This window comes from Streptomyces sp. NPDC001153 (genome assembly GCF_053598315.1).
Genome location: NZ_JBSFJZ010000003.1, coordinates 111,258 through 166,937, shown reverse-complemented (window position 1 = coordinate 166,937; position 55,680 = coordinate 111,258). Strand labels below are relative to the sequence as shown.

Below are 55,680 nucleotides of genomic sequence, written 5' to 3'. Positions count from 1 at the left end.
TCGCCCCTGCCGATGAGCGCCCGCGCCCATCGGTCAACCGGAGGTGAGGTGCGGTCCGGCCGGTGGGGCGCCGGTGACCGCCGCACGGTAGAGCGCCTCGGTGGCCGTGCCGAAGTAGGCGCTGTAGGAGATCTGCGGGGTGTTGCCACCGGTGTGGTAGCCGCCGATCACTCCGACGACCGCCCATCCACCGGGCCAGGGCACGAGCATGGGGCCACCGCTCGTCCCGCCCACGAAGGCGTCGCAGGCGATGCGTGGGAACGTGCCCGGGTCGGCCGGGTCGTCGCTGTCCCACCGGGTGGTCCAGCTCCAGCACTCCAGCGGCTTCTCCGCCCCCGCCGGATAGCCGATCATCCGTACCGGGGCGTGGTAGTAGCCGGTCCCGGTGAGCAGCCGTACTCCGCCGACCGCGTCCTCCAGACGTGTTCCGTCCTGGTTGGGTTCGGTGATCGCGAACGCGAAGTCGTAGTCGGCACCCGCGTGTTCACCCAGGTCGTAGTACTGCTGCGGGACATAGACGCCGTTGGTGCGCACGGGGAAGATCCCGAACGGCTTGAGGCTGTCGTGGTACTGCGGCACGAAGGCCAGGTGCCGCTTGGGCGAGGTGCCCGCGTAGCCCTTCAGACAGTGGCCGGCGCTCAGGACCAGGTCGTGGCCGGGACTGCGCACGACGGAGCCGCTGCACGTCCGCCCGGTACCGGTGGCGTCCGTCCAGAAGAACGTGCCGGCCTGGGGCATGCCGTCGAAACTCCTGCTGGGCGGGATGTACTCGCCCGGCCGGGGACCGTCCACGGCCGGGGACGCCCCGGTCTCCGCCGTACCGGCCCCCTTGCCTTTGACGGGGTCGACGGGCAGCGCGGCCTCCATGCGGGCCGGTGTCCAGTAGGCGTCGAGCTGGTCGGCAAGCGGGTCCCGGCCGGTCGTGGCGCTGTCGGCGGACGCTGTGTTCGTCTCGGCGGATGCGGTGGTGGTGAGGCCGGTACAGAGCAGGAGGGCCGCCGCGCAGATGGCGGCGTATCGCACGATCCTGGTCGCGGGTTCCATCGGTTCCCCTCGGCGCGGACGCAACTGACGGCCCACCATAAGCCTGCGGCCGCGGGCAGAACAGTGTCCCCGGCCGTATCGGGCGCACCGAAGCCAGGTCGGCGGGACAACTCCCCCCGGTACCTGCCTCCTGTCACCCGGTCAGGTCGCCGAGCGCAGTGGGTGTACGGTCCGGCACCTCGTCGGCGTTCGCGAGGTCGGCCGCGGTCAGCCGGAAGCCTGGGGACAGTCCGGACGCCCGGTGCGCCGGGCGGGTTCGCTGGTGCGCCACGTGTACAGACAGCGCGCCCGCGACGGCGGAGGCCGCGCGGGTCGGCCAGTGCGTCTGGCGGTCCCCCTGACCCCGACGGACGCGGACCCGGCGGCCCCGGACGCCGAACCCGTACTCCAGGTACTCCACAGCGAGCACCGACGGTTTGCCGACTGCCGCGGGACATCCGGATCGATGTCGTCCGGCACCCGCGCTGCCGAGCTTGGCTTTGCCCGGACCCACCGTGTCGAGGGCTGCGCCCACCCGCTCGGCGGCCTGTGCCGGAGCAAAGGTCCTTCATCGACGACCGGGTCCTGCTGGAGGCGCGGCGGCTGCCGTGTCACGCAGACCTGCCGGCCGCGGCCGTCGGTGACCGCCTCGGCTTTCCCGACGCCACCGTGTTCACGAGGTGCTTCCGGCGGCGCACCGGCGAGACCCCGGCCGCGTTGCGGGCACGGGCCCGGGGGACGAATGGGGCGCGAGCCCCGGGGTAGACGCCCCTACCGGCCAGGGACGGACGGTCTTCGGCCCTGCCGGCATCGGCCCTACCGGAAGGAGAAGGCGATGATGAAGCTGATACGGAACGCGGGTGCGGCCGGCGCTGTCACCGCGATGGCCGCGGGCGCGCTCCTCGCGGACGGCAGTCCCGTGGCGGCCGCCGGCGGGATTGCGGCTCCCGGGGCGACCGGTCACACGGCCCCCTACGCCACGGGGGTGCCCGCCGGCCACGCCGAGCACCACCGGCGCGGTCTCGAGTGCATGGACCCGTGGGTCGCCGGCCAGCTGGCGATGTTCGACCCCGCCGCCAGGCACCGCCTGGCGGTGTTCGACCCGTGGATCAAGGACCAGCTCGCGCGTTACGCCGCTCCCTCCTGCCAGTCCCGGTGAGGCTTCCCTCCTCTCAACCTGTGCCCCTCACGCTCACTCTTCTCGGAGACGCCGCGGTCACTTCACGAACACCATGTCCGGGTACTCCGGTGACGGTCCCTCGAGGAGGCGGCCGCTGCCACCGCGCAGCCAGTGATCGAAGTAGGCGGAGACATAGGCCTCGTTGGTGCGTATCGCGGTGGCCGGGGCGATGGTGCCGAGGTCGTCGGCACGATCGCAGGGCCGCAGATGCAGCTGCGGCACGAGCGCCTCCGCATCGGTGAACGAGCCATGCGCAGAGCCGCGCAAAGTGAGCTGACGATTCCACCCGGGGGTGTGGGCGCGGAACGACTGCCAGCCGGGGCCGGTGTCCGTGTCGCCGTCCTTGCCCAGGAGCAGGAAGGGCCGGCCGAGGCCGTGCCGGGCGACGGGCATGAGCGAACCGTCGAGATAGGTCAGGTTGCCGTCCATGTCGATACCCGCCGAGATCCGGTGGTCGGCGTCCATCGCCAGCGCGGCGGCGGTACCGCCCATCGAATGGCCGAACATGCCCACCCGGGCCGGATCCAGCGCCCCGGCCAGGCCGTGAGGCAGCGGCTGTGCGTCGGCGTCGGGATTCCGGCCCCTGGTCAGCGCCTTGAGCTGGTCCAGGACGAAGCCGGTGTCGGTGACGCGGACGGCCAGTGCCTTGCGCACGTATGCGTCGGCCGCGTCACGAGTCGAGGGCGGCGGCGGCATGGTGGCCAGTGAGCCGTCCGGGAACTGGACCTCCGGCGACTCGTAGGTGTTGTCGACGGTGACGACGGCATAGCCGCGGCCGGCCAGATCGGCCGTCAACACCGTGCCCCAGGTGCGGGGTTCACCCAGTCCCGGGGAATAGAGGACGACCGGAAGCCGCCCACCGTGCCCGGCGGCCACGGGAGTGCCCCGGGTCACGTGGGTGGCGGTGCGGGCCCAGTCCGCCCGGCCGGGCGGAATGTGCAGCCCGAGGTAGTCGTTCGCGGTGACGTCGTCGAAGTGGGCGGCTGCCGCAGGCAGCATGTACGGGGCCGCCGGACGGCCGGCCGTGTGGGTCGTGGGGTAGTACACGCTGACCATCAGCTCGCGGCGGCCCTGGCCGGAGTGCCAGGGATCGGGCCGTGACCGGTCCACCAGATGCAGGTCCACCTCCCCGACCCGGAACCGGCCGCTCGGGGCGGGCAGGGAGAGGGGGCGTGCGGACGACGGGCTCGGAGCGGCCGGCGCCGGGGCGGCACGGGTGGCCGCGGCGGCGGGCAGAGCGGCGGTCAGTGTCAAGAGCGCGGCGGCGGCGCAGGCGGCACGTGCTCGTCGTCGGGTGCCCCCGCGAGGGGCTGTCGGGAGACGCTTCGTCATGGATCAAGCCTGACGACAGGTCGCTCCCCGCACATCAGGGGCAGTCCCCCATCTTGGCCCTCAGGGTTGTCCGTAGGGGCTGCGCGAGGGCCGCCCCCGACGGGCGTTGCACGCCACTCACGTGCGTTGCAGCCCTCTCACGCGCCGTCGATACGGTCGAGCAGCGCCCGGGCCTCGACGGTGCGGTGATGGTCCGGGCCGAACGCGGCCCGGCAGGCGTCGTGGGCGGCCATGGTTCGAGTACGGGCCTCGGCGGCGCGGCCCAGCCCCAAAAGGGCGGTGGCGACGGCCAGTTCGACGGCTCCGGTCTCCGCGCGGGAGAGGTCCTCGGGCGTTTTCCGGCGCACTGCCTCGGCGCGATCGGCCTCGGCAAGAGCCTCTGCGTGGCGGCCCTGACCGTTGAGGGCGCGGGTCAGGCCGAGTTGCAGCACCAGGGTCAGCCGGCTCGGTGCGGGATGGGCGGCGAGAGTCCCGCGGGCGAGCGCCTCGGCCTCCTCGTGTCGGCCCTGCTTGTTGAGGGCGAAGATCAGTCCGTTGCGGGCGGCCCCCGCTGTGTAGTGCATCAGCGACCCCGCACCACGGTCGGCGATCCGGGCGACGGCCGCGCATTCCGCCTCGCATTCGGCATACCGGTCGATTCCGACCAGCGTCTGCGCGCGGTCCGAGCGGAGTTTGAGCGTCTGCGGATGTTCGGCGCCGAACGTCCTGCCGAACACCGGCAGCAGTTCGTCGTAGACGGCAAGTGCCTCGGCATGGCGGCCCTGGGCGCACATCGCGAGCGCGGCGACGCTCAGGGCCAGCAGTGCGTGGGAATCGAGGCGCAGCGCCGACCGGGCCTCGGCCACGGCGCGGGCCTCGGCCTCCGCCTCGGCGTAACGCCCGTTCATGTACAGGCTCATGGCCTGGGCCAGCGGTGATGCCGCGGTCGTTCCCGCATCGTTTCGGCCACGCGACCGGAAGAACTTCATGCCGGGAGCATACGGATGCCGCACACACGGTCGTGAGGGTGGCGGGTCGCTCGACGGGTCAGGCGCGCAGGCCTTGGACCAGGAGCCCCACCAGCCGGCGCGCGTCGTACCGGGGATCGCTCTCCGCGCCGATGCAGAGGTTCCCGACACCCCGCATGAGCTCGTAGGCCTGCAGGTCGGAGCGGATTTCACCGGCGGCGGCCGCGGCTTGCAGCAACTCGGTGCAGACGGGGACGAGCCGGTCGAGGAAGTAGGCGTGCAGCGTGTCGAAACCGGCGTTGTCGGGCTTCAGTACGGCGGCGAGGCCATGCTTGGTGACCAGGAAATCGACGAAGAGACCGATCCACTGCCCGAGTGCGGCATGGGCGGTGGCGCTTGTCTCCAGCAGCGTCGGACCGGCCTCGGCCAGGCTCTCCACTTGGTGCCGGTAGACGGCGATGATGAGGTCCGCACGCGTCGGGAAGTGGCGGTAGATCGTTCCCACCCCGACCCCGGCCCGGGCCGCGATGTCCCGTACCGGCGCTTCCACACCCGACGTGACGAAGACCGCCGCGGCCGCGTCGAGCAGCGTCTCCTTGTTGCGCCGGGCGTCGCTCCTCCCGGACCGGGCAGCGTGCCCCGTCCTCTCGTCGCGGTCGGTCACAGCGCCGCTCCCTTCACAGCCGTGCTTGCTAAACGGAACAGTGTTCCGTATTGTCATTACCGGAACGACGTTCCGCTTACTTATGGTGTCAGAGCGTCGGCCGACGGCCAAGGCGGGCCCGCCATGGCCGGCTGTGCCGCAGCCGCGACGTTCCCGCTGCCGCTCCCTGATCGGTTCCGCGACACACCCCTTCTCGTCATCGGTTTCCACGACGCTTCCCCCTCGCAGTGAGGAGACAGCTCATGCAGTACCGCACCTTGGGCCGCACCGGCGTGCAGGTCAGCTCCCTCGCGCTCGGCGCGATGAACTTCGGCAGGATCGGACGCACCACCCAGGACGAGGCCACCGCCCTCGTCGACGCCGCTCTCGAAGGCGGTATCAACCTCATCGACACCGCCGACATCTACGGCGACGGTGAGTCGGAGGAGATGGTCGGCAAGGCCGTAGCGGGCCGCCGTGACGACATCGTGCTGGCGACGAAGGCCGCCCTGCCCATGGGCGACGAACGCAACCACCGGGGCGGTTCGCGCCGTTGGCTGGTCACCGCGCTGGACAACAGCCTGCGCCGACTCGGTGTCGACCACGTCGACCTCTACCAGATCCACCGGTGGGACCCGGACACCAGCGACGAGGAGACCCTGTCGGCGCTGACCGACCTGCAACGTGCGGGAAAAATACGCTACTTCGGCTCCTCGACCTTCCCGGCGCACCGCATCGTCCAGGCCCAGTGGGCCGCCCGCGAACACCACCTGAGCCGTTACGTCACCGAACAGCCCAGCTATTCCGTCTTGCAGCGCGGGATCGAGAGCCATGTGCTGCCCGTGGCCGAGGAGTACGGGCTCGGTGTGCTGGTGTGGAGCCCGCTGGCCTCGGGCTGGCTGTCGGGCGCGGTCCGCGCGGGCCGGGACATCACCACCAACCGCTCGGCGCTCATGCCGCAACGCTTCGACATCGGCGTCCCCGCCAACCGGTCCAGGCTCGAAGCCGTCGAGCGGCTGGCCCGGGTCGCCGACGAGGCCGGTCTCACGCTGATCCAGCTCGCGCTCGGTTTCGTGACCGCCCATCCCGCGGTGACCAGCGCGCTCATCGGCCCCCGCACGCCGGACCACCTGCACGCGCAACTCGCGGCCGCCGACACCGTGCTGTCCGCCGACGTACTCGACGCCATCGACGCGATCGTGGAGCCCGGTCTCGACCTTGCCCCCGAGGAGAAACACGACACCCCGCCCGCGCTGCTCGACCCGGCACTTCGGCGCCGGTGACCGCCGTGTCCGCCACGGGCCTGCCCCGGCCCACCAACTAGCGCGTGCCGAAAGGACCACCAGCTCATGCCGCACACATCCCGGCCTCGCTTCGGCATCATGACCGCCCCCTCGCAGGTCGACTACCACGACGTTCTGCGGGTCTGGCGCGAGGCGGACGCGATCCCGGAGATCGAGCACGCCTGGTTGTTCGATCACCTCATGCCGATCTTCGGCGACCCCGACGGCCCGACGTACGAGGGCTGGACACTGCTCTCGGCCCTCGCCGCCCACACTCGGCGCCTGCGCATCGGCGTGCTCGTGACCAGTAACCGGTTCCGGCCGCCCGCGATGCTCGCCAAGATCGCGACAACCGTCGACATCGTCTCCGGCGGACGGCTCGACTTCGGCATCGGCGTCGGCTCCCGGCCCGGCCATCCCCTGGCCCGGCGCGAGTACGAGGCACACGGCCTGCCCTTCCACGACTCCGCGCACGCCGTGGCGAGCCTCGCCGAAGCCTGCACGGTGATCCGGCGGTTGTGGACGGAGGCCCAGCCCTTCGACTTCCACGGCACCCACCACCGTCTCACCGGAGCCTTCGGCAACCCCAAACCCGTCCAGCGCCCCCACCCGCCGATCCTCATCGGCGGCCGCTCGTCCGCGACGCTGCGCGTGGTCGCCGAGCACGCCGACCTGTGGAACATCCCCGGCGGCGACATCGTTGACGTCGTCGCCCGCAGCCGGCTCCTGGACCGCTACTGCGCCGAGATCGGCCGTGACCCCGCCTCGGTCACCCGCTCGATCCACCTGCCCGTGTCGTACGACCGGCCCGGCAGCACCCGGGAGGCGATCGGCGAGGCGATCGACGCCGGTTTCCGGCACCTCGTGCTCGGACTGCCGTCGCCGTACCCCGACGGGGTCGCCCAGTGGGTCGCCGACGAGCTCGCCGGCCCGTCGGCGTGAGCCGAGACGGCCCGGCGGCGCCTGCCGGCCCGGCGGGCGTATGATCACCGGCAAGGCGGGGTCGTAGCACAGAGGTAGTGCGCCGCGACATCATCTCGGAGGACGTCGGTTCGAATCCGACCGCCCCGCCCCCTCGGAACCACTTCCAGGTCCCGCCTCCCCGGACGTCCGCGTCAGGCCCCGGCGCATCACACCCTCCGATGCGCGTGCAGCAGGTATTCCTCGCGGTGCAGGGGGTTGTGGTCGGTGCGCCTGCGGGTTCGCGGAGCCGTGGCCGGACGGTGGTGGTCGAAGGCCGTCTCCAGGACGCCCTCGCCGCCGGTGAGTTCGGGCAACTCGGCCTCCAGACCGTGCACCTGGTCCGCGGGCACATGGCCCGCGACGACGTACGCGTCCCCGAGCGCCACGGGCGGGTCGGCGAGGGCCCGGCGGCGGGCCAGGGCCAGTGCCACGGACGCGTGGGCGTCCTGCGGGAACTCCAGGCGGAAGCGGTGCATGGGCTCGTGTACGACTGTCCCGGCCCGGCGCAGCGCCGTCATGAGGACCAGCGGGGTCAGGCCGCGGAACGCGCCGGCGGTGCTGCGGATGCTGCAGAAGCCCGAGTGGGTCATCGTCACGACGCAGTCGGGCACCTGCCAGCCGTACAGCCCCTGCCGCAGCGTGGTGTGGACCGTCTCCTCCACGGCGCGCATGTAGCCCAGCGGGAGCGAGCCGAGCTCGACTTCCCGGCGGAAGACGACCCCGCCGTCGACGTCGCCCGGCTCCACACGCAGCCCCACGGTGGCCAGGAACGGGTTCCCGTCGTGGTCGAGGATCTCGTACGCCGCTCCGGTCCCGGTGACACGCTCCACGCAGATCGGGGTGGTCTCCCGGAACGCGACCGCGAGCCCGTACTCCTCGGCCAGAGTGGTGGCGAGGACCTCCTTCTGCACCTCGCCGTACAGGGAGACGGACAGATCCTGGCCCTCCGGGTCCCGGCGCAGCCCGATCAGCGGGTCCTGCTCGGCGAGTTGGGTCAGGGCGAGGTGCAGGGTGCCCTTGTCGCCCGGATCGGCGGGCACCACGACCGTCTCCAGCGAAGGCGGTGCGAAGACGTGCTGGTACGGGCGGTCGTCCGGCTCCCGCCCGATCTCGTCCCCGATCCGGACGTCGGCGAGACCGCGCAGCATCGCGATCTGACCGGCTCGTACCGACACCCGGCGCTCCACCGCACCCCGGTCGAAGACGGCCAGGTCCGTGACCCTGCCCTCGCCCGCCGCGACCGGGACGCGCTCGCGGGCCCTGAGTTCGCCGGAGAACAGCCGGGCGTACGCGATCTTCTCGCCGCTCGCGCCGCGTTCCACCTTGAACACCCGCCCCGACAGCGGACCTTCGGCATCGCCGCACCCGGCGGGCAGGAATTCCCTCACGCCCTCGATGAGGTCGGCGATTCCCGTGCCCGTGATCGCCGAGCCGACATAGACCGGATGGATCTGCCCAGCGCGGGTCTGCGCGGCGAGCACGGCACGCAGCCGCTCGTACGTGACGGAGCGCGCGTTAGTGACGTATGCGCCGAGCAGGGTGTCGTCGTGGAGGGTGAGCGCGTCCAGGAGGCGCTGGGTGAAGGTGGTGTCCTCCGGAGTGAAGGGTTCGGCCCGTGCCTCGGCTGTGCCGATGTCGCCGACGATCCGCCCCATGGGGATCACGGGTACGGCGAGCCTGCCCTCGATGTCGCGCAGAACGCGGCCGTCGTCGGCGCCGCGCCGGTCGGCCTTGTTGATGAACAGCAGTGTGGGGATGCCGAGCCGCTTCAGTGTCCGCATCAGCACGCGGGTCTGCGGCTGCACACCCTCCACGGCGGAGACGACGAGCACCGCGCCGTCCAGGACACCGAGGACGCGTTCGACCTCGGCGATGAAGTCCGGGTGCCCAGGGGTGTCGACCAGGTTCACCGAGACGGCCGAAGCTCCGCTGCCGAGCACGAAGTTGGCGACCGCCGTCTTGATGGTGATGCCACGACGGCGTTCCAGCTCCAGGCTGTCGGTCCGGGTGCTGCCCGCGTCGACGCTGCCGATCTCGTCGATGACCCCGGCCGCGTACAGCAGCCGCTCGGTCAGGCTCGTCTTACCGGCGTCGACATGTGCCAGGATCCCCAGGTTCAGGGTGCGAGAGGTGGTGCGCACAGAGTGTCATGTCCTTCAGGTTGATGGTCATTCCTTTCGTGTGGGACATGAACAGTCGGCGCATCGGTCGGCTCCTTCGTCACAGGGGACTGCTTCTGCAAGCCTGACACATCGGACATCGGGCGGCGAGGGAATTTCGGCCCGGCCCGACGGGACACTCACCGACCGTGACGCCGGAGCGGTGACGGAACGCGGCCGTGCCCGGGGCGCGGGTTGCCGTCGATCGTCTCCAGCAGCGGGGCGATCAGGGGATTGCGGTCGTCCACGCGCCATGCGACGGCGACCCGCGTCCGAGCCGCCCCGGGGACGATCCGGCGGAAGGCCACGCCCTTGAGCCGGATGCGCCGGATGCTCCCCGGCGCCACGGACACCCCCAGCCCCGTCTCCACCAGGGCACACACCGTCTGCCACTCCACCGCGTGCTGCGAGATCCGGGGCGTGAACCCCGCCGCCTCGCACAGGCCGGTGATCCGGTCGTACAACTGTGGGCCTACGTCACGCGGCAGCAGGACGAACGGCTCGTCCGCCAACTGCGCGAGCGGTACCGTCCGTTGGGCGGCCAGTGGGTGGGCGGCCGGCAGCACGGCCACGAACGGCTCGCTGAGTACGGTCCGGAAACCGAGCTCGGACACATCGGCCGGGGGTTCCCGGAGCAGGCCGATGTCGATGGTCCTGTCGCGCAGGGCGTCGAGCTGCGGAGCCGTGGTCATCTCGCGGATGTCGAGATGTGCGTCGGGATACCGTCGGCGGAAGTCGCGCAGCAGGCCCGGCAGGACGGTCAGGGCCAGTGAGGCGGCGAAGCCGATCCGCAACCGCCCGGACCGGCCGCTGCCCACGGCCCGCGCCGCGGCCAGTCCGTCGGCCAGCCCGGCCAGGGCCTGCCGGGCGGCCGGCAGCAGCGCACCGCCGGCCGGGGTGAGCCGCACACGCCCCGGCTCACGGTCGAAGAGCGCGTACCCGACCCTCTCCTCCAGCCGGCGGATCTGCTGGCTCAACGGCGGCTGGGCGATGCCCAGACGGGCGGCGGCGCGGCCGAAGTGCAGTTCCTCGGCGAGCACGACGAAGGCGTGCAGCTGCGGCAGCGGGAGTTCGGGACGATCCATATCCCCAGAGATGTCAGCTCATCCCGAGATCCGTATTAGACGTATCGGCACAGGTCACCTAGCGTTCCGGGCATGACAGAGCGACGCGCCATCCTCAGCGGCTCGGCCTTCGAGGAGCAGATCGGTTACGCCCGTGCCGTCGTCGACGGCGACTGGGTGCATGTGTCCGGGACCACCGGGTTCGACTACACCACCATGACGATCTCGGACGACGTCGTGGAGCAGGCCGAGCAGTGCCTGCGCAACATCGAGGCCGCGCTCACCGAGGCGAAGTGCACCTTCGCCGACGTGGTGCGGGTGCGCTATCTGCTGCCGGACCGCGCGGACTTCGAGCCCTGCTGGCCGGTACTGCGCCGCTGCTTCGGCGCCGTCCGCCCGGCCGCCACCATGCTGGAGTGCGGCCTCGCCGACCCTCGTATGAAGATCGAGATCGAGGTGGACGCCCGCCGCCACGCGGGGCAGTAGCCGGGGGCCGGCCACGTCCAGGACCTCACACCGGGCCCGGGCCGGGGCCGGTCCTGCGGGCCTCCGGGACGCCGCGGCGCGACGCGGCCGGCCCGGCGAGCGAACCGCTCACCCCGACGACGACATGTCCGGCAGGCGGGCCACTCGTGTTTTCCTGTGGCTGTGGTGCCACGTCACCCAGGTCAGGAAGGTGCGCGCTTCTCGGGGCGCAGGAACGCGCTCCACCCGCCCTCCGGCTTCTCGCCGACCTCGAGGCTGCGCAGCTTCACGAGGATCTCGGGGTCCTGGGCGTCGAGCCAGTCGACGAACTGCCGGAAGGAGACCAGACGCACGTCCTCCCGGCCGGCGATCTGCCGGAGCGCCTCCTCGGCCGCGTCCATGTAGATGCCGCCGTTCCACTGCTCGAAGTGGTTGCCGATGAACAGGGGCGCCCGGTTGGTCTCGTACGCCCGCTGGAACCCGGCCAGGTACGCCTGTGTCGCCTGGGCGCGCCAGTAGGGGTAGTTGTAGGAAGGCGCGCGTGTCGTGGTCTTGGACTGGTTCGCCAGCATGTTGTAGTCCATGGACAGCACCTCGAACGTGTGCCCGGGAAAGGGGATGCTCTGCAGCGGCAGGTCCCACACGCCGCCCCGCCTCCGCGGCCAGCGTTGCAGCCCGCCCGGTGAGGAGGCGTCGTAACGCCATCCGAGCTCACGGGCGACCGGCAGCAGGTTCTCCTGCCCGAGCAGACAGGGGGTGCGGCCGCCCACGAGTTCCTTGTCGTAGTCGAAGGGGAGCGACGGTTCGTCGTGCCAACCGGTGTGCGTACGCCACGACCTGACGAAGGACCTCGCCTGCTCGATCTCGGAACGCCACTGTGCGTACGTCCAGTTGGCCACCGATCCGGGGCCGGCGCAGAAGTGGCCGTTGAAGTGGGTGCCGATCTCGTGGCCGTCCAGCCAGGCCTGACGGACGTACTTCAGCGTGGCCTTGAGGTGTCCGTCGGTGAGGTAGCCGATGTCCGAGGCGCCGAGCGGGTTGTTCGGGGGGTCGTAGAGCCGTTTCCTGTCCTCCGGCAGGAGGTAGAGGCCGGACAGGAAGAAGGTCATCTGCGCGCCGTGGGCGCGGGCGAGCTCCAGGAAGCGGGGGAACAGGCCGGTGCCCAGCTCCCCGGCGCCGTCCCAGGAGAACACCACGAACTGCGGCGGCGTCTGACCCGGTTCGAGGGCCAGGGGCGACGCCGGCTGGTGCGGCTGGCGGCCGGTGTACGACGTCGAGCCGTCCCCGATCGGCCGGTACACCCTCTCCTCGTCCGGGCTTCCGGGAGAGCCGCTCCATCCGCGCCCGCCACCGCATGCGGCGAACGACACGGCAGCCACACCGACGCCCGCGCCGAGACCGAGGCGTGCCACACTCCGGCGGCTGATCCCGCTCATGGCCACCATCCCAACCCGCGCCCTGGCGCGACGCGTTGTGCGCACCCTCAGCCGAAACTCCCGTTTCCTCGCACCATAGGGGAGATAAATATACAAACTGGTTAATCGGGTGCGGTGTGGCGCGCAAAGGAGCCACCAGGTGTCGCTCAGCTCACCCATACGGCGGTCCTGCGGGGCCTCGGCCGGAGCGCTGCCGAAGCATGGCCAGACGTCGTGACTCGGCGACTCGGCGGTGCCGTCCAGCCATGTCTCCGCCGCTCACGGGTCGAGCTCGCCGGAATCACCGCATGGGCGGAGCGATCAGCGGAAAGCTGTCACGTTGCGTGCCGCCCAGGCGGAGAAGGGGGCCGCGGGGCGGCCGAGCAGGCGCGCCACATCGGCGCCGACGGCCTGCTCCTCCGGGGTGGGGGAGCCCAGGACGGCGAGCGTGCCCTCGGCGACGGCGGGCGGCATGAACCGCACCATCTGCGCGTGCGCGTCCTCGCGGCTCTGCTCCACGAACGTCACCGGCTCTCCGAGCGCGGCGGCGATCGCCGCCGCACGCTGTCGTGGAGTGGTGGGCTCCGGGCCGGTCAGCGTGTACGTGACGCCGTCGTGTCCGTCCTCGCGCAGTACGGCCGCCGCCACCGCGGCGACGTCGTCCGGATCGACGAACGGCAGTGCCACATCGGCGAACGGCGCCGCCGCGATGCGGTATCGGCGGACCGGCTCGGCCCAGGCCAGCGCGTTCGAGGCCAGCCCGCCCGGGCGCAGCACGGTGAACGGCAGCCCTGACTCGGCCACCGCCGCCTCGAAGCGTGCCGCGTGCGCGTACGTGTCCGGCCGGGTGCCCGCGCCCTGCGAGGACAGCAGCACCACCTTCCCCACCCCGGCCGCGGCGGCCCGGCGCAGGATGCCGGCCGGATCCTCTCCGGCCACGAGGAGGAACAGTGCCTTGGCGCCCTCCAGTGCGGGGGTGAGGCTCTGCGGCTCCCCGAGATCGGCGGCGACGGCCCGCACTCCCGGCGGCACGTCCTCCACGCCGATGTGCCGGGCGACGGCCGTCACCGTCTCCCCGGCCCGGATCAACTCCGCGACCAGGGTCCGTCCGACGTTCCCCGTGGCACCCGTGACAGCGATCATGGCGACTCCTCAACTTAGTTAGTTGACTGACTAAGTCGAGACCATAGCCCGCGGCGCGGCCGTTGTCTATCCTCAGTCAGGTGACTGACTCAGATTCCGCCGCCGCGGCCCGAACCGCGCGGTCCAGCCGATCGGGCCGGGGTGGCAAACGCGAACGCCTGGTCAAGGCGGCCGTCCAGGTCTTCCACGAGCAGGGTGTGGAGAAGACCACCCTCGGCGACATCGCCCGTACGGCCGAGGTGCCGCTCGGCAACGTCTACTACTACTTCAAGACCAAGGACCAGCTGGTCGAAGCCGCGGTGGACGCCCACTGCGAGCAACTGGACGCGCTCACGGCCCGGTTGGACGCCCTCTCGGATCCGGCCGCCCGGCTGAAGGCCCTCGTCACCGGCTGGGTCGACCAGCGCGAGACCGCGGCCCGCTTCGGCTGTCCCTTCGGCACCCTCGCCACCGAGCTCGACAAGCGTGACGACGGTCTGGACCAGGCCGCCGCGAAGGTCATGCGGGCCCTGCTCGACTGGGTCGAGTCGCAGTTCGCCCAGCTGGGCCGGGACGATGCCGCCGCCCTTGCCGTCGAACTCGTCGCGGCCTACCAGGGCATGTCCGTCCTCACCAACACCCTGCGCGACCCCGGCCTGATGGCCACCCAGGGCGAACGCCTCCACCTGTGGATCGACGGGATCGCCGATCGGTAGGTGGTGCCGGCCGGCGCATCGGTCAGGCACCGGATGCGGCTCAGGTCGCCATATCCCGTTCTTCCACCGCGACCGGCACCACGGCGATGTGCTGGACGGCCCGGCTGAGCACCAGCACGCCCCCGACGATCAGCAGGGTGCCCGCGGCCTCCGGGAGCAGCCACCAGCCCGTGCGGATCCGCTCCCCGAACAGGGTCATGCCGAGCGTCAGACTCACCACGGCGTCGCCGATGGTCAGCGCCGGCTGCGCCGCGGCCAGCGGACCGGCCTGGAGGGCGTTCTCCAGCAGGATCACGGCCCCGACACCGGCGAGCGCGAAGCCGTACGTCTGCCAGGAGCGCAGGAACGCCGCGAAACCGTGGTCGGCGAAGGTGCCGCTGGCCGACTTCAGCAGGGCGGCCGTCAGCGCGTTGCCCGTGGCGGCGGCCGCGGCCAGCAGCGCGGCGCGCCGGGCCGGCGGGCGGTCCCGGCCGGACAGCAGAACCGCCGCGGCCATCCCGCCGACGCACAGGCACAGCGCCGGGATCCAGCGGGTTAGCGGCGCGTGGTCGACGGCGCCGTGCGGGGCGGCGGCGACCAGCAGTACCGCGAGCCCCGCGACACAGGCGCCGACGCCCCACCAGCCCGAGGGGGGCAGCCGTCTGTGCATCAGCGGGGCGGCGACGAGCAGGGCGAAGGGCAGCTCGAGGACGAAGAGCGGCTGGACCAGCGAGAGCGGGCCGTTGACCAGGGCCAGGCTCTGGAACAGCGCGGCGCAGACCACACCGCACATGCCCACCACCCAGAAGGGCCGGCGCACCAGCTCCGCGAGCAGCCGGATCCCGCCGCGGCTGCTCGCCGACGCGGCCTTGCGCTGGAAGGCGGTGCCCACGGCGTTGCTCGCCGCGCCCGCGACGGCGAACGCCGCGGCCAGTTCGATCACGACCGTCTCCTGCCTTCGGGAGACCTCCCGGAGGAGCTTCGGTCTCTCCAGCCTACGGAAGGCGGCGGCCGGACGCCGGGTGACGGCCCCCCGCTGTCGGCAGGCCGATCACATGAGCGGGCCCCGCCCGGGCATCGCCGAGCGGGGCCCGTCGCAACGGTTGGTCAGCCCAGGGTGAGGTCGTCGGCGTAGACCGCGCCCTGGCCGTACCAGCCGTGGACGTACACCGTGACCGTGCCCGAGGTACCGGTCGTGAACGGGACCGTGAGCTTCGACCACGACGAGGAGGAGGTCCAGGTGCTGGCCGTGGCGCCTCCGCTGACGCCGAGGTAGGCGTACGGGCCCTGCACCCAGCCGCTCAGCGTGTAGGAGGTGTTGGGCTTCAGGGTCAGGGTCTGCGCGCACTGGCCGGTCCGGGAGGCGGAGGGCGCGGTCTTCAGCGCATGGGAGCCGCCGTGCACGGGGGAGGAGACGACCGCGGCCCCGGTGTCACAGGTCCACGGCGCGAGCGAGCCGCTCTCGAAGTCACCGTTGCCGAGGACCGTGGTGCCGCCGGACCCCTTGACCGTCAGGGTGAGCGTGGAGCTGTGCCGGGCCGAGCCCGCCGTGCCGGTGACGGTCAGGGTGTAGGTGCCGGGTGCCGTACCGGAACCGGTCTGCACGGTGAGCGTGGAGCTGCCGCCCGCGGTGACCGACGACGGGCTGAGGGAGGCGGTCACTCCGCCCGGCGCGCCGCTCACCGTCAGAGCGACCGTCTGCGCGCTGCCGGAGGTCACCGAGGTCTTGACCGTCGCGGTCGCGGTGCCGCCGGGGTCGACCGAGGCGGTGGCGGGGGAGAGGGACACGGAGAAGTCGTTCGCCGGCGGGGGCGTCGTACCGCCGCTGAAGGGCGCGAAGGTGTGCGTGAAGTACCAGGTGTCCTGGGCGATGCCGGAGCAGGTGTCGGAGGCGCCGGAGCCGGGGCAGCCGCCGTTGTCGCGCTGGAGGGCCCAGAAGGAGAGGGTGTTGATGCCCTTGGCGACCGCCCAGTCGTACACCGTGGGGGCGTCGGCGGTGGCGAAGGTCTCCGCCGGGCCGTAGTCGTCCACGCCGGGCATCTCGGTGACGCCGACCATGTTCCACAGCCGGCTGTCCGGCAGGTTCGGGTAGAGCTGGGCCAGTTGGTCGTGCAGTCCGCTCGCGGCGGTCTCGGTGTCGGTCGCCATGTGGTGGGTGGCGCCGTCGTAGTAGTCGAACGTCATGATGTTGACGACGTCGATCCTGGCGCCGGCGCTCTTCGCGCTGCGCAGCACGGCGAGGCCGCTGTCGGCGAGCCCGGTCGTCGTGGTCGGCAGGGTGTAGGAGAACTGCACCGAGCGGCCGTTCGCGGCGGCCCAGTCCTGGACCTTCTTGATGGCCTGGTTGCGGCGGTCGATGCCGGCGGTGTTCGTGAGCGAGTTGTCCTCGACGTCCATGTCGAGCCGGGAGACGTCGTAGGTGGTGATGATCTTCTCGTAGGCGGCGGCGATGGAGTCCACGTTCGTGCAGCTGTCGGCGATCTCGGTGCCGCCGTTGTCCGCCGCGTAGCCGCCGAGGGACGGGATCACGTCGCCGCCGCGCGAGCGGATGGTGGTGAAGTCGGCGCCGAAGACCGAGGAGTTGACGGGTGTGCTGGTGTTGCCGTTCCAGTACGGGGTGCAGGAGCCCTTCGTGTCGGCCTGCAGGAAGGCCATGGTCAGGTACTTGGCGCCGGAGGCCTGGGACAGCGCGGCGGGGCTGTCGCCGTTGTAGGCCTCGAAGTAGGGCGCGAAGACGTGCGTGGGCAGCGGGGTCGCCGCATGTGCGGTGCCCCCTGTCCCGAGGGCGAGTCCCGCGGAGGCGGCCAGGGTGGCCAGGCCCGCGAGCAGGGCGCGTACGGGTCTCGGACGTGTCATCGGGTACTCCCGGTTGGCGAACGACGCGGTGCGCCCCGGCCGGGGCTATTGGTCTAGGCCATGATTGGTCTGGACCAAACGTCGGTCAAGGTGCGGGAGTCGCCTTTTACACGTTCATGAGAGAGCCAAACCGCTTGATGTCGGGGGAAGTTGACGCAGTACGGGGAAGGCGGCCCGGCTTGTGACCAGGCCGCCTCGCGGCCCGTCCTGCCCTCCGCCGTGGCCGCTCAGTTGGCCCGGGTGCCACCTCCCCGGCGGATACGGCCCAGCAGGTCCCGGTGGTAGGCGGCGAGTTGCCCGGCCGGCACCGGGGCGGGGCTGCCGGCGAGGGTGTACCAGGTGTCGCTGCCGGAGTGCTGGATGGCGACGCGCGCGCTGTGGCCGTCGGACAGCAGGATGGTGGCCACGGTCAGATCGCCGGTGATGACGCCGACTTCCTCGGTCATCGCCCCGCCGGGGCCCGCGGTGACCCGGTCGACGTAACTGTTGATGCTCGGTGGGGTGTGCATGGGGCGCAGGCTTCCATCATCCCGGGCGGCGAGCCCCGCACCGCGCAGGTGTCGCCCGCGCGTGTCCCCGTGTTGGGCGTGTGATCGGCGCCGGCCGGCACCGGGGAGGGGCTCAGCCGAACAGCGGGAACCGGTCGGCCGCAGCGCCCAGCGTGGCGCGTTCGGCCTCGGTGAGCGCCGCCCGGCCGGTGCCCACGCGCGCGTAGTGCGCGTCGCTCCACTCCGGGAGCGCGGGCCGGCCGAGCAGACCGTCCAGGGTGGTACGCACCGCGGCCAGCCCCTCGGGCGCCGGTCCCGGAGCATGCGGGAGGTGGACGGTCAGATCCAGGTGGTGGACGGTCGCCTCCACCGCGAGGGTGCTCAGCAGATCCCCGGCCGTCAGCACGTGACCTTGGGTTCCGACATGCCGCGCGGGGTCGGCCGCCTCCGCCGCGTGCACGGCCGCCGCCAGCGTCTCCAGATACAGGCCCTGGAGCTGGCCGAAGTCGAGGAACATGCTCGCGTTCACCCGCACCCACCGCCGGCCGTTCGCCGCCCCCACGGTGTCCGGCCGCCAGTCCCGCCAGTACGTCACCGCGTCCCGGTCGGCCGGCTCCCGCGCCGGTGTGTGCAGGGCGACCAGAGCGCGCTGGGCGTCCGTCAGGCAGTGGAAGACGAGGTCGCGGACCGCCCAGCCGGTACAGCCGGTCGGCAGCCACGACTCCTCGTCACCCAGTCCCGCGACGGCCGCCGAGGCCGCCTCGTACGCCGCGCGCAGCGCCCGCGCGGGAGCGTCGGCATCCCCTGTGCTCATCCGTCCCCCTTGTCGTCCGCCGTACAGGGTGTCACACCCGGCTCGACGTCGCCGTGTCCGCCGACAGCCGCTGGGCGAGGTAGATCGGGACCACCGACATCAGGACGAGTACCGCGGCCACGACGTTCACCACCGGTGCCTGCTGCGGCCGGGTCATGTTGTCGAAGATCCAGATCGGGAGCGTCTCGATCCCGGGTCCCGCGGTGAACGTGGTGACCACGATCTCGTCGAAGGACAGCGCGAAGGCGAGCAGACCGCCGGCCAGCAGCGCGGAGCGGACCAGCGGGAAGGTGACGTCCGCGAAGGCGCGGAAGGTGGTCGCGCCGAGGTCCATGGCCGCTTCCTCGTACGAGGCGGCCGTACGGCGCAACCGGGCCACCACGTTGTTGAAGACGATCACGATGCAGAAGGTGGCGTGCCCGATGATCACCGTGAACAGTCCGAGCCCCACGCCGAGCGGCTCCAGCACCGTGCCGAACGCCGAGTTGAGGGCGATGCCCGTGACGATGCCGGGCAGCGCGATCGGCAGGACCACGATGAACGACACCGTGTCCCGGCCGAAGAAGCGGTGCCGGGCCACGGCGAACGCGATGAGCGTGCCGAGGGCCAGCGCGATCGCGGTCGCCCCGAGGCCGGCCTTCACCGAGACCCACAGCGCCTGCCGGGCGCCGGAGTTGTGCACGGCCACCGACCACCAGTGGCCGGTCAGCCCCGGCGGGGGCCAGCTCGCACTGCGGTCGGGATTGAGCGAGTTGACGAGGACGAGCAGCAGCGGGACGTAGATCACCGCGAAACCGAGCCCGGCGCCGGTGCGCAGGGCGATGCGCGCGGTGCGGCTGAGATGCATGGCGCTGTTCTCCTCCAGGTCCTACAGGCTGTTCAGGGCACCCGTGCGGCGGATCGCCAGCAGATACAGGACGATCACGACGACGGGGACGGTGCCGAGCGCGGCGGCCATGGGCAGGTTGAGCTCGATGTTGGAGTACACGAGGTTGCCGATCAGCTGGGTCTTGCCGCCGACGATCTGCACGGTGATGTAGTCACCGAGGCTGAGCGAGAAGGTGAACACCGAACCGGCCGCGACCGACGGCAGCACCATCGGCAGCACCACCGAGCGGAAGGTACGCCCGGCCCGCGCCCCGAGATCGGCCGAGGCGTCGAGCAGGTTGGCCGGAAGCTGTTCGAGGGCCGTGTGGATCGGCAGGATCATGTACGGCAGCCACAGGTACGTCAGGGTGAGGACCGCGGCCGGCAGTCCGAAGCCGGGGCCGTTCAGCCCGAACGGCGCGAGCATCCAGTCGGCGAGGCCGCCCTGGGACAGGATGAGCCGCCAGGCGTACACCTTGACCAGGTAACTCGCCCACAGGGGAGTCAGGATGGCGACCACGAGCAGGGGGCGCCACCTCGGCCGGGCCACCCGTGCGGTGTAGAAGGCGACCGGGAAGGCGATCACCGCGCACAGCACGGTCACCGCGAGCGCCACGCCCACACTGCGCAGGATCACCTGACGGAAGACGGGCGTGGTGAACAGCTCGTGGAAGTTGTCCGTCGACCAGACCTTCACCACCTGCGAGGTGAAGGAGTTCGTGGTCCAGAAGGCCGAGACGAACAGGACCGCCAGCGAGCCGAGGTAGAGGACGGCGAGCCACAGCAAGGGGGCGGTGAGCAGCAGGGTCAGCCGCAGCCGGGGCCTGCGGTGCAGGGTTCCGGCCAGCCGCCGGACGGTTCCCCGGCCGGCGGCGGTCGTCGCGTCGGTCGTCACGGCTCAGCCCTTGATCTCGGTCCAGGCCTGCACCCACTTGGCGTACGGCACGCACTTCACGTCCTTGCGGCCGTCCAGGCACTGCTCGATGGGCGTGTTCCAGAAGGCGATCCTCTTCCAGTAGCTCTCGTCGGCCGCGTGGTAGACCGTGCAGAAGTTCTTGTCGCTGGTCTCGGCACAGGCCTTGGAGTTGGCCGGAGCCTCGCCGAAGTACTCGGCCACCTCGGCGTTGACCTTGGGCGAGACGATCCAGTTCAGCCACTGGTAGGCGCAGTTGGGGTGCTTGGCCTTGCTGTACACCATCCAGGTGTCCGACCAGCCGGTCGAACCCTCCTTCGGCACGAGCGCCTTGACCTTGGCGCCCTCGGAGGCGGCGAGGTTCGCGATGACCTGCCAGGTGGTGCCGACCACCGAGTCGCCGCTCTTGAAGGCGGAGACCTCCTTGAGGTAGTCGCTCCAGTACTCGCCGACGTTCTTGTTCTGCTGCTTGAGCAGGGCCACGGCCGCGTCGAACTGCTTCTGGTCGAGCGCGTACGGGTCCTTGATCTTCAACTCGGGCTTGGTCGCCTTGAGATAGAGGGCCGCGTCGGCGATGTAGATCGGCGAGTCGTACGCGGTGACATGGCCCTTGTACTTCACGGCGTCGTCGAAGACGGCGGACCAGGAGGTGGGCGCGGGCTTGACCTTCTCGGTGTTGTACATCAGCAGGTTGGCGCCCCGGCCGTGAGGGATGCCGTACATCTGGCCCTTCACCGAGTTCCAGGCGCCGTTCTTCAGCCCGGTGAAGATGTCCTTGTAGTTGGGGACCAGGGCGGTGTTGACCGGGGCCGCGTCGCCGGAGGCGATCAGGCGCAGGGAGGCGTCGCCGGAGGCGGAGACGGCGTCGTACTGGCCGGTCTTCATCAGCTTGACCATCTCGTCCGAGCTGGCGGCGACCTTGGAGTGGACCTGGCAGCCCGTCTGCTTCTCGAAGTCGCCGACCCAGTTCACCTTGGGGTCGTTGGAGCCGTCCTCGACATAGCCGGCCCAGGCGACCAGGTTGACCTGGCCCTCGGTCTTGCCGAGCTTCGTCGGGGCCTTGAGGTCGGGCGGGTTGAGCCCGGTGGCGGACGAGCCGCCCGAGCCGGAGGAGTCACAGGCGGCGGCGAGCAACAGCGCGGCGGCGCAGGCCGCGGTGCGCAGGGTACGGGTGGGACGCACGGCGTTCTCCATGGGGACGTAGAGGCGGGGGAGAGGTCAGGAGGGCAGCCGGACGGCGTGCCGGCGGTGCCACGTCAGGCGGACCCGGGTACCGCGGTAGGCGGCGACGTCCTCGGAGGAGGTCTCCAGGTTCTGCTGGAGCGCGGTGAGCCGGCCGCCGCCGTCGAGGTCGACCAGGAAGCGGGTGGCGTCGCCGAGATAGACGACCTCGGCGACGGTTCCGGTCGCGGTGGCGTGCTCGGGCTCGTCCGCCTCGGCCGACTCCTTCAGGACGCGGATCTTCTCCGGCCGGATGTTGTACGTGCCCGGGGTGCCGACGATCCGGTGGGCCACCTCTCCGTCGAGGAGGTTCGAGGTGCCGACGAAGGAGGCGACGAAGGGGGTCGCAGGACGCTCGTAGATCTCGGCGGGTGTCCCGACCTGGGCGATGCGGCCCTGGTCGAAGACGGCGATGCGGTCGCTCATCGTCAGGGCCTCCTCCTGGTCGTGGGTGACGAAGACGAAGGTGATGCCGACCTCCCGCTGGATCGCCTTCAGCTCGACCTGCATCTGCTCGCGCAGCTTCAGGTCGAGGGCGCCGAGCGGCTCGTCCAGCAGCAGCACCCGGGGCCGGCCGACGAGGGCCCGGGCGAGGGCGACGCGCTGACGCTGCCCGCCGGAGAGCTGGGCCGGGCGCCGCTGGCCGTAGCCCTCGAGGCGGACCTCGGCGAGGGCCTTGCGGGCGCGCACGAGCCGTTCGGCCTTCGGCACCCTGCGGACCTTCAGCCCGTAGGCGACGTTCTGCTCGACCGTCATGTGCGGGAAGAGGGCGTAGTCCTGGAAGACCGTGTGCACGTCCCGCTCGAACGGGGCGAGGCCGGTGACCTCCTGCCCGGCGAGTTCGATCCGGCCCTGGTCCGGTGTCTCGAACCCGGCGACCAGCCGGAGGACGGTCGTCTTGCCGGATCCGGACGGGCCGAGCATCGAGAAGAACTCCCCGTCCCGGATCTCCAGGTCGACCCCGGCCACGGCGGTCGTCTCACCGAACGACTTCCGCAGGTCCTGCAGCCGGATCGCAATTCCCTCCATAGGGGAACCTTTCTGGCGCGCTGTACGTTGAACCGCTTGACCGTAAACATATGAAGTCATAGTTCTAAGCTCAAGGTCCCCTTAGGGTAAAGCTTGAGTCAATGCACGAGGTGGTGACCGTGAGGCAGTACGAGATGGAGGGCGGCGCCCGCAAGGCCCTCTTCAGCCCGGTGGACAACCGGGCCCGCGTGGACGCGGTCGCCCACCGCATCGGCGACGCCATCGAACTGGGTCTCCTGGCCGACGGCGAGCAGCTGCCCGGCGAGACCGAGCTGGCCGGACAGCTCGGCGTCTCCACGGTCACCCTGCGCGAGGCGCTCATGGCCCTGCGCCAACAGGGCCTGGTCACCACCCGCCGGGGCCGCGGCGGCGGCAGCTTCGTCTCCCTCCCCGAAGTCCCCGCCGACGACCGCCTCAAGGCCCGGCTGCGCGGCTGGAGCACCGAGGAGCTGCGCGACCTGGGCGACCACTGGGCCGCCCTGTCCGGCGCCGCCGCCCGGCTCGCCGCCCAGCGCACCGAACCCGAGGACCTCCACCAACTCCGCCGTACCGCCGAGGAGTTGACCCGAGCCGAGGACGCGGCGGCCCGCAGCCGGCTGTACGGCCGCTTCCACGTCGAACTCGCGGCGGCCGCCCAGTCCGCCCGGCTCACCCGCGAACAGGTCGCCCTGCAGAGCGAGATCGGCGCACTGCTGTGCCTGGTCCTGGCCGACGACGCGTTTCGTGAAGAAGTTGCGGACCGTCACCGCGCCGTGATCTCCGCCGTGCAGGATGGGGCCCACGAAACGGCCGGCACGCTGGCCGAGCGGTGCGTCAGGGAGTCGACGGCGCGGCTCGTCGCCGTACGCCTCACCCTCTGACCGCGTCGCGTCAGGTTCCCGTCCGCTGGAGGACACCATGGGCCGGAGCCCCGGGGCCGCCACCCTCGACACGGAAGCGGAGGCGTGGGTGGCCGCACAGGTCGGCGGTGCGCTGGAAGCCGTCTTCGAGACGGTCGCCGCCATCCGCGCCGACACCGAAACCCTGCTCGGCCGGGTGGTCGCCGAGGGCCGCCGGCCGGTCAGCGCCGACCTCGCCGCCCTGCGCCCCGGACTGCACGTCCACCTGACCCGCGGGGAACTCGTCTCCGGCGTCGGCTTCGTCGCGGCGCCCGGTCTGCTGACGGACGTGCCCGCCTGGCTGGAGTGGTGGCAGTCCGGCGCCGACGGCGAGGTACGCCCGCTTCTGCTCGACCTCGATCCCGGCCAGTCGGCGTACTCCGACTACACGCACTGGGACTGGTTCGCGCTGCCCCGCGACACCGGGCGCCGGGCGGTGGCCGGACCGTACGTCGACTACCTCTGCTCCGACGAATACAGTCTCACGCTCTCCGAACCCGTCCTCATCCAGGGCCGGTTCGCCGGAGTGGCCGCCGCCGACGTCTATCTGCGGCACTTCGAGACGGCCGTCCTGCCCCTTCTGCGGCGCCTGCCCCGCCCCGCCCGCCTGGTGAACGCCCGGGGCCGGGTCGCCGCCTCCGCAGACCCCGCCCACCTGGCCGGCTCCCTCACCAAGGGTCCTGACTTCGGTGAACTGCTCGGCGCGGGGCGGCCCGGCGCGTACGACGGCATGCGCCTGGTGCCGTGCCGGGGTGTGCCGCTGGTGCTGGTGCTCGCCTGAACCCGAGTCCGAGGAGGCGGGCGACTCAGTCGCCGGTGCCGTCCCGGTACGGCACGCGGGCGAGCTCACGGACCTCGCCGAGCGTGCCCCACTCGTTCCCGCCCAGCCGGGACAGCGGCCGCAGCAGCCCGATGCCGGGCCTGCCGTCCACCAGCACGTCCTCGCGGACGGCTGCGTGCACCACCCGGCCGAACACCACCGTCGAATCGCCGAGGCGCAGCGTCGAGTGCAGAGCGCACTCCAGCGCGACGGGAGACGCGGCCACCCGCGGCGGCCGCACCCGCAGCGAGGGCTCCCGCTCGATGCCCACGGCGTCGAACTCGCCCCGGTCGCGCGGAAAGCCGGTCGCGGTCGCGTTGATCTGGGCGAAGAGCGGCTCGGGGGCGAAGTTGACGACGAACTCGCCGGTCGCCTCGACATTGCGCAGCGAGTCCTTCCGGCCCACCGACGTGAACTGCACGATGGGCGGATCGGTGCAGGCCACGGTGAAGAACGAGTGCGGGGCGAGGTTCGCCGTCTCCCCGTCCGGAGCGAGGGTCGAGACCCAGGCGATCGGCCGGGGGACGACGACGGAGGTGAGCAGACGGTAGAACGCCCCGGTCGTCATGGACTCGGGCGAGTAGTCGACGCGCATGACAGCACGCTAGGGGGTGGCGCCCGGGCCCGTGCCACCCGGCCCACCCGTTGATCATCGGCAGGTCGCCGCACTAGGGTACGAGGACAGCCGTACCGGGAGCCGATAACCATCCGCGAGTGTCTGACCCCTCGTGCGCGCGCCGCCCTCGCCCTGGGCCGGGGACTCGTCGCCGTTCCGGCCCCGGGGCTCGTCCTCGGCGGCATCCTCGGCCTGCAGGGTGGAGCGGCGCTGACGACCCGTCTCTACCCCGCCGTGGGACCGGCCGGCGTGGTGACCCTGCGGCTGGCCATCGCCGCGCTCGTGCTCACCGCGCTGTGGCGACCCCGGATCCGCGGCGACCGGGCCGGCCTCGGCATCGCGGCCGCCGCCGGAACCCTGCTCGCGGTGCACCATCTCGCGTACTACGAGGCGGTCGCCCGGCTGCCCCTGGGCGCCGCCACCACCCTGGAGTTCCTCGGCCCCTTCGCCATCGCGCTGTGCGCCTCACGCCGCGCCCCCGACCTGCTGTGGGCAGGCCTCGCCGCCACCGGCGTCCTCCTGCTCAGCCGCACCGGTACGGCCCTGGACGCGACCGGGATCGCCTGCGCCACCGTCGCCGGATGCTGCTGGGCCGGATACATCCTCATCGGCAAGCGGCTGGCCGGACGCGTCCCCGACGGCCGAGGCCTCGCGCTGGCCGTGACCTGGGCAGCGCTGCTCAGCCTTCCGTACGGCATCACCCAGGCGGGCACCCGCCTCCTGGACCCGGGCACCCTCGCCGTGGCCGCGGCCGTCGCCGTGCTCTCCAGCGTCGTGCCCTACACGTTCCAGCTGGAGGCGCTGCGCCGTCTGACCCCGGGCACCTTCGGGGTACTGACCAGCCTGGAACCGGCGATCGGCGCGCTGATCGGACTGCTGTTCCTGGGGCAGCACCTCGCGGTGGCCCAGTGGGCGGGAGTCGCGGCGGTGGGGCTGGCCTCGGTGGGGGCGACGCGCACGGAAGGTGCGGCCACGGCGCAGGACTTGAGCGACTCGGCGGAGGCTACGCACACCCCGGTCGAGACGGCTCGGGGAGACGGCTTCCGGCACCACCTTCGGCGAGCGAGGCAGATGATGCCAAAGCCCCCCGAAGGTCGCGGGCCGGCCGGTCATGCGGATCCGCCCGATGCCCTGCCGTGACCAGCAGGAACACCCGGCCCCGCGAGGAACCGCTCACCTCCCGCGCCGTCCAGGCCCACGACCAAGGTGAAGGGCTCGGCCGGCGCTCGACCGAGCCGGGGTCGAATACGTCCCGGCCATCGAACCCTGAGTGCCCGCTTCGTCGATGACCTCGAGCGGCCCGGCCCGGTGCCGGGTGCAAGGCGGCGCCGGGCCGGGGCGAGTGGGCCGGTCAGGCCGCCAGGCGCTCCGCGAGCTGCTTGGCCTTCGTGGCCGCTTCCTCGAGGGCACGGTCGCGGGAGGCCTCGTACAGCGGGACAAGCTCGGCCATCGCCGGGTTCTGCGGGGCCATGGTCAGCTCCGGGACGATGAAGTCGACGTCCAGGCCGAGCATGTCGGCGAGGACGGCCGTGAGGTAGTTCTGCACGTACTCGAATCCCTCGCGCGGGGTGCCCGGCCCGTAGGCGCCGCCCCGGCTGGCCACGATCGTGACCGGAGTGCCCTTGGCGGACGGGGTCTCGCCCGCGGTGCGGCCGAAGAGGACCACGTTGTCCACCCAGGACTTGAGGGTCGAGGGGATCGAGAGGTTGTACATCGGGGCGCCGATCAGTACGGCGTCCGCCTGCTCCAGCTCCTCGATCAGCCGGACGCGCTCGGCGAAGGCCGCCGCCTGCTCCGGCGTGTGCGACGCCGGGTCGGCGAAGCCCGCGGTGTGCGCTGCGGCGGTGATGTGGGGGACGGGCTGGGCCGCCAGATCGCGGTAGACGACCGTGCCGTCGGGGTGCTGCTCCTGCCAGTGCGTGCGGAAGGCCTCCGTCACGGCACGCGAGGCCGAGGCCTCGGTCGGGAACACGGACGAGTCGATGTGCAGCAGGGTGGCCATGGTGACTCCGAAATGAAGACAAAGAAGACAATAGGGACAGAGGTGGCCCGGCGGCTCAGCGCCAGGGCCGAGTTTTCGTACTCGACTATCTTTAACACAGGGACTTACTTTTTTTCATCCCCATACGGCGAGGTTGTACCCTGATCGCATGGCGGCGGACGTGACCCACGACAGCGCGGTGTGCAAGCGGGTGGACGATGGCATCACCCGTGTCTTCCAGCTGCTCGGAAAGCGCTGGAGCGGCCCGATCGTGGCCGTCCTGGTGGAACAGCCCGCGCACTTCGCCGACCTGCGCCGGGCCGTCCCCGGCATCAGTGAGCGCATGCTGTCCGACCGGCTCGCCGAGCTCGGCGCGGCCGGACTCGTGCTCCGCGAGGTCGACGAGGGCCCGCCGCTGCGCGTGTCCTACCGGCTGACCGAGGCGGGAGCCGCCCTGGAGCCGGCGCTCCGGGAACTGGGCGAGTGGGCGAAGGCCCACCTGCCGGACGCGCCGTCGTGCCCCGGCGAGGAGCGCGACCGGCGGGCCGGGTCACCGACGTAGCGCCCGGTCATGGACATCACGGTGCAGCGGGTGAGGACCGGCTGGACCGAGCGGTCACGCGGCGGCGTTGCCGCCGCCCGGCGGAACGCGGTGCCGGTCGGGTTTCCGTTGCCTCAGGTGCCGCGCCGTCGGGCCGCGCGCACGTTGTGCGGGTGGCCGGGCGGTACGGCTTCGAGCCCGGGGAGAGCCGGACGGCTCTCGGCACCCTCAGCGTGAGCCTGCGGGAACGGGACAGCGGCCTCCGGGCGTGCGCCCAGGGCGGGTTCGGGCTGCCGCTCCGGCCCCGCAGGCCCCGGCGGTGTGGCTGCGGCCGGGCCAGTGGCTCCGCCGGCAGCTCAACCACCGCTCCGGCAGCGCCTCCGGGATGGCGGACCGGTCGTACTCGCTCGACACCTTCACCGTCGCCCACGGCCCGGTCGAGCGTGACGGGTTCCTCGGGAAGCGGCCGTGCTGGTCGACGAGTGCGGGCCGGTGCGACAGCCCGGCGGCGCTCGCGAGAGCATCGAGTGGACGGCGTCACCCGGTCCGGTGAGCGGATGCGGGGGCCAGCCCCCGTCCTGACACACCGGATGACCGGATGGTGCGGGCCCGGGTGCGCCGGCGACGGTGGTCCCCCGTGGACACCCGTCGGAAGGACACGCACGTGCGCACCCTCACGGCCACCGCCGCCGCCCTGCTCCTCGCAGCCGGAGCCGTACCGGCCGCGGCCGCCGCACACCCCGAGTCGCCCGGGACCGACGGGGTGTGGCGCATGGACGGCTACGGCACCGTCCTCGTCCTCGGCGGGGGAGTGCTGCAGGAGCACCAGACGACAGCCGTCAGCTGCCTCAAGGGCGACACCTCGCGGCAGACCGGTCCCGGCACCTATGCGGCACCCGACGGCTCGGTGCTGACCGTACGGACCGTACACGACCGCGATCACGCGCTGCTCGCCGCGGACAGCTCGGTGGGACACCGGAAACTGCGCCGCCTGAGGGCCCTGCCCGCCCCGTGCACGCGCCCCGCCCCCACGGACCCGCGTACCGCCTTCGACGTCTTCTGGCGGACCTTCGAGGAGAACTACCCCTTCTTCGCCCAGAAGCACATCGACTGGCACGCCGTCCGCGACCGGTACCGCCCGCTGGTACACAAGGACACCACGAAGGATCAACTCTTCGGGATCCTCGGCGAGATGGTGCGCCCGCTGTACGACGCCCATGTCACGGTGGTCGACGGCGACCGCCACTTCGGCCAGGTCCGCCCCGGCACGGAGAAGCCGGGCCCGGAACTGGACGCCAGGGTGAAGACGTTCATCGAGGCCCGCGACCTCAAGGACGCCTCCTCCCGGCAGGACTTCGGCGCGGGCCGGATCACCTACGCCGACCTGCCGGGCGACCTCGGCTATCTGCGCATCTCCGGATTCGGCGGCTATGCCGGCAAGGACGCGCCCTACACCGCCGAACAGGCCGAACTCGACCGGGCCTTGAACACCGTACTCACCCGGCGCCGTACCGAGCGGCTCAAGGGGCTCGTCATCGACCTGCGCGTCAACGGTGGCGGCCACGACCCCCTCGGCATCCGGATCGCCGAGCGGCTGACCGGCACGCCGTACACCGCGTACGCGAAACGGGCCCGCAACGACCCCGCCGACCCCACCCGGCACACCCGCCCCGAACCCGTACCCGTCGTCCCGGCCGGCGCGCCCCGCTACACCGGCCCGGTCGCCGTCCTCACCGGCGGCTCGACGGTCAGCGCGGGCGAGACCTTCACCCAGGCCCTGATGGACCGGCCCGGACGGACCGTGCGGATCGGGCAGCCCACCCAGGGTGTCTTCTCGGACGTGATGGTGCGCCACCTGCCCGACGGCCTGGCCTTCGGCCTGCCGAACGAGGAGTTCCTGACCCGTACCGGCGGCACCTTCGACGGCACGGGCATCCCGCCGCAGCTGACCGAACCGGTCTTCACCAAGGAGGAGTTCGCGAAGAACCGCGACTCTGCCTTCGACCGCGCGGTGAACCTGCTGAGCGGGCGCGGCTGAGCCGGATCAGTCCACCGGCCAGGTGTGGGCCGGGGCGTTGAGGTGCATGTAGTCGATGTACAGCTGGGTCATCCGGCGCAGGGCCTCGTGGCGGCCGGCACGCGTGGTGGCGTCGAGGTGGTGGAACATCTCCATCTGCCACACGGCGCCGTTGCGTGCCGCCACACACCGCTGCTCGATGATGCCGAGCAGCGGCTCCCGCCACGCCTCGTCCATGCCGGACTGCTCGAGTCCCCGGTGCGCCAGCGGCAGCAGCCTGCGCAGCACCAGTTCCGGGACCGGCACCTCGCCCATCCCGGGCCAGTACAACAGGGCGTCGATGCCACGCCGGGCGGCGGTGTGCAGATTGTCCTCGGCTGCGGCGAACGACATCCGCGACCACACCGGCCGGTCCTCCTCCACCAGGGCCCGGGTGAGGCCGTAGTAGAAGGCACCGTTGGCGAGGGTGTCGGCGACGGTCGGTCCGGCGGGCAGCACCCGGTTCTCCACCCGAATGTGCGGGACGTCGTGGGAGACCGCGTACACCGGACGGTTCCAGCGGTAGATCGTGCCGTTGTGCAGGGTCAGTTCGGCGAGTTCCGGGATGTCGCCGCGATCCAGGGTCTCCGCCGGGTCCTGTTCGTCGCACAGCGGGAGGAGGGCGGGGAAGTACCGCAGGTTCTCCTCGAACAGGTCGAAGACACTGTTGATCCACCGCTCCCCGAACCACACCCGGGGCCGTACACCCTGCACCTTGATCTCCTCCGGGCGGGTGTCCGTGGCCTGTTCGAACAGCGGGATACGGGTCTCGTGCCACAGCTCCTTGCCGAACAGGAACGGTGAGTTGGCCGCCAGCGCCACCTGGACCCCGGCGATGGCCTGTGCCGCGTTCCAGTAGGAGGCGAACTCCTCGGGAGACACCTGCAGATGGAACTGCGTGCTCGTGCACGCGGCCTCCGGGGTGATGGTGTCCGCGTAGGTGCGCAGCCGGTCCACGCCGTCCACCTCGATGCGCAGGTCCTCGCCGCGGGCCGCGAAGATCTGGTCGTTGAGCAGCTGGTAGCGCGGGTTCTCCGACAGGGTCTCCTCGCCGATGTCGTCCTGGCGCAGGGTGGGCAGGATCCCGATCATGATCAGCCGGGTGCCGACCGACCTGGCCCGCTCGTCCGCGTGGTTCAGCGCGGCGCGGATCTCCGACTCCCACGCGTCGGGACCGCCCGCCGTCAGCCGCCGTGGCGGCACGTTGATCTCCAGGTTGAAGCGGCCCAGCTCGGTGGACCAGGCGGGGTCGGAGATCGCCTTCAGCACGTCGGTGTTGCGCATCGCCGGCTCGGCGTCGTCGCCGACCAGGTTCAGCTCGATCTCCAGACCGACCTGCGGCCGCTCGGACTCGAACCGGGACTCGCGCAGCATCTGCGCCAACGTGTCCAGGCACGCGTGCATCTTGATCCGGTACCGGCGGCGGTCCTCGCGGGTGAAGACGAGCGCCGGGACGTCGCGTCCCATCGGCCCTCCCTGATGCCCCTCGTCGCAGCCTCCTGCATTCAGCGTCGCACCAACACGTGAGCCTCACCAGGCACGGCCGGTACCTGCCGGCCCGACGGCATGAGCTGGGTCCCGGGACCGCTTCGGTGCATCCGGCCGGTGCGTCTCCATCGTGTACACGGCCGTGCACAGCACGTGAGCGCGACGGATGCGTTCGGTGAGGTCCCGGTGGCAGGGGGCGCTGGCCCCGGCGCGGTGGAGGTTGCGAAGATGGGCCCATGACCACCTCGCACGGCGCTCGTCGGCCCACGATCGCCGACGTCGCCGCGGCGGCGTCGGTGTCGCGCACCACGGTGTCCCACGCCCTCAACGGCATCGGCAAGGTCGACCCGCGCACCCGCGAACGCATCAAGAAGATCGCCGCCGAGCTGGGGTACCGGCCCAACCTGCGCGCCCAGCGGCTGCGCCGGGGCCAGGCCAAGGCCATCGCGCTGGCCTCCTCGATGCCGTTCGCGGTGGCCGGCGGCCCCTCCCGGCTCGGCTTCTACATGGAGGTGGCCGCCGCCGCGGCCGAGCGGGCCCTCGTCCACGGCTACGCCCTGGTGCTGATCCCGCCGGTGCAGTCGGGCTCCGCGCTCTACTCCGTCGACATCGACGGCGCGATCGTGGTCGAACCGGCGTCGGACGACGCCGCCGTGGCCCAACTGCGCGAGCGCGGACTGCCGTACGTCGCGCTGGGCCGGCCCACGGCACCCGACGACGACGCCCCCTACGTGGACCTGCACGGCGGCAGGGTGGTGGAACTGCTCCTGGACCACCTGCGCGACCAGGGCGCCCGCAGCCCGGCGCTCATCGTCGGCGCGGGCACCCGGCACTCCGCGGTCGACGCCCGCGCCGCCTACGAGCGGATCGCCGCCGCGTACGGCTGGCCGGCCGTCGTCGCCACCGCGCCGGAGGAGGGCGGCGAGCAGGCGGGGTACGACCGGTGCGCCGCGCTCCTCGCGGAGCACCCCGGCATCGACGCGCTGTGCGTGCTCGTCGACGCCTTCGCGGTCGGCGCCGTACGGGCGCTGCGGGACGCGGGGCGCCGGATCCCCGACGACGTCATGGTCGTCACCCGGTACGACGGGCTGCGCGCCCGCACCTGCGAACCCCCGCTCACCGCCGTCGACCTGGGCCTGGACCGGGCCGCCGCGGACGCGGTGGAACTGCTGCTCGCCCGGCTGGGCACGCGACCGGCCGCGGACGCGGCAGCCGGGCCGACGGAAACCGGGCCGGCGGAAGCGGGGGACGAGGTACCGGCCGCCGCCGTACCCCGGCTCGTCCCGCGCGCCTCGTCCCTGCGACGTCCGCCTACCGCCTCGGACGGGACGCGCCCGGGAACGGAGTAGAAGAGGACGCTTTTCCGGAACGGCCGACGAGCCGTCAGGGTCACGTCCCTGCCATGAGCGCCACCCCCGACACCAGGGCGAAGACGAGGACGAAGGCGCGCATCCTCCTCGCGTCGAGGCGCCGGTGCACCAGGCGGCTGAGCCAGGCTCCCGCCGCGAGCGCGGGCAGCAGCAGGAGCGCCCAGCCCATGTCCGCCGGACGGCCCCGCCCGGTGACGAACAGCAGGGCCAGGGAGGCGACTTCACCCACCAGAAAGCAGGCGGCGACCGTGGCCCGCAGCTCGCCGGGCGGCCGGTGCTGGTAGACGAGCGCGAGAGGCGGGCCGCCCACGCCGGTCGCGGTCTCGGTCAGCCCGGTGACGACACCGGCGCCCAGATAGGCACCGCGCCCCGGCACGAACGAGGGCACGACGAGGCTCACCACGGCCGCCAGGACCGTCGCCGCGCCGACCACGGCACCGAGAGAGCCTGCCGGGATCGCCCACAGCAGCGACAGCCCCGCCGGGGTCGCCGCAAGCCGCGCCGCCGTGATCCAGCCGGCGCCGCGCAGATCGAGACTGTGCCGTTCACGCCACGCGACGTACAGGTTGAGCGGGATCATCGCGGTCAGCACGAACACGGGCAGCAGCCCCGGATCGAGCAGCCCCGCGACCGGGGCCACGATCAGCGCGAACCCGAGGCCGCTGGCCCCCTGCACGAACGCGGCCGCCGCGACGGTCACCGCCAGCACCGCCAGGGTGCCGCCGCTCATCGCCGGTCACCGGGACAGGACATGTCCCCTCCCGCCGCCTCGGTGTGCGCCGCCGCCCGCTGCCGTGCCGCCACCGACGTCGGATGGGCCCGTGTCACCCCGGCGCGCCGTACCACCTGCGGGGCCAGCTCGGCGGCCCGGCGGACCAGTGCCGGTCCGTCCCAGTCCGGCGGCCAGCCGCGCCACAGGCGCAGGCGGCCGGCGACGAACACGGCGGTGAGCTGGTCCCGGTTGCCGCGCCGCACCAGTTCCCACGGCAGGTCCCAGGACGGCCGCATCTCCGGCCGGTCGAGGTCGGCCAGGAGGAAGTCCGCGGCGGCGCCGGGCACGATCCGTCCCGTGTGCCGGCCGAGTCCGACCGCGTCCGCGCCGCCCGCCGTGGCCCGCTCCCACCACGTCCAGCCGGCGCCGCAGGAGGAGTCCCCGCTGGCCAGGCCGTAGGTGAGCCGCTGAGCGAACTCCGCCGCGTCCGTGAGCCGGAAGCCGTCACCCCGGGTGCCGTCGGTGCCCAGCCCGAACCGGATGCCGCGCTCGGCGAAGGCGGTCGCCGGGGCGACGGCGTTGCCCTTCCACGCGCTGGCCACCGGGTTGTAGCTCACCGCGGCGCCGCTGTCCGCCAGCAGCGTGACCTCGGCAGGGGTGAGCAGCGTCGCGTGCGCGGCCAGCAACTGCGGGCCCAGGGCGCCCACATGGCGCAGCTGCTCCAGGGGCCGCAGCCCGTGCCGGACCAGGGAGCGCTCGACGGCGACGAGGTGCTCGTTCACATGGATCTGTACGACCGTGCCCGCGTCGGCGGCGAGCCGTGCCGTCGCGGCCAGCGTGTGCGCCGTCGCGGCCTCCGGCACGGACACGGCGAGCGAGGGACGGACCAGGTCGTCACCGCCGTAGCGCGCCAGGTGCTTCTCGGCCGCGGCGAGCACCGTCTGCGGATCCGCGTCGGCTCCGGTGCCGTCCGAGATGTCGTCGCAGACGAGCCCCAGCACACAGCGGATCCCCGCGTCCCGCGCGGCCGAGGCCACCACGTCCACGTCCACCGAGGCCCGGGTCCCCGACTCGGCGACGGTCGTGAAACCGCCCCGCAGGGACTCCAGCGCGGCCAGTTTCGCGGCGACGTAGGCCGACTCCTCGTCCAGGGCGCGCTCCAGCGGCACCCACACGCGGCGGAAGATCTCCGACGGCTCCCCGAAGGCGAGGGCGCCGCCGAAGCTCTGCGTCAGATGGTGGTGGGCGTCGACGAAGCCCGGCAGCAGCGCGTGCCCGGGCAGCCGGAGCGGGGTCAGCGACGGATGGGTCCGGACGATCCGCTCGACCGGGCCGACGTCACGGAACACGCCGTCCCGCACCACCACGGCCTGGAGCTCCAGCGGGCCGTCGGGAGTCAGCGTCACGTCGGGGACCAGCAGCAGCGCGCCGTGGCGGAGCCGGTCGGGGGTCAGGTCGGTCATGGTTCTCCGTGGTTCGAGGTGGCTGTGCGGGAGTTCAGGCACGGGCGGCCGGACTCGGCGCCTCGGCCGGCACGGCGGCAGCGGGGTCCGCGGTGCGCCGCCCCAGGTGGTGGAAGACGACGTTGAGGACGGCGGCGACGAGGGCGCCCACCGCCACGCCGCTCTCCAGCACGATCCGCACGTCGGACGGGAACCCGGCGTACACCCCGGGAACCAGGATCGGCAGCAGCCCCAGCGCGAGCGCCACGGCGCAGGTCACCGTGGCCGTGTGGTCCTCCAGCCGGGCCCGGCCGAGCATCTGCGCGCCGAGTACGGCGATCACCGCGAAGACGACCATCGCGGCGCCCCCGACCACGGCCGAGGGCATCACACTGATCGCCCGCGCGACGGGGGGCACGAAGCCGAGGACGACGAGGACCAGACCCGCGGCGGCCGTGACGTACCGGCTGCGCACGCCGGTGACCCGGACGATGCCGATGTTCTCCCCGCTGGTCACCATCAACGGCAGCCCGAAGCAGCCGCCGAGCAGCGAGGTCAGCGCGTCGCCGCGCACCGTGCGCGGCACGTCGGTGCGGACGTCGAGGTCCTTGCCGACCGCCTCGGCGTTGATGACGGTCTGCCCGGTCGCCTCCGCCATGGACGCGAGGCTGTACAGCATCAGCGGCAGCGCGGCGAGCAGGTCGAAGACGGGCGTGCCGAACGGCAACGGCCTGGGTACGCCGACCAGTTGACCGGACAATGCGGAGCCCGGGTGGACCTGGCCGAGGGCGAGGGCGAGGGCGGTGCCGGCCGCGAGGCCGAGCAGTACGGCGAGTTGCCGCAGGACCCCGCGCAGCAGCCGGGTGAAGACGACGATCAGGCCGATGGTGGCGAAGGCGAGCCCCAGCCGTACCGGGTCCGCGAAGCCCGGCGTACCGGGCTGCCCGGTGACGAGCAGCGCGCCGACCTTCACCAGGTTGACCCCGACGATCACGATCATCGTGCCGATGACCAGCGGCGGGAAGAACCGCAGCAGCCGTGCGAACAGCGGCAGCACCAGGAAGGTGAAGGCGGAGGTCAGCAGCACGGCGCCGGTCGCCGTGCGCAGCCCGTGGGCTTGCGCGATCGACAGGAACAGGATCAGCGGCGCACCGCCCGGCAGCATCACGAACGGCAGCCGCGGCCCGAACTTCCAGGGGCCGAGGGACTGGACGAGCGAGCCGATCCCGGACAGCAGCAGAGCCGCCGAGAGCAGGTCGACGGTGATGACCGGGCTGAGCCGGAGGGTGGCGCTCATCAGGAAGACCGCGGAGATCGGTGTGGCCGCCATGACGAGTACGTGCTGGATGCCGAAGAGCAGGATCCGCCCGAGGGGGCGGGACTCGTCGACGGGGTGCACGGCACCGGGGCCGGCGGACGGTACGGAGGAGGGATCTGCGGACGGTACGGGGGTGGGGTCGACAGGATGTACGGGACTGGACACGCGCGGGCTCCGTTCGGCTCGCTCGGCTCAGGCCTCGACGATCCGGCCGGGACAGCGGCCAAATCGATTTGGCCGCATCGATTCGGCCGTCAGTATGAGGGCGTCGACGGGGGGTGGGTCAAGGGGGTGACCGGTGAACGGGACACTGTGGGTACGGGCGGGACTACTCGATGCCTCCGCCCGGGATCCCGGATTCAGGCGTTCTTGCGGGCCACGCCTCCGTAGAAGCCGATCGCTTCGGAGCCGGGCGGCGGAGTGGAGTCCGGGCGCCAGAACGGAACCTGGGTCAGGCCGGGCTCGACCAGTTCGAACCCGTCGAAGAACCGCGCGACCCGGTCGCGGGACCGAAGGTTCATGGTGGCGGTCGCGCTGTTGTAGACGGCCTCGGCCTCGCTGCGGTCGTCGGCGAAGTCGCCCGTCGCATGCGAGAGCACCAGGAAGCTGCCGGCCGGGAGCGCGTCGCGCAGGGTGGCCACGATCCGCTCGGGCTCCTCCGCGTCGCGGATGAAGTGCAGGATCGCGACGAGGAACAGGGCGACCGGCTGGTCGAAATCGATGATCCGCCGGACCTCGGGGTGATCGATGACGGACTGCGGATCGCGCAGGTCGGCGAGCACGATGCTGGTGGTGCCGGCCCGGCTGAGCAGCGCGTCGCCGTGGGCCTTCACGATCGGATCGTTGTCGACATAGGCGACGCGCGCGTCCGGAGCCGCTTCCTGGGCGACCTCGTGCACGTTCGGCGAGGTGGGCAGCCCGGTGCCGACGTCGAGGATCTGGCGGACGCCACTGCCGATGACGTACCGGACCGCACGGTGCAGAAAGGAGCGGTTGGCCCGTACGGAGATCCACACCTCGGGTGCCGCCGCGGCCAGTTGGTCGCCCGCCAGTTGGTCCACCTCGTAGTTGTCCTTGCCGCCCAGGAGGTAGTCGTAGATCCGTGCGGGATGCGGCTTGCTGGTGTCGATGTGCACGGCCCGGCCGCCGTCCTGAGTCACGCTGTGCTCCTCTCCACGACCGTCACGGCCTCGGTCCCGCAAACGGTTGGCCAAAGCTTCCCATATCAACTACCGGTAGCGCGCACGGAGTTCCCGGAGCTGAGGAGGCGATCCCGGCGGCCGCGCACGCCCCACAGCTCGCCCGGCGTGCCTGGTCGAGGGCACCCGGTGGGTCGCGGTGATCCAGGAAGGGCCGGCCGGGTGGTGTCCGGGGCGGGACGGGTTCGAGCCGGGTCGTGTTCGCACGGAGTCGTCCCCGCGCCGGGCCACGCACATGCCGGGTGGTGCCCGGCGTTCCCCCTGAAGGGCCGGGTGGGGCTCACCCGTGCTCGCCCCGTACCTGACCCGGGTGTGTCTCACGCCGGCCTGCCCCGCGCCCTGGGCGTGTCTCACGCGGCCGGATCTGCCCCGCGCCCCCGCCCGGGCCGCGTGCGGCACTCGGCCGGCCTGCCCTGCGCATCGGACGCACCTCGCGGGTCGGGCGCGTCTCCGTGCGCGGGACGCATCTCACGGGCCGGGACCGCCCGTGCACCGGGCGGCCGTCACCCGGGCGGCTCGTTCGGCTGGCCTGTGCGTCGTCGGTGTCGGATGGTCGGAACAAGATCGGTGAGTCGAAGCTTCGTCCGACCGGTCGCGGGTCGTCCCTCCGTGTCCGTGACGAGGCGGGCGACGCGCCGGGGGCGGGGAACGGTTAATCCATGCGCTCGGGTCGTTCCCCGCCCTTCCAGCTCTCCCGCCCCGGCTCGGCCGGTGGTCGCTGCCGCTCGGGCCCGCCGGAGGAGTCCGCGCTCCGTCGCGCGGGAGCCCGCCACCCGCCGGAGACCTCCTTGGCCGGCTTGTGCGGGAAGCGGCGTTCGGCGTACCGCTGTGCCTCGCCGGCGGGGCGGACGGCCAGGCAGTAACCGGACTTGTAGCTGGGCTTGAAGGCGAGGCTCTGCCCCATCGACGCGTTCTCCGGATCGGTGACCCGGGAGCGGAAGCCGGCGGCGTCCTCGCTGCCGGCCACGGTCCGCACCCAGTCGGTGAACCCGCTCATGAACTTCCGGTAGTTGGGGGTCGTGCAGGCCAGGGCGTCGACTCCGTGCCGACAAGTGGCCGGGTCCTCTGGGACGGCGGGCGGCCCGTACCCATGACGGCGGTCCGGGAGGCCGTCGACGCGATCGGCATGCGCGAGGCGGTCGAGCGGCTTCCCCACGGGCTCGGCACCGCGCTCGCCACGCGAGAACTTCGGGAGCGCCGAGCTGTCCGGCGGACAGTGGCCGCGCCTGGCCCGCGGGCGCGCGCTGTACCGCCGTACCCCCTGCTCATCCTGGACGAGCTGACGTCACTCAGGTCGTTGCAGCGTGCATAGGATCGCCGGCATGACACTGCGACCTGTTCAGGTGAACATCAAGGCTCTTGATGACGCGGCGGTCGGCCGCTTCTGGGGGGAGGCGCTCGGCTGGGGTGTTTCCAGTTCGGGAGGCGGCGCGACCGCCGTTCTCCCCGCCGGTTTCGACTGGCTGGACCCGGTCACCGTCTGCGTCGACGTCATCGCCGTCCCGGAACCCGGGACAACGGCAAAGAACCGTGTGCATCTGGATCTCGCCACCACCTCTGCGGCCCATCAGGCGGAGTTGGTCGCGCGCCTCCGGTCTCTCGGTGCGACGCCCGCCCGCGTGGGCCAGGGCACAGTGCCGTGGACGGTTCTCGCCGACCCGGAGGGCAACGAGTTCTGTGTGCTGGAGCCTCGGGAGAGGTACCGGGACACCGGCCCGATCGCCCGGGTGGTGGTCGACTGTGCGGATCCGCGGGCCATGGCCCGGTTCTGGGACCGGGCGATGGACTGGACCCTGCACGAGGTTACCGACGCTCATGCTGTGTTGCGCTCCGCCAAGGGCGTCGGCCCGTATCTCGAGTTCCTCCGCACGCCCGGAGTGAAGACCGTGCCGGACCGCGTCCATCTCGACCTGGTGCCGTGCCCCGGTGACGATCAGGAGGCGGAGGTGACCCGGCTGCGGGCCCTCGGCGCCACCGACCTCGACGTCGGCCAGGGTGACGTCCCGTGGAAGTGCATGGCCGACCCGGAAGGCCACGAGTTCTGCGTTCTCGCCCGCTCTTGACGCGGAGCCTCGACGACACCCCGGCACCTGAGCTCTGTCTGCTCGTGCGCCATGCCCCCGAGTGGGTTGCGCTGCGGCCTCTCGAACTTCACGACGCGCCGCTGAAGTTGGTCGATGTCCGGTGCGGCGGCGGGCCCGGACTCACGCACGTCACACCACGGCCGGGAAACCCCGAGAGAAGTCAGCTGCGTGCACACCTTCCGCCCGACGCCCGTCCGGCCGTTCCCTGGACAGACGGGCATCGGTTTCCTTAGAGTTCCTGTCCAGGAATGGAAAATCAGTCCAAGCACTCCGGATGCCGTCCTGGGTAACGCTCGGCTGAAACCACGTGGTACGACGGAAGGGAAGAGAGACCGCCATGGCCCCCGATTCGCCCGTAACGTTCGACCACGTCCGTGCGGCCGCCGCACGCCTCGAAGGCGTCGCCCACCGCACCCCCGTCGTCACCTCGCGCACCCTGAACGCCCTCGTGGGCGCCGAGGTGTTCATCAAGTGCGAGAACTTCCAGCGCGTCGGCGCCTTCAAGTTCCGCGGCGCCTACAACGCGGCCGCCCAGCTCTCCCCGGACCAGCTGGCCAAGGGCATCGCCGCCTACTCCTCCGGCAACCACGCCCAGGCCACCGCCCTGGCCGCCCGCGAACTCGGCACCAGTGCCGTCATCCTGATGCCCGAGGACGCCCCGCGCCTCAAGCGGGAGGCGACCGCCGGATACGGCGCCGAGATCGTCACCTACGACCGCTACACCGAGGATCGCACCGCCCTCGGTACGGCGCTGGCCGAGGACCGCGGCCTGGCCCTCATCCCGCCCTACGACCACCCTCATGTCATCGCCGGACAGGGCACCGCGACCCTCGAACTCCTCGACGAGACCGGCCCGATCGACGCGCTGCTCGTGCCGGTCGGAGGCGGCGGGCTGATCGCCGGCAGCGCCACCGCCGCCAAGGCCCTGCACCCCGGCATCCGGGTCATCGGCGTGGAGCCGGAAGAAGGGGACGACACCAAGCGCTCCCTGGAGAGCGGCGCCCGCGTCACCCTGCCCGTGCCCCGGACCATCGCCGACGGGCAGGCCCTGCCCACGCCCGGCGAGCTCACCTTCGAGATCAACCGACGCCTGGTCGACGCCATCGCCCTCGTCAGCGACGCGGAGATCGTCACCGCCATGCGCTTCGCCTTCGAGCGTCTGAAGATCGTCCTCGAGCCCAGCGGCGCCACCGGCCTGGCCGCACTCCTGGCCGGCCGCGTCGACAACCTCCCGCCCCGCATCGGCATCATCGCCTCCGGTGGCAACATCGACACCGGTCGGTTTGCCGAACTCGTCGGCGGATGAGGGGCGTTACCACGCGACACGAGCCAAGCCCCCGGTTGCACACGCAGATGTACGGCGCGCCACGCAAGGCCGGTGGGACCTGGCCGACACCCCGGCGCGGGGATCCCCTAGGGTCGAGCCATGACGAGTGAGTTCAGCGACGCCTTCCTGCTGGAGGCCGAACGGCACGCCGCCTGGGGTGCCGCGCAGTTGGAGGCCCTGACCGCGTTCCTGCCCGAGGGGCCGTGGAGCGCCGAGCTGTCGTCCTGTCTCTACCGGCAGGGACACGTGACCCTGCGCGTCGCCGTGCTGGGCACGTACGACATGACCGAGCAGTCCTGGATGTGGGGTTGGGCCAACCCCGGACTGCGGGGCGCCGAGGTGGTGGCCGCGACCGGCGCGGTCGAGCGGTACGGACGGGACCACGGCATCGCCGAACTGACCGAGGAGGTCCTGCACCTGTCCGGGTTCGCCGATCCGCGGCGCGCGGCGGAGATGCTCGCCTTCACCGGCATGGGAGTGGCGGGAGCACCCGGCTACATCGGCGTGCCCGCGGGCGATGGCACCCAGGTCTGCTTCCTTCCCGACGACCCGCAGGTCCCGCGCGCCGGAGTCGACCCCGTGAGCCTGCCCAGGACCCTGCTCACCGGAGCCGGGCTCATCGGCCGCTCGTCACGGCACGTGGTGACCGGCTACTTCGACTACCACGGCCTGCCCCGGCGCGACGAGGCCGGCCGGATCGTCGCCGACCTGCCGGGCGGCAACGCCGTCGAGGTCGACTTCGACGCGGCCGGCCGGATCGCGGGCGTCGGGGTCAAGGTGCTGCCCTGACGCCGGCTGCGCAGGCAGGGGGGATGGAATCCCGACGACCGGCCACGCGACGGCGGCGGCTCCGTCTCCGCGGAGGGAACCACGTACCGCTCCCGCATCTTGGAGCGCAAGGCCGACGCGACCGCGGAGGCGATGTCCAGGACCTGCTCCCGGGTGATCGGCGCCGGGGACCTCGACGGCGACGGGCGCGGCGACGGCCGGCCCTCGACGGCTCCGGCGAGCTGTGGCGTCAGCTCGGCACCGGCACCGGCAAGCTCGCCGACCGTGTGCTGGTCGTCCGCGACCGGGGCAAGTCCTACCGCCAGGTGCTCGGCACCGGCGACCTGAACGGCGACGGCAGGGCCGACCTGCTCTCGGCCGGCTCCGACGGCGTGGCCTGGCTGAACCCGGCCACCGGCCACGGCACCTTGGGCAGCCGGGTCCGCGTCGGCTCGGGCTGGTCCGGCCGCCCCCTTTCCTGACCGGCGGCCCGCACCGGAGGGCACCCCTTGGTGCGGGCCCACATCCCCTGGCCGGGTCGAACGGCCTCATGAGCGATGCAGCATCCGGCCCTGCTCAGCCCGCCGGCACCGCCGGGTGTACTCGGTGGTGCCGGCGAGCGTCATCGACCGGATGCCGCCTTTGCTCGCCGCGTGCGCCGCCATACAGGGGCGCGCGAACCGGGCCGACGCGGAGCTGAAGTCGACGACTCCCGCGTCATGACCTGCCGACGCCGACAGAGGCGCAGTGTCCGTGCCGTCGTACCGTCTTTACGACGTCGTCATCACTCACCGGGGCACTCCCGCATCCCGGAGTCGGTGCCGGACGGCCCGGGCCCCCTGTGTCTGCGGAACGCGGCAGGGGTCATCCAGCCGCGCAGCGTGGCATCGATCGTCGACCGGAACGTGATCTCCGCCGTGGTGGCGTCGAGGGCGCCGGCCAGTTCGAGCATCACCAGGCCGTGCAGCGTCACCCACAGCGAGAGGGCGATCCGGGTCGCCTCCCCGGTGAGTACGGATGCCGCCGACGCACGGTCGATCGCCGCGAGCAGCGGTCGGACGGGGTCGGCGGTGCCGACCGGGCCCGACGGGTCGAACGACTGCACTCCGCCGAACAGGACCGCGTACAGCCGGGGGTGCTCGCGTCCCCACCGTCGGTACGCGACGGCCAGCGCGTGGAGGTCGGAGAGGGGATCCGCCGAGACCGGCACCGCCGAGAGGTGCTGGTGCAGCCCGGCGACGGCTCTGTCCCGTACCTCGCCGATCAGTCCGTCCTTGCCGCCGAACAGCGAGTAGACCGCCGTGGTCGACGTGCCTGCCGCCGCGGCGACGGCGCGCACGGTCAGTGACTCGCGCGTGCCGGTGGCCAGCAGTTCGGTCGCGCACGCCACCAGTCGTTCCCCGACTGACTCGTCGTTCGTTCTCGGCCGTCCCATGGGATCAGTCTAGCGAGTTTGATAACGTCGTTTTGAAACGCCGTTCTGAAACTCTGGGGGCTCTCCATGTCCATATCCGCATCCGCTCGGCGGCCGGTGCGTGCCGTCGGACGCTTACTGGTGGTCACCGCCGCCATCGCGGGCCTGGTCGCCGTCTTCCTCGCGATGCTCGTGCTGACCGACGGGGCCGGCGGGGGTCTGGCCGCGTGGGGGACGGTGGTCGTGGCCGGGACGGCCGTCGCGCTCCGGCGCGGCGGGCGCCGCACCGGGCCCGCCCGGCTCGTTCCCTTCCTGCCGGTGGCTCTCGCAGCCGCGTTGACGGCGTCGGTCTGCATCCCGACCGTCCCGACGGCCCGGCGGTACCCGCCCGCGCTGCCCTTCGTGACCGCCCAGCACTGGAAGCTCTCGACGGGCAGCAGGCTCGCGGTCTACCACTACCCACCCCGCGACTCCGGCGCCCGGCACCCCGTCCCGCTGGTCTATCTCAACGGCGGCCCGATGCGCGGCATCTCGCTGCTGGACCACCGCTTCCTGCGTCTCCTGGCAGGCAAGGGCTACGACGTCTACGCCTACGAGCAGGCCGGTGGCGGACGCAGCGACCTGCTTCCGATGAGCCGGTACACGATCGCCAGGTCGGTGCGCGACCTCGGTGCCTTCGTCGACCGCCTGGGCCGGGGCCGAGTCGACGTCCTCGGCTTCTCCGCGGGCGCGGTCGTCCTCACCCAGGGGCTGGCCGACCCGCGTGTCGCCGGGCGCCTGCACCGGGCGGTCATCGCCGAGCCGGGCCCGATGGACGGCCCCACGGCGCGACTCACCGGGCACACCGGCCGCCCCTCCGCGCGCGGCCTCGCTCCGTCCCCGACGGGGCCGCGATCGACCCATGTCCCGCGGTACGCCGTCGCGTTCGGGCTGATGCGTCTCGGGCTCCTCAGCCCCGGCAACGGTCTGATCGGCCAGGCCGAGGGCGACAACGCGTTCACCGCCGCCGACCTCGGCGGCGACACCGCCTCCGCCTACTGCGCGCGCGACGCCCATCGCATCCCGGTGGAGGACACGGCGGAGAACTTCTCCTTCAGCCCCGCCGCCAGTCTCCGCATCCAGCAGACGGTCAAGGACTCGGCGTCCCTGGCCCCCCGACTGCGGCGCTCCCGGACCCCCGCGATGCTGATGATCGCCGAGTGCTCCTCCCAGGTCCGCCGGTGGGAGACCGCCGTCCTGGCCACCGATCCCGCCGTCGAGCGCACCCAGTACCTGCCCGGGGTCGGACATCACCTGTGGAACGGCCTCGACGACAACAACGAACGAGCCGCGGCCGTCATCACCGCGTTCCTCCAGGGTGCACGGGCACCCCTTCCGAACTACCCGACCCGTGCGGACATACCGGCCTTCCTGAGCACCGGGAAGTGAGGCCGGCCGCCGGTCCGCCCGGCCGCACCACGGCACTCCGGCCGTTGTCAGTGGTGGCCCTTACGGTTTGATCAGTGAGGACCTGCGGGAAAGGCCGCGGGTCCGCCCTGGGGAGGGGTCTGCCATGACGTCCGCGGTGTCGACGACGTATCTGGAGTTGTCGCAGGAGGGCGGCGGCGCCCACAAGTTCTACGAAGTGACCGTCGACGGCACAGTGGTGACGGTGCGGTACGGCAGGATCGGCGCCGCCGGGCAGATCCAGACGACGACCTTCCCGACCGCCGAGAAGGCCAGGGCGGCCGCCGCGAAGAAGGTGGGGGAGAAGGTCCGCAAGGGATATGCCCCGGCCGTCCAGGGGCAGCGCGCCCCGCGCCCGGTGACCCGGCGTCAGGTCAGCTCGGCCCCGTCCACCGCGCGGGCGGTCGCGCCCGTGCTGTGGCGGTTCCGCACCGGCTCGGCCGCCTTCGGCATCCATGTCGACGACGACCACTGCTGGGTCGGCAACCAGGCGGGTGACGTCTACACCCTGGGCCACGACGGCGCCGTCCTCTCCCGGTTCAGCCTGCCGGACGGGGTGAAGTGCCTGGTCGCCGACGACTTCTGGATCTACGCGGGCTGCGACGACGGCAAGGTCTACGACCTCTCCTCCAAGCTGCCGTTCGCCGCGTACGACATCGCCTCCGACGTCGACATCTTCTGGCTGGACATCCACGAGGGCATCCTGAACGTGTCGGACCGCGACGGCCGGCTCACCGTCATCGACCACGAGGACGAACACCAGTGGGCCCGCCGCAGCCAGGGCGGGCACGCCTGGATGATCCGCGCCGACGACCGCGCCGCCTACCACGGCCACCAGCGGGGCGTCACCGCCTACGCGCCCGACGGCAGCGGCGAGTTGTGGCACAGGGACACCAACGGCAGCGTCCTCTTCGGCTGGCAGGAGGACGCCGCCGTCTACGCGGGCACCCACCACCACGTGGTCCAGCGGCTGTCGAAGGCGACCGGGGCCATCGAGGCGACATACCGTTGTGACAACGCGGTGTATTCGTGCGCGACCTCCCCGGGCGGGCGGTTCGTCTTCGCCGGGGACGCCGCTTCGTCCGTCTACTGCTTCGACCAGGACGGCACGCGTCTGTGGAAGCTCGGCACGGGCGGCGGCTCGGCGCTGTCGATGCAGTACCGCGACGAGCGGCTGTACCTGGTGACCACCGACGGCTCACTGGTGTGCGTCGACGCGAGCGAGACGGCCATCGCCGCGGCCGAGCAGGGCACGGTCCCGGTCGCACGGGACGTCAAGCTCGCCGCGGCCCTGCCCACCTACCAACCCGCCACCGCCGTGGCCGAGGTGGCCACCGTCGCGCAGGCTCCCGCCGGAGCCGTCGTGGTCGAGTGCGTGCAGGAAAGCGGCCGGCTCCGGGTCCACGTGGTGTCCGAGGGCTACGACACCTCCTGGAACGTCCAGTTCCCGCGGGCGATACGCAGGCCGGGCGCCCGCTACGTCGTGGACGCCCTGCACCCGGCGGCCGGCGGCTTCTACCGCGTCCGCGGCGACATCCGCCGCCTGCTGTGACGCCCTCCCCGTCTCCGGGCGGCCGCCCGGAGTCCGGGACCGCACAACAGTCGCCTCCGTCGTCAACTCCCCGCCAGGCAGGGACCGTGAGGTGTTTCGTGTGCCGACCGGCACAGCTGGGCGTGCGCCTCAGGGTCGTGCGCTCGCCGCCTGCGCCAGCACCTCCCGCGCCACCGAGAGCACCTCGGCGCGATCCTCCGGCACCAGTCCGATGCGGGTACGGCGGTCCAGGAGGTCCGACTCGTCCAGTGCGCCCTCGTGCCGGACCGCCCACAGCAGTTCCGCGCGGGTGACCGGGTGACCGGGCAGGACCCGCTCGGCCAGCGCGGGATCCTCGGCCGCGAGGGAGTGGACGGCCTCCGCCTCGGTGCCGTAGCGGCGGACGAGACGCGGGGGCGCGGAAAGGTTGCGCAGCCGGCCGGGTGCGGCGGCGCCGACCAGGGGCAGCGCGGCGGTGGGGGAGGGCGCGGCGGGCAGGCCCCGGGCGGCGGTCGCGGCGTCCACGGCGTCCTGGGCCATCCGCCGGTAGGTGGTGAGCTTGCCGCCGACGATCGTGGTGACGCCGTCGGGAGACGTCAGCACCGCGTGCCGGCGGGAGATGTCGGAGGTGCGGGCGGACGAGCCGTCGTGGCCGTCGTGCCCGGAGGCGTCCAGCAGGGGCCGCAGTCCGGCGAAGGCGCCGACGACCTCCTCCCGGGTCACCGGCGTGTCCAGGACCGAGCCGAGGACGTCGAGAAGGAAGCCGATGTCGGTCTCGGGTACCTCCGGGACGTCCGGGATGCCGCCCTCGACCGGCTCGTCGGTGAGACCGACGTACACCCGGCCGTCGCCCTGTGGCAGGACCAGCACAAAGCGGTTCGTCTCGCCGGGGATGGGGATGTGCAGGCCGGCCGGCAGGGTGCCGAGCCGCTCGGAGCGCAGGACCAGATGGGTGCCGCGGGAGGGCCGGATCCGGATGCCCTCGACGAGGTCGCCCGCCCACACCCCGGACGCGTTGATGACCGCGCGGGCCTTGATCTCACCCTCCTCGCCGGTGAGTTCGTCACGGATCCGGGCGCCGCTGCCGGTCAGCTCCAGCACCCTGACCCGGGTGAGCACCCGGGCGCCCTGCGCGGCGGCCGTCCTGGCCAGGGCGGTGACCAGCCGGGCGTCGTCGGTCACCTTGCCGTCCCAGGACAGCAGTCCGCCGCGCAGTGCGGCCGAGCGCACCGTGGGCGCCAGGTGCCGGGCTTCCGTCGCCGACAGCCGGCGCGGGGCGGGCAGGATCCGGCGTGGGGTCCGGGCGGCCAGCCGCAGCATGTCCCCGGCCCGGAACCCGGCCCACGCCAGCGAGGCCTGGGCCCGGGACACCAGCGGGGTCAGCGGCAGGACGAACGGCTGCGCGGCCACCAGATGCGGGGCGGTCCGCGTCATCAGCACCCCGCGTTCGACCGCGCTCTCGTGCGCCACGTCGAACTGCGCGGAGGCCAGATAGCGCAGCCCGCCGTGGATCAGCTTCGAACTCCAGCGGGAGGTGCCGAAGGCCAGGTCGTGGGCGTCCACGGCGACCACGTCAAGGCCGCGGGCCGCCGCGTCCAGCGCGGCTCCGGCGCCGGTGGCACCGAGCCCGACGACCAGGACGTCGGCGACCCTGCCGTCGGTGGCCTCGGCCAGTTCGCGGCCACGGCGGTGTGCGCTGAGGGACGAGCCGGCGTCGGCCGGGGTGTGGCTCATGGCGTGAGGGTCCTCTCCAGGAGGGTGCGCAACTCGCCGAGGAAGGCGGCGGAGTCGAGCTCCGGATCGTCCTCGTCGGTCATCGTGCGCAGGGACAGGGTGAAGGACTGCACGGTCAACAGCAGGGCGCGGGCCTGTCGTTCGACATGCCCGGGGCGCACGGAGCCGTCCGCGTGGCCGTCGCGCAGACCGTCGGCCAGCAGCGTCAGCAGTGCCTCCTGGCTCGCTCCGCGCCGGTCGAGCACATAGGGCAGCAGCAGTTCCGGATCGACGTCGACGATCTTGCGGAAGAGCGGGTGCGCACGGAAGGCCTCGACGCCCGCCACCAGTCCGTCCACGATCCGGGTGCGGGTGTCCGTGCGCGAGGCGGGCTCGGGGATCGCCCGGGTGGCCACGTCGATCCACTCGCGGGTCATCAGATCGCCCACCAGGGTCCGCAGATCCGGCCAGCGCCGGTACAGCGTCATCCGCGAGACACCGGCGCGGCGGGCCACGTCGGCGAGGGTGGTGCGGCGGACCCCGACGGCGAGCACACAGTCGCGCACCGCGTCGAGCACATGATCGTTGTCCGAACCGTTGTGACGAATAGGCGTCATGTGTCACAGTGTAACGCCCCTGGGGTCGAGCAGAGCAGACACCATCACCCCGGGCACGGCCCGCCGGCCGTCGCGTGAACCGAGCACACCGAGCACACCGACCTGTGAGGACGACCGTTCAATGGACATGCTGTGGAACGGCTGGGGCGACCCGGCCAAGGCGGCACCGCTGCCCGACTCGGTGACCGGACTGCTCCGCGACCTGCTCGGCGTCAAGCCCCGCACCACCCCCGCCCTCACCCTCGAGGACATCGAACTGCCCGCCACCACGGCCTCCCCGGCCGCGCTCAAGGCGCTCGCCGAGGCCGTCGGCGACGAAGACCACGTCCGCACCGACAGCGACAGCCGCATCCGGCACACCCGCGGCAAGTCCACCCCCGACCTGCTGCGCATCCGCGCCGGGGACTTCGCGGACGTCCCGCAGGCCGTGGTCCTGCCCGCCTCCCACGACGAGGTCCTCGCCGTCCTGCGCGCCTGCGCCGCCCACGGCCTCGCCGTCGTTCCCTTCGGCGGCGGCACCTCGGTCGTCGGCGGACTCGCCCCCCAGCGCACCGCGTTCATCGCCCTGGACCTGCGCCGCATGAACGGCCTGCTCGACCTCGATCCCGTCTCGCGCACCGCCGTGCTCCAGCCGGGACTGCGCGCCCCCGACGCCGAAGCCCTGCTCGCCGAACAGGGCTTCACCCTCGGCCACTTCCCGCAGTCCTTCGAGTGGGCCACCATCGGCGGCTTCGCGGCCGCCCGCTCCAGCGGCCAGGCGTCCGCCGGGTACGGCCGCTTCGACGAGATGGTCCTCGGCCTGACCCTCGCCACGCCCGAGGGCACCATCGAGACCGGCCGCGCCCCGCGCTCCGCCGCCGGCCCCGACCTGCGCCAGCTGATCCTCGGCTCCGAGGGCGCCTTCGGCGTCATCACCTCCGTCACCGTACGGATCCGTCCGCTGCCACAGGTGCGCGTCTACGAGGGCTGGCGGTTCGCCTCCTTCGAGGAGGGCGCCGCCGCGCTGCGCAGGCTCGCCCAGGACGGACCCCGGCCGACCGTGCTGCGGCTGTCCGACGAGACCGAGACCCTCATCGGCCTGGCCCAGCCCGACGCCATCGGCGGCGACTCGGCGCAGAGCGCGGCCGGCTGTCTCGCCATCACCGGCTACGAGGGCACGGCCGAGGACACCGCACAGCGCCGGGAGCAGGCGGCGGCCGTCCTCACCGCCTGCGGCGGCACCCTCCTCGGCGCCGAACCGGGCGAACGCTGGGCCCACGGCCGCTACTCGGCGCCGTACCTGCGCGACGCGCTGCTCGACGTCGGCGCCTTCGCCGAAACCCTCGAGACCGCCGCCTTCTGGTCCCGCATCCCCGACCTCTACACGGCCGTACGCACCGCCCTCACCGACACCCTCACCGAGGCCGGCACCCCGCCCCTGGTCATGTGCCACATCTCCCACGTCTACGAGAACGGCGCCTCGCTGTACTTCACGGTCGTCAGCGCCCAGGGCGAGGACCCGGTGGCCCACTGGACGCCCGCCAAGCACGCGGCCAACGAGGCCGTACTGGCGGCCGGAGGCACCATCTCCCACCACCATGGAGTCGGCACCGACCACCGCGACTGGTACGTCCGCGAGGCCGGACGGCTCGGCATCTCGGCCCTGCGTGCCGTCAAGCGCCGCCTGGACCCGGAGGGCCTGCTCAACCCCGGTGTCCTGCTCCCCACCGACTGACCCACCGATCCGCTGACCGACCCCACCCGATCCGCCTGCTTCGGAGGCACACCGATGCGACAGTTCACCGCCGTCGTCAACCCCACCGCGGGCGGCTCCACCGGGGCGGCGACACTGCTGCACCTGGCCCGGCTGCTGCGCGAGGCCGGAGCCGAGCTGGAGACGGAGTACAGCAACAGCCTCGCCCACGCCCAGGACATCGCCCGCCGCGCCGGCGAACACGGCCGGATCGTCCTGGCCGTCGGCGGCGACGGCATCGCCGGCGGCATCGGCGGCGCACTCAGCGGCACCGGAACCGTCCTCGGCCTGGTGCCCGCCGGACGCGGCAACGACTTCGCCCGCGCCCTGAGACTGCCCGCCGACCCCGCCGCACTCGCCGACATCCTGCTGCACGCCGAACCACGGCCGGTCGACACCATCGAGGTGGAGTCGGCCGTCCACCCGCGCACCGTCGTCCTGGGCAGCGTCTACGCCGGCGTGGACGCGGTGGCCAACCGGCACGCCAACCACGCCCGGCTGCTGCGCGGCTCCGCCTCCTACTACGCGGGCGGCCTGCGTGCCGTCACCACCTGGCGCGCGGCCGACTACCGCGTCACCGTCGACGGCGAGGAACACACCCACCGCGGCTACACCGTCGTAGCGGCCAACTCCCCCTACTACGGCTCCGGTCGGCTCATCGCCCCCGACGCACGCGTCGACGACGGCCTGCTGGACGTCGTGATGATCCGCGAGGCACCGCGCCGGCTGTTCTTCACCCTGATGAACGAGCTGAAGACGGGCGGACATGTGCACCGCCCCGAGGTGCGCGTGCTGCGCGGCAGGGAACTGCGCATCGAGGCGAACCGCCCCGTCCCCTACGGTGCCGACGGCGAGGTCGACGCCACCCTGCCCGTCACGCTGCGGGTACGACCCGGAGACCTGCCGGTGCTGTACTGACCCCGCGCGGCCGCGGCACGGGAATTCCTGACCCGGACCGAGAAGTGACACCGCATCGGTGCAGGACCGGCCCGCCTTGGGTAAGGGAAGGGAACCGGGCCGAGGGCGCCGGGGAGGGGTTGGTCGCACATGACGCTGGAGCCCGCCGAGGGCGTGGTGCAGGCGGTCGTCCTGTACGACGGACGACTGCTGCTCGTGGCGGACGGCCACGGCTGGGCCCTGCCGTCCGGTACTCCCCAACCGGCCGAGTCGGCCGAGGCCACCGCGGCGCGCGTCGTCTACGAACTCACCGGATACCTCGTGGACGGCACGGAGTCCCTGGCCCAGCGCCACGGTCCGCAGGCAGACGGTGCGTCGGCGGCGGCGGTGGTGTGCCAACTGCTGAGCGAGTCCCCCTCGGACGGGGCCGCTCTCGCACCCGAGCAGGTGCGCTGGGCGGCGATTCCCGAGACCACCGAGGTCGCACTCCCGGCAGCCGTACGCGAGTACCTCCGGGGACACACGCCGGTGTGACGGGCCTGCCGGTCAGCCCGCACCGCGAAGGTGAGCCGCCGCCCGTGACGGAGGCGGACGGTCCGGCACTCACCCCCCCGGCCGACGACCGGCGTGGCACGCAGATGGCGCATCCCGTCACGCCGACGCCGACGCCGACGCCGGCGCCGACGGGCCCGGCACGCCGCACGGCTCTGTCGTGGGTGAGGGCCGGCTGTGCTCTCGTTCGTCGGTCGTGGCGGCAGGACCGGCTCACCGGCCGGGCAGGTCCATCACGTCCACTCCGGTGCCGGCCGGCGCGCCTCCCGGTGGGACCACCGCGAGGCCGTCCGCCGGGGCGAGGCCGCGCAGCATCGCCGGGCCGTCGAACGGCAGCGGCGTCACCTCCTGCCCCGCGGTGAACACCGGCAGCAGCCGGGTGTCATGCGAATGCCCGGGCAGCGCGGAGCCGGCCACCCGCCGGTCCGGCTCGGTGCCGGAGTGCCCGCCGAGGCGGCGCAGCAGCGGCTCGGCCAGCGTGACCATGCCGGCCACCGCGGCGAGCGGGTTGCCGGGCAGCCCGACCAGCCGGCGCGCCCGGCCGTGGCCGGCAGCTCGGCGAGCAGCATCGGGTGACCCGGCCGTACGGCCACGGAGTCCACGAGCAGCCGGGCGCCCACCACCCGGAGCGTGTCGTGCAGGAAGTCCACCGGTCCGGCGGCGGTGCTCCCCGTCGTGACCACGACGTCGGCGGGCGAGCGGCGCACGGCCTCCCGGCGAGCGGAGACGTCGTCGGCGAGCAGACGATGGCCGATCAGCTCGGCACCGCAGGCGTGCAGCCACGGCGGCAGCAGCGGCCCGAGCGCGTCACGGACCCGCCCGCCGCGCGGCACGCCCTGCTGGAGCAACTCGTCCCCGAGAACCAGCAGTTCGACGCCGGGCCGGCGGTGCAGCGTCAGCCGGTCGTAGCCGGCGGCGGCCGCCAGGCCCAGCACCCGCTCGGTCACTGTGGTGCCGGAGGGCAGCAGCGGCTCACCGGTTGCGGCACTCCTGGCCGCGTGGCCGGATGTCGCGGCCTTCGGGCACCGGCGCAGGGGAGCGGTCGTACAGCAGGCCCGGCCCGGAGTCCGCCTCGCCGTGCTCGCGCCGCAGTACGGCGGTCGCGCCGGGCGGCACCGGGGCGCCGGTGGCGAGGGGAACGGCCGCGTCCGGCGCGAGCGGCCCCGGCTCCCGTCCGGCCAGGACACAGGCGTCGCCGAGCCGCCACGGGCCCGGTCCGGCCACGGCCAGCCGTCCATCGCGGCGGTCGCGAACGGCGGCAGGTCGGTGAGCGCGAGGAGCGGTTCGGCCAGCGCATGGCGCAGCGCCTCGCTGAGGGTGTCGTGCCGTCGGCCGGGTGCGTCCGGGATGCCGGAATGCGGGGCATCATTGGTGAGCCGTCCGACGAAGTCAAAGAGGCCCCGTCTGTCTGCCGACAGGCGCCGCCCATCTGATAACCCGCGCTTATCACGCCATCGAAAACACCACTTTGACGTGCCTTTCGAAGGAGGCGGATGCTGCCCCGCAGTGCCCATCGGAGAAAGAGGCGGACCGGATCATGAGCGGTATCGAGGACCCCGTCGACGATCTGTCGGTCACCCCGCCCAAACGCTGGGCGACCGGTGTTCCGGCGGTGACGCACGCACTGGAGTACTCGCTGGGGCAGACGACCGTACGACGCACCGCCCTGACCCTGCTGAACATCAACCAGGTCAAGGGCTTCGACTGCCCGGGATGCGCCTGGCCCGAGCCCGCGCCGGGCAAGCGGCACCGCAACGAATACTGCGAGAACGGCGCCAAGCACATCACCGACGAAGCCACCTCGCGCCGGGTCACCGCCGAGTTCTTCCGCGAGCACTCGATCGCCGAACTCGGAGCCAGGTCCGACTACTGGCTCAACCAGCAGGGCCGGCTGACCGAACCCGTGATCAAGCGGCCCGGCGCCGAGCACTACGAACCGATCGGCTGGGACGAGGCGCTCGACGTGCTCGCCGGGGAGCTCCGCCGGCTGGACTCCCCGGACGAGGCCCTGTTCTACACCTCCGGCCGGCTGAACAACGAGGCCGCCTTCCTGCTGCAGCTCTTCGCCCGCGCCTACGGCACCAACAACCTCCCGGACTGCTCCAACATGTGCCACGAGTCCAGCGGTTCCGCGCTGATGGAGACCCTGGGCATCGGCAAGGGCAGCGTCTCCCTGGACGACATCCACACCGCGGACCTCGTCTTCGTCGTCGGACAGAACCCGGGCACCAACCATCCGCGGATGCTCACCGCGCTGGAGGAGACCAAGCGCAACGGCGGCAAGGTCATCGCGGTGAACCCGCTGCCGGAGGCCGGACTGATCCGCTTCAGGCATCCGCAGAAGGCACGCGGAGTGATCGGCCGGGGCACGGCCATGGCCGACCAGTTCCTGCAGATCCGCCCAGGTGGCGACCTCGCCCTGTTCCAGGCGCTCAACCGGCTGCTGCTGGAGGCCGAGGACGAGCGCCCGGGCACCGTACTCGACCACGCCTTCATCAGCGCCCACACCACCGGCTTCGCCGACTTCGCCGACCACGCCCGGAAGATCGCCTGGGAGGACGTCCTCGCCGCGACCGGGCTGAGCCGCGACGAGATCGAGGCCGTCCACGACCGAGTCCTGCGCAGCGGAAAGATCATCGTCTGCTGGGCCATGGGCCTCACCCAGCACAAGCACGGCGTCCCCACCATCCGCGAGGTCGTCAACTTCCTGCTGCTGCGCGGCAACATCGGCCGGCCGGGCGCGGGCGTGTGTCCGGTGCGCGGGCACAGCAACGTCCAGGGCGACCGTACGATGGGCATCTGGGAGCGCATGCCCCAGACGTTCCTCGACGCCCTGGGCCGCGAGTTCGGCTTCACCCCGCCCGCGAAGCACGGACTGGACTCGGTCGACGGCATCCGGGCCATGCGCGACGGCACCGCGAAGCTCTTCCTCGGCGTCGCCGGCAACTTCGTCCGGGCCACCCCCGACAGCCATGTCACCGAGGAGGCGATGCGGCGGTGCCGGCTCACCGCGCACATCTCCACCAAGCTCAACCGCTCCCACACGGTCTGCGGTGACACCGCCCTCATCCTGCCCACGCTCGGCCGCAGCGACCGCGACATCCAGGCGTCCGGCGAGCAGTTCATCACCGTCGAGGACTCCATGAGCGAGGTCCACGCCTCCCGGGGTCGCCTGGCACCGGCCTCCCCGCACCTGCTCAGCGAGGTCGCGATCATCAGCCGGCTGGCCCGCTTGACCCTCGGTGACACACCCGTCATCCCCTGGGAGGAGTTCGAGGCGGACTACGCCGCCGTCCGCGACCGCATCTCCCGCGTCGTACCGGGCTTCGAGGACTTCAACGCCCGGGTCGCCGGGCCCGGCGGGTTCCGGCTGCCCAACCCGGTCAACCAGCGTGTCTTCCGCACCTCGAGCGGCAAGGCGGTCTTCACCGTCAACGACTTCACGATGCCGCACATCCCCGAGGGCCATCTGCTGCTGCAGACGCTGCGCTCCCACGACCAGTGGAACACCGTGCCGTACGCGATGGACGACCGCTACCGCGGCATCCGCAACGCCCGCCGGGTGGTGCTCGTCAACCCCGCCGACCTGGCGGCCCTCGGGTTCGCCGACCGCGACCGGGTGGACCTGGTCACCGTCTGGCACGACGGACTGGAGCGCCGGGCGGAGGACTTCCGCGTCGTCGCCTATCCCGCCAGCCGCGGCTCCGCGGCCTCCTACTACCCCGAGACCAATGTCCTGGTGCCGCTGGACAGTGTCGCCGACATCAGCAACACCCCTACGTCCAAAGGTGTGTTGATCCGCCTGGAGCCCACGCGCGGAGCAGGAACATGGGACGAGTGACGGTACGGCGGCGGGTGCTCCGGATTCGCGACGGAGTACCCTCCGCCCGGCCGGACACCCTGGCAGCCGAGGAACCGATGGAGATACGGGTCGGCGGGCGCCCCCTCACCGTGACCATGCGCACCCCCGGCGACGACTTCGACCTCGCGGCCGGCTTCCTCGCGGGCGAGGGTGTCGTCCGTGCCGCCGGCGACGTGACCGGCATCCGCTACTGCGCCGGTGCCACGGCGGACGGGGGCAACACCTACAACGTGGTGGACGTCGGCCTGGCCCCGGGCGTGGCCATGCCCGGCGCGTCGTTGGAGCGGAACTTCTACACCACCTCCTCGTGCGGCCTGTGCGGCAAGGCCAGCCTGGACGCGGTGCGCATGGCCACGAGGTGGTCCGTGGGCGAGGACCCGCTGCGCGTGGGCCCGGAGCTCCTCGCCTCCCTGCCCGAGAAGCTCCGTGCGGCGCAGAAGGTGTTCGACAGCACCGGGGGCCTGCACGCGGCCGGACTGTTCACGGCCGACGGCGAGCTGCTGTGCCTGCGCGAGGACGTGGGCCGGCACAACGCCGTGGACAAGGTCGTCGGACACGCCCTGCGCTCGGACCTGCTGCCGTTGCGCGGCACCCTGCTGATGGTCAGCGGCCGCGCCTCCTTCGAGCTGGTGCAGAAGGCCGTGCTCGCCGGAATCCCCCTGCTGGCGGCCGTCTCGGCCCCCTCCTCGCTGGCCGTGGACCTGGCGGCCGAGAGCGGGCTGACCCTGGTCGGCTTTCTGCGCGGTACATCGATGAACGTGTATGCCGGTGCGGAACGACTCCAGCCGCAGCCGGTGGGCTGACGTGGGCTGAAATGGGGTCTGACGCGTGCTGGTG

At 72.3% G+C, this 55,680-nt stretch carries 51 protein-coding genes and 2 pseudogenes; 24 read left to right on the top strand and 29 right to left on the bottom strand.

The genetic code is table 11. From position 1 onward, the window contains the following. Positions 1-33: 33 nt before the first annotated feature. Both ACWDEN_RS04475 and ACWDEN_RS04470 read right to left on the bottom strand, forming a co-directional pair. Positions 34-1,044 (bottom strand): trypsin-like serine peptidase, encoded by a 1,011-nt coding sequence (locus ACWDEN_RS04475; protein WP_450857164.1) that lies wholly within the window; start codon positions 1,042-1,044, stop codon positions 34-36. A 133-nt stretch (positions 1,045-1,177) separates the two neighbouring features. Beyond that, positions 1,178-1,315, bottom strand: a complete 138-nt coding sequence (locus tag ACWDEN_RS04470) for a hypothetical protein (RefSeq protein ID WP_450857162.1) — start codon at positions 1,313-1,315, stop codon at positions 1,178-1,180. A 257-nt stretch (positions 1,316-1,572) separates the two neighbouring features. On the opposite strand from ACWDEN_RS04470, the gene ACWDEN_RS04465 reads away from it, so the two are divergent. Then, positions 1,573-1,788 carry a helix-turn-helix domain-containing protein gene (locus tag ACWDEN_RS04465; protein ID WP_450857160.1) on the top strand — a complete coding sequence of 72 codons (216 nt, stop codon included), beginning with the start codon at positions 1,573-1,575 and terminating at the stop codon, positions 1,786-1,788. A gap of 70 nt (positions 1,789-1,858) precedes the next feature. Further along, positions 1,859-2,182: a hypothetical protein gene (locus ACWDEN_RS04460; protein WP_450857158.1), complete on the top strand. Its 324-nt coding sequence runs from the start codon at positions 1,859-1,861 to the stop codon at positions 2,180-2,182. 57 nt (positions 2,183-2,239) lie between these two features. Here the strand turns inward: ACWDEN_RS04460 and ACWDEN_RS04455 are convergent, their stop codons facing one another. The 3 genes from ACWDEN_RS04455 to ACWDEN_RS04445 all read right to left on the bottom strand — a co-directional run bounded on the left by ACWDEN_RS04455 (position 2,240) and on the right by ACWDEN_RS04445 (position 5,146). After that, a complete protein-coding gene (locus ACWDEN_RS04455; RefSeq protein ID WP_450857156.1) occupies positions 2,240-3,535 on the bottom strand; it encodes an alpha/beta hydrolase family protein in 1,296 nt (431 codons plus the stop codon). A gap of 137 nt (positions 3,536-3,672) precedes the next feature. Continuing rightward, positions 3,673-4,422 carry a tetratricopeptide repeat protein gene (locus ACWDEN_RS04450; RefSeq protein ID WP_450857154.1) on the bottom strand — a complete coding sequence of 250 codons (750 nt, stop codon included), beginning with the start codon at positions 4,420-4,422 and terminating at the stop codon, positions 3,673-3,675. A gap of 139 nt (positions 4,423-4,561) precedes the next feature. Beyond that, on the bottom strand, positions 4,562-5,146 hold the full coding sequence (locus ACWDEN_RS04445; RefSeq protein ID WP_450857152.1) for a TetR/AcrR family transcriptional regulator: 585 nt from the start codon (positions 5,144-5,146) through the stop codon (positions 4,562-4,564). 242 nt (positions 5,147-5,388) lie between these two features. Between ACWDEN_RS04445 and ACWDEN_RS04440 the strand changes: the two genes are divergently transcribed. Together ACWDEN_RS04440 and ACWDEN_RS04435 are read left to right on the top strand one after the other, a co-directional pair. Next, on the top strand, positions 5,389-6,408 hold the full coding sequence (locus tag ACWDEN_RS04440) for an aldo/keto reductase (RefSeq protein WP_450857150.1): 1,020 nt from the start codon (positions 5,389-5,391) through the stop codon (positions 6,406-6,408). A 66-nt stretch (positions 6,409-6,474) separates the two neighbouring features. Continuing rightward, positions 6,475-7,350: an LLM class flavin-dependent oxidoreductase gene (locus ACWDEN_RS04435; RefSeq protein ID WP_351603822.1), complete on the top strand. Its 876-nt coding sequence runs from the start codon at positions 6,475-6,477 to the stop codon at positions 7,348-7,350. 188 nt (positions 7,351-7,538) lie between these two features. Here ACWDEN_RS04435 and ACWDEN_RS04430 read toward each other — a convergent pair whose 3' ends face one another. Further along, positions 7,539-9,512: a GTP-binding protein gene (locus ACWDEN_RS04430; protein ID WP_450857148.1), complete on the bottom strand. Its 1,974-nt coding sequence runs from the start codon at positions 9,510-9,512 to the stop codon at positions 7,539-7,541. 158 nt (positions 9,513-9,670) lie between these two features. Beyond that, complete coding sequence (locus tag ACWDEN_RS04425) at positions 9,671-10,615, bottom strand: LysR family transcriptional regulator (protein WP_450857146.1); 945 nt, start codon at positions 10,613-10,615, stop codon at positions 9,671-9,673. 72 nt (positions 10,616-10,687) lie between these two features. Here ACWDEN_RS04425 and ACWDEN_RS04420 point away from each other — a divergent pair, with 72 nt between their 5' ends. Then, positions 10,688-11,080 (top strand): RidA family protein, encoded by a 393-nt coding sequence (locus ACWDEN_RS04420; RefSeq protein ID WP_351603827.1) that lies wholly within the window; start codon positions 10,688-10,690, stop codon positions 11,078-11,080. Positions 11,081-11,262: 182 nt separating this feature from the next. Here the strand turns inward: ACWDEN_RS04420 and ACWDEN_RS04415 are convergent, their stop codons facing one another. Continuing rightward, entirely contained in the window at positions 11,263-12,495 is a 1,233-nt protein-coding gene (locus ACWDEN_RS04415) for a hypothetical protein (protein ID WP_450857144.1), read from the bottom strand. 300 nt (positions 12,496-12,795) lie between these two features. Then, positions 12,796-13,617: an SDR family oxidoreductase gene (locus ACWDEN_RS04410; protein ID WP_351603831.1), complete on the bottom strand. Its 822-nt coding sequence runs from the start codon at positions 13,615-13,617 to the stop codon at positions 12,796-12,798. 80 nt (positions 13,618-13,697) lie between these two features. On the opposite strand from ACWDEN_RS04410, the gene ACWDEN_RS04405 reads away from it, so the two are divergent. Next, on the top strand, positions 13,698-14,312 hold the full coding sequence (locus tag ACWDEN_RS04405) for a TetR/AcrR family transcriptional regulator (RefSeq protein WP_450857141.1): 615 nt from the start codon (positions 13,698-13,700) through the stop codon (positions 14,310-14,312). 40 nt (positions 14,313-14,352) lie between these two features. On the opposite strand, the gene ACWDEN_RS04400 is transcribed toward ACWDEN_RS04405, so the two are convergent. The 8 genes from ACWDEN_RS04400 to ACWDEN_RS04365 form a co-directional block, all read right to left on the bottom strand. After that, positions 14,353-15,234, bottom strand: a complete 882-nt coding sequence (locus ACWDEN_RS04400; RefSeq protein WP_351603833.1) for a DMT family transporter — start codon at positions 15,232-15,234, stop codon at positions 14,353-14,355. A gap of 164 nt (positions 15,235-15,398) precedes the next feature. Continuing rightward, a complete protein-coding gene (locus ACWDEN_RS04395) occupies positions 15,399-17,147 on the bottom strand; it encodes a carbohydrate binding domain-containing protein (RefSeq protein WP_450857139.1) in 1,749 nt (582 codons plus the stop codon). Between the two features lie 227 nt (positions 17,148-17,374). Continuing rightward, positions 17,375-17,656 (bottom strand): hypothetical protein, encoded by a 282-nt coding sequence (locus tag ACWDEN_RS04390; RefSeq protein ID WP_351603837.1) that lies wholly within the window; start codon positions 17,654-17,656, stop codon positions 17,375-17,377. Between the two features lie 112 nt (positions 17,657-17,768). Next, entirely contained in the window at positions 17,769-18,449 is a 681-nt protein-coding gene (locus ACWDEN_RS04385; RefSeq protein WP_450857136.1) for a maleylpyruvate isomerase N-terminal domain-containing protein, read from the bottom strand. 31 nt (positions 18,450-18,480) lie between these two features. Then, entirely contained in the window at positions 18,481-19,296 is an 816-nt protein-coding gene (locus tag ACWDEN_RS04380; RefSeq protein ID WP_450857134.1) for an ABC transporter permease, read from the bottom strand. A 21-nt stretch (positions 19,297-19,317) separates the two neighbouring features. Continuing rightward, entirely contained in the window at positions 19,318-20,211 is an 894-nt protein-coding gene (locus ACWDEN_RS04375) for an ABC transporter permease (RefSeq protein ID WP_351603842.1), read from the bottom strand. Positions 20,212-20,214: 3 nt separating this feature from the next. After that, complete coding sequence (locus ACWDEN_RS04370) at positions 20,215-21,411, bottom strand: ABC transporter substrate-binding protein (protein ID WP_450857132.1); 1,197 nt, start codon at positions 21,409-21,411, stop codon at positions 20,215-20,217. Positions 21,412-21,447: 36 nt separating this feature from the next. Then, a complete protein-coding gene (locus ACWDEN_RS04365) occupies positions 21,448-22,479 on the bottom strand; it encodes an ABC transporter ATP-binding protein (RefSeq protein ID WP_450857130.1) in 1,032 nt (343 codons plus the stop codon). Positions 22,480-22,613: 134 nt separating this feature from the next. Here ACWDEN_RS04365 and ACWDEN_RS04360 point away from each other — a divergent pair, with 134 nt between their 5' ends. Both ACWDEN_RS04360 and ACWDEN_RS04355 read left to right on the top strand, forming a co-directional pair. After that, the gene (locus ACWDEN_RS04360) at positions 22,614-23,339 is read left to right on the top strand and encodes a FadR/GntR family transcriptional regulator (protein ID WP_450857316.1); all 726 of its coding nucleotides are present in this window, start codon (positions 22,614-22,616) and stop codon (positions 23,337-23,339) included. A gap of 37 nt (positions 23,340-23,376) precedes the next feature. Then, complete coding sequence (locus tag ACWDEN_RS04355) at positions 23,377-24,138, top strand: cache domain-containing protein (RefSeq protein ID WP_450857128.1); 762 nt, start codon at positions 23,377-23,379, stop codon at positions 24,136-24,138. Between the two features lie 25 nt (positions 24,139-24,163). Here ACWDEN_RS04355 and ACWDEN_RS04350 read toward each other — a convergent pair whose 3' ends face one another. Then, positions 24,164-24,772 (bottom strand): flavin reductase family protein, encoded by a 609-nt coding sequence (locus ACWDEN_RS04350; RefSeq protein WP_450857126.1) that lies wholly within the window; start codon positions 24,770-24,772, stop codon positions 24,164-24,166. 270 nt (positions 24,773-25,042) lie between these two features. On the opposite strand from ACWDEN_RS04350, the gene ACWDEN_RS04345 reads away from it, so the two are divergent. After that, complete coding sequence (locus tag ACWDEN_RS04345; protein WP_450857124.1) at positions 25,043-25,933, top strand: EamA family transporter; 891 nt, start codon at positions 25,043-25,045, stop codon at positions 25,931-25,933. A 211-nt stretch (positions 25,934-26,144) separates the two neighbouring features. Here ACWDEN_RS04345 and ACWDEN_RS04340 read toward each other — a convergent pair whose 3' ends face one another. Beyond that, the gene (locus ACWDEN_RS04340) at positions 26,145-26,795 is read right to left on the bottom strand and encodes an FMN-dependent NADH-azoreductase (RefSeq protein ID WP_450857122.1); all 651 of its coding nucleotides are present in this window, start codon (positions 26,793-26,795) and stop codon (positions 26,145-26,147) included. A 148-nt stretch (positions 26,796-26,943) separates the two neighbouring features. On the opposite strand from ACWDEN_RS04340, the gene ACWDEN_RS04335 reads away from it, so the two are divergent. Beyond that, positions 26,944-27,336, top strand: coding sequence for a winged helix-turn-helix transcriptional regulator (locus ACWDEN_RS04335; protein ID WP_351603858.1), 393 nt, complete (start codon positions 26,944-26,946; stop codon positions 27,334-27,336). Positions 27,337-27,979: 643 nt separating this feature from the next. Continuing rightward, the gene (locus ACWDEN_RS04330; RefSeq protein ID WP_450857314.1) at positions 27,980-29,353 is read left to right on the top strand and encodes a S41 family peptidase; all 1,374 of its coding nucleotides are present in this window, start codon (positions 27,980-27,982) and stop codon (positions 29,351-29,353) included. A gap of 6 nt (positions 29,354-29,359) precedes the next feature. On the opposite strand, the gene ACWDEN_RS04325 is transcribed toward ACWDEN_RS04330, so the two are convergent. Beyond that, positions 29,360-30,838, bottom strand: coding sequence for a glutamate-cysteine ligase family protein (locus ACWDEN_RS04325; RefSeq protein WP_351603862.1), 1,479 nt, complete (start codon positions 30,836-30,838; stop codon positions 29,360-29,362). Between the two features lie 257 nt (positions 30,839-31,095). Between ACWDEN_RS04325 and ACWDEN_RS04320 the strand changes: the two genes are divergently transcribed. Beyond that, complete coding sequence (locus tag ACWDEN_RS04320; protein WP_351603863.1) at positions 31,096-32,208, top strand: substrate-binding domain-containing protein; 1,113 nt, start codon at positions 31,096-31,098, stop codon at positions 32,206-32,208. 40 nt (positions 32,209-32,248) lie between these two features. Here ACWDEN_RS04320 and ACWDEN_RS04315 read toward each other — a convergent pair whose 3' ends face one another. The 5 genes from ACWDEN_RS04315 to ACWDEN_RS04295 all read right to left on the bottom strand — a co-directional run bounded on the left by ACWDEN_RS04315 (position 32,249) and on the right by ACWDEN_RS04295 (position 37,897). Beyond that, positions 32,249-32,959, bottom strand: coding sequence for a sulfite exporter TauE/SafE family protein (locus ACWDEN_RS04315; protein ID WP_351603864.1), 711 nt, complete (start codon positions 32,957-32,959; stop codon positions 32,249-32,251). Further along, positions 32,956-34,404, bottom strand: coding sequence for an amidohydrolase family protein (locus tag ACWDEN_RS04310; RefSeq protein ID WP_450857119.1), 1,449 nt, complete (start codon positions 34,402-34,404; stop codon positions 32,956-32,958). The genes ACWDEN_RS04315 and ACWDEN_RS04310 overlap by 4 nt, the downstream gene beginning before the upstream one ends. 34 nt (positions 34,405-34,438) lie before the next feature. Next, a complete protein-coding gene (locus ACWDEN_RS04305; protein WP_450857117.1) occupies positions 34,439-35,866 on the bottom strand; it encodes a uracil-xanthine permease family protein in 1,428 nt (475 codons plus the stop codon). Positions 35,867-36,060: 194 nt separating this feature from the next. Beyond that, positions 36,061-36,861, bottom strand: coding sequence for an SAM-dependent methyltransferase (locus ACWDEN_RS04300; protein ID WP_351603869.1), 801 nt, complete (start codon positions 36,859-36,861; stop codon positions 36,061-36,063). A 691-nt stretch (positions 36,862-37,552) separates the two neighbouring features. Further along, positions 37,553-37,897 (bottom strand): hypothetical protein, encoded by a 345-nt coding sequence (locus ACWDEN_RS04295; RefSeq protein ID WP_450857114.1) that lies wholly within the window; start codon positions 37,895-37,897, stop codon positions 37,553-37,555. Positions 37,898-37,999: 102 nt separating this feature from the next. Between ACWDEN_RS04295 and ACWDEN_RS04290 the strand changes: the two are divergent. The 5 genes and pseudogenes from ACWDEN_RS04290 to ACWDEN_RS04270 form a co-directional block, all read left to right on the top strand. Continuing rightward, positions 38,000-38,188, top strand: a pseudogene (locus tag ACWDEN_RS04290) (ABC transporter ATP-binding protein); the annotation flags it as partial. Positions 38,189-38,222: 34 nt separating this feature from the next. Beyond that, positions 38,223-38,963 carry a VOC family protein gene (locus ACWDEN_RS04285; protein WP_450857112.1) on the top strand — a complete coding sequence of 247 codons (741 nt, stop codon included), beginning with the start codon at positions 38,223-38,225 and terminating at the stop codon, positions 38,961-38,963. A gap of 358 nt (positions 38,964-39,321) precedes the next feature. Continuing rightward, a complete protein-coding gene (locus ACWDEN_RS04280) occupies positions 39,322-40,290 on the top strand; it encodes a threo-3-hydroxy-L-aspartate ammonia-lyase (RefSeq protein ID WP_450857110.1) in 969 nt (322 codons plus the stop codon). Between the two features lie 120 nt (positions 40,291-40,410). Then, positions 40,411-41,100, top strand: a complete 690-nt coding sequence (locus tag ACWDEN_RS04275; RefSeq protein WP_450857108.1) for a DUF6882 domain-containing protein — start codon at positions 40,411-40,413, stop codon at positions 41,098-41,100. A 266-nt stretch (positions 41,101-41,366) separates the two neighbouring features. Then, positions 41,367-41,561 (top strand): FG-GAP repeat domain-containing protein, encoded by a 195-nt coding sequence (locus ACWDEN_RS04270; protein ID WP_351603996.1) that lies wholly within the window; start codon positions 41,367-41,369, stop codon positions 41,559-41,561. A 302-nt stretch (positions 41,562-41,863) separates the two neighbouring features. Here the strand turns inward: ACWDEN_RS04270 and ACWDEN_RS04265 are convergent, their stop codons facing one another. Beyond that, positions 41,864-42,514: a TetR-like C-terminal domain-containing protein gene (locus ACWDEN_RS04265; RefSeq protein ID WP_450857106.1), complete on the bottom strand. Its 651-nt coding sequence runs from the start codon at positions 42,512-42,514 to the stop codon at positions 41,864-41,866. A 66-nt stretch (positions 42,515-42,580) separates the two neighbouring features. Here ACWDEN_RS04265 and ACWDEN_RS04260 point away from each other — a divergent pair, with 66 nt between their 5' ends. After that, positions 42,581-43,921 (top strand): alpha/beta fold hydrolase, encoded by a 1,341-nt coding sequence (locus ACWDEN_RS04260; protein WP_450857104.1) that lies wholly within the window; start codon positions 42,581-42,583, stop codon positions 43,919-43,921. Between the two features lie 124 nt (positions 43,922-44,045). Continuing rightward, positions 44,046-45,491 carry a WGR domain-containing protein gene (locus tag ACWDEN_RS04255; RefSeq protein ID WP_351603883.1) on the top strand — a complete coding sequence of 482 codons (1,446 nt, stop codon included), beginning with the start codon at positions 44,046-44,048 and terminating at the stop codon, positions 45,489-45,491. A gap of 129 nt (positions 45,492-45,620) precedes the next feature. On the opposite strand, the gene ACWDEN_RS04250 is transcribed toward ACWDEN_RS04255, so the two are convergent. Both ACWDEN_RS04250 and ACWDEN_RS04245 read right to left on the bottom strand, forming a co-directional pair. Next, positions 45,621-47,204, bottom strand: coding sequence for a glycerol-3-phosphate dehydrogenase/oxidase (locus tag ACWDEN_RS04250; RefSeq protein WP_450857101.1), 1,584 nt, complete (start codon positions 47,202-47,204; stop codon positions 45,621-45,623). Beyond that, positions 47,201-47,800 (bottom strand): TetR/AcrR family transcriptional regulator, encoded by a 600-nt coding sequence (locus tag ACWDEN_RS04245; protein ID WP_351603887.1) that lies wholly within the window; start codon positions 47,798-47,800, stop codon positions 47,201-47,203. The genes ACWDEN_RS04250 and ACWDEN_RS04245 overlap by 4 nt, the downstream gene beginning before the upstream one ends. A gap of 121 nt (positions 47,801-47,921) precedes the next feature. Here ACWDEN_RS04245 and ACWDEN_RS04240 point away from each other — a divergent pair, with 121 nt between their 5' ends. The 3 genes from ACWDEN_RS04240 to ACWDEN_RS04230 all read left to right on the top strand — a co-directional run bounded on the left by ACWDEN_RS04240 (position 47,922) and on the right by ACWDEN_RS04230 (position 50,963). After that, positions 47,922-49,514, top strand: a complete 1,593-nt coding sequence (locus ACWDEN_RS04240; protein WP_450857099.1) for an FAD-binding oxidoreductase — start codon at positions 47,922-47,924, stop codon at positions 49,512-49,514. 54 nt (positions 49,515-49,568) lie between these two features. After that, complete coding sequence (locus ACWDEN_RS04235; RefSeq protein ID WP_351603891.1) at positions 49,569-50,450, top strand: YegS/Rv2252/BmrU family lipid kinase; 882 nt, start codon at positions 49,569-49,571, stop codon at positions 50,448-50,450. 129 nt (positions 50,451-50,579) lie between these two features. Further along, positions 50,580-50,963 carry an NUDIX hydrolase gene (locus tag ACWDEN_RS04230; protein ID WP_351603893.1) on the top strand — a complete coding sequence of 128 codons (384 nt, stop codon included), beginning with the start codon at positions 50,580-50,582 and terminating at the stop codon, positions 50,961-50,963. Between the two features lie 231 nt (positions 50,964-51,194). Here the strand turns inward: ACWDEN_RS04230 and ACWDEN_RS04225 are convergent. Next, positions 51,195-52,330, bottom strand: a pseudogene (locus ACWDEN_RS04225) (molybdopterin molybdotransferase MoeA). Positions 52,331-52,518: 188 nt separating this feature from the next. Here ACWDEN_RS04225 and ACWDEN_RS04220 point away from each other — a divergent pair. Together ACWDEN_RS04220 and fdhD are read left to right on the top strand one after the other, a co-directional pair. Continuing rightward, a complete protein-coding gene (locus ACWDEN_RS04220) occupies positions 52,519-54,822 on the top strand; it encodes an FdhF/YdeP family oxidoreductase (RefSeq protein WP_450857096.1) in 2,304 nt (767 codons plus the stop codon). After that, on the top strand, positions 54,810-55,646 hold the full coding sequence (gene fdhD, locus ACWDEN_RS04215; protein ID WP_351603897.1) for a formate dehydrogenase accessory sulfurtransferase FdhD: 837 nt from the start codon (positions 54,810-54,812) through the stop codon (positions 55,644-55,646). The genes ACWDEN_RS04220 and fdhD overlap by 13 nt, the downstream gene beginning before the upstream one ends. Positions 55,647-55,680 lie beyond the last annotated feature (34 nt).

What these genes read in the sequence shown, in the direction of transcription:
- ACWDEN_RS04475 (WP_450857164.1), bottom strand. Translation starts at nt 1,044, where the DNA reads ATGGAACCCGCGACCAGGATCGTGCGATACGCCGCCATCTGCGCGGCG.
- ACWDEN_RS04460 (WP_450857158.1), top strand. Translation starts at nt 1,859, where the DNA reads ATGATGAAGCTGATACGGAACGCGGGTGCGGCCGGCGCTGTCACCGCG.
- ACWDEN_RS04455 (WP_450857156.1), bottom strand. Translation starts at nt 3,535, where the DNA reads ATGACGAAGCGTCTCCCGACAGCCCCTCGCGGGGGCACCCGACGACGA.
- ACWDEN_RS04450 (WP_450857154.1), bottom strand. Translation starts at nt 4,422, where the DNA reads ATGAACGGGCGTTACGCCGAGGCGGAGGCCGAGGCCCGCGCCGTGGCC.
- ACWDEN_RS04440 (WP_450857150.1), top strand. Translation starts at nt 5,389, where the DNA reads ATGCAGTACCGCACCTTGGGCCGCACCGGCGTGCAGGTCAGCTCCCTC.
- ACWDEN_RS04435 (WP_351603822.1), top strand. Translation starts at nt 6,475, where the DNA reads ATGCCGCACACATCCCGGCCTCGCTTCGGCATCATGACCGCCCCCTCG.
- ACWDEN_RS04425 (WP_450857146.1), bottom strand. Translation starts at nt 10,615, where the DNA reads ATGGATCGTCCCGAACTCCCGCTGCCGCAGCTGCACGCCTTCGTCGTG.
- ACWDEN_RS04420 (WP_351603827.1), top strand. Translation starts at nt 10,688, where the DNA reads ATGACAGAGCGACGCGCCATCCTCAGCGGCTCGGCCTTCGAGGAGCAG.
- ACWDEN_RS04415 (WP_450857144.1), bottom strand. Translation starts at nt 12,495, where the DNA reads ATGAGCGGGATCAGCCGCCGGAGTGTGGCACGCCTCGGTCTCGGCGCG.
- ACWDEN_RS04410 (WP_351603831.1), bottom strand. Translation starts at nt 13,617, where the DNA reads ATGATCGCTGTCACGGGTGCCACGGGGAACGTCGGACGGACCCTGGTC.
- ACWDEN_RS04395 (WP_450857139.1), bottom strand. Translation starts at nt 17,147, where the DNA reads ATGACACGTCCGAGACCCGTACGCGCCCTGCTCGCGGGCCTGGCCACC.
- ACWDEN_RS04390 (WP_351603837.1), bottom strand. Translation starts at nt 17,656, where the DNA reads ATGCACACCCCACCGAGCATCAACAGTTACGTCGACCGGGTCACCGCG.
- ACWDEN_RS04385 (WP_450857136.1), bottom strand. Translation starts at nt 18,449, where the DNA reads ATGAGCACAGGGGATGCCGACGCTCCCGCGCGGGCGCTGCGCGCGGCG.
- ACWDEN_RS04380 (WP_450857134.1), bottom strand. Translation starts at nt 19,296, where the DNA reads ATGCATCTCAGCCGCACCGCGCGCATCGCCCTGCGCACCGGCGCCGGG.
- ACWDEN_RS04365 (WP_450857130.1), bottom strand. Translation starts at nt 22,479, where the DNA reads ATGGAGGGAATTGCGATCCGGCTGCAGGACCTGCGGAAGTCGTTCGGT.
- ACWDEN_RS04360 (WP_450857316.1), top strand. Translation starts at nt 22,614, where the DNA reads ATGGAGGGCGGCGCCCGCAAGGCCCTCTTCAGCCCGGTGGACAACCGG.
- ACWDEN_RS04355 (WP_450857128.1), top strand. Translation starts at nt 23,377, where the DNA reads ATGGGCCGGAGCCCCGGGGCCGCCACCCTCGACACGGAAGCGGAGGCG.
- ACWDEN_RS04350 (WP_450857126.1), bottom strand. Translation starts at nt 24,772, where the DNA reads ATGCGCGTCGACTACTCGCCCGAGTCCATGACGACCGGGGCGTTCTAC.
- ACWDEN_RS04340 (WP_450857122.1), bottom strand. Translation starts at nt 26,795, where the DNA reads ATGGCCACCCTGCTGCACATCGACTCGTCCGTGTTCCCGACCGAGGCC.
- ACWDEN_RS04335 (WP_351603858.1), top strand. Translation starts at nt 26,944, where the DNA reads ATGGCGGCGGACGTGACCCACGACAGCGCGGTGTGCAAGCGGGTGGAC.
- ACWDEN_RS04325 (WP_351603862.1), bottom strand. Translation starts at nt 30,838, where the DNA reads ATGGGACGCGACGTCCCGGCGCTCGTCTTCACCCGCGAGGACCGCCGC.
- ACWDEN_RS04320 (WP_351603863.1), top strand. Translation starts at nt 31,096, where the DNA reads ATGACCACCTCGCACGGCGCTCGTCGGCCCACGATCGCCGACGTCGCC.
- ACWDEN_RS04315 (WP_351603864.1), bottom strand. Translation starts at nt 32,959, where the DNA reads ATGAGCGGCGGCACCCTGGCGGTGCTGGCGGTGACCGTCGCGGCGGCC.
- ACWDEN_RS04310 (WP_450857119.1), bottom strand. Translation starts at nt 34,404, where the DNA reads ATGACCGACCTGACCCCCGACCGGCTCCGCCACGGCGCGCTGCTGCTG.
- ACWDEN_RS04295 (WP_450857114.1), bottom strand. Translation starts at nt 37,897, where the DNA reads ATGAGCGGGTTCACCGACTGGGTGCGGACCGTGGCCGGCAGCGAGGAC.
- ACWDEN_RS04285 (WP_450857112.1), top strand. Translation starts at nt 38,223, where the DNA reads ATGACACTGCGACCTGTTCAGGTGAACATCAAGGCTCTTGATGACGCG.
- ACWDEN_RS04280 (WP_450857110.1), top strand. Translation starts at nt 39,322, where the DNA reads ATGGCCCCCGATTCGCCCGTAACGTTCGACCACGTCCGTGCGGCCGCC.
- ACWDEN_RS04275 (WP_450857108.1), top strand. Translation starts at nt 40,411, where the DNA reads ATGACGAGTGAGTTCAGCGACGCCTTCCTGCTGGAGGCCGAACGGCAC.
- ACWDEN_RS04265 (WP_450857106.1), bottom strand. Translation starts at nt 42,514, where the DNA reads ATGGGACGGCCGAGAACGAACGACGAGTCAGTCGGGGAACGACTGGTG.
- ACWDEN_RS04260 (WP_450857104.1), top strand. Translation starts at nt 42,581, where the DNA reads ATGTCCATATCCGCATCCGCTCGGCGGCCGGTGCGTGCCGTCGGACGC.
- ACWDEN_RS04255 (WP_351603883.1), top strand. Translation starts at nt 44,046, where the DNA reads ATGACGTCCGCGGTGTCGACGACGTATCTGGAGTTGTCGCAGGAGGGC.
- ACWDEN_RS04250 (WP_450857101.1), bottom strand. Translation starts at nt 47,204, where the DNA reads ATGAGCCACACCCCGGCCGACGCCGGCTCGTCCCTCAGCGCACACCGC.
- ACWDEN_RS04245 (WP_351603887.1), bottom strand. Translation starts at nt 47,800, where the DNA reads ATGACGCCTATTCGTCACAACGGTTCGGACAACGATCATGTGCTCGAC.
- ACWDEN_RS04240 (WP_450857099.1), top strand. Translation starts at nt 47,922, where the DNA reads ATGGACATGCTGTGGAACGGCTGGGGCGACCCGGCCAAGGCGGCACCG.
- ACWDEN_RS04235 (WP_351603891.1), top strand. Translation starts at nt 49,569, where the DNA reads ATGCGACAGTTCACCGCCGTCGTCAACCCCACCGCGGGCGGCTCCACC.
- ACWDEN_RS04230 (WP_351603893.1), top strand. Translation starts at nt 50,580, where the DNA reads ATGACGCTGGAGCCCGCCGAGGGCGTGGTGCAGGCGGTCGTCCTGTAC.
- ACWDEN_RS04220 (WP_450857096.1), top strand. Translation starts at nt 52,519, where the DNA reads ATGAGCGGTATCGAGGACCCCGTCGACGATCTGTCGGTCACCCCGCCC.
- fdhD (WP_351603897.1), top strand. Translation starts at nt 54,810, where the DNA reads ATGGGACGAGTGACGGTACGGCGGCGGGTGCTCCGGATTCGCGACGGA.